The sequence below is a fragment of the Allobosea psychrotolerans genome, from assembly GCF_002917105.1.
In the GTDB taxonomy this organism is placed as follows: domain Bacteria; phylum Pseudomonadota; class Alphaproteobacteria; order Rhizobiales; family Beijerinckiaceae; genus Allobosea; species Allobosea psychrotolerans.
In genome coordinates, this window is sequence record NZ_PQFZ01000028.1 from 1 (window position 1) to 54,736 (window position 54,736).

Genomic DNA, 54,736 nt, shown 5'->3' on the forward strand with positions numbered 1-54,736 from the left:
TGGAGCTCTCGAAATCCTGGCTCGCCAGCAATTCGCGCAGGAAGACGGTCTCGCGCTTGGCATTGGGCAGTTCGATGCCGATGGCGTTCTTGCCCGGAATCACGGCGACGCGGGCTGCGATCGCGCTCATCGAGCGGGCGATGTCGTCGGCCAGCGAAATGACCCGCGAGGATTTGGTGCCCGGCGCAGGCTCCAGCTCGTAAAGCGTCACCACAGGGCCGGGGCGAACCTGGGTGATCTCGCCGCGTACGCCGAAATCCTCGAGCACGCCTTCGAGCAAGGTGGCATTCTGCTCCAGCGCGTCGGTCGAGATCGCGTTGGCGGGCAGTTTCTTGGGTTCCGACAGATAGGTCAGCGGCGGCAGTTCGAACTGGTCGCGGTCGAGCAGCGAGGGCTGGGCCTCGCGCTGCATGCGCTTTCCCGGCTTGGGCGCGACCGCAGGCGCGGTGACGCGCGGTGCGTTGAGATCGCGCAGATCCTGCGGCTCGTCGTCGTCCTCGGGCAGGCCGAGCGCAACGGGCCGCGGCGGGCGCGAAACGGGCAGGGGCTCGGGCGCGAAAGGCGGGTTCGCGGCACGCGGTGCAGCCTCGCCGAATTGCGGCTCGCGGCGGACGCGGCCGGGCACGGGGGCCGAGGCGGCCGGGCCTGTATTGACCAGTGGCTCAGGCGCCTGCGGCAGACGGCGCAGGATCATGCCCCTGAGCGACATCGCGCCATGGGCGAGCCAGCCGATCAGGATGACCGCGATGCCGGGTTCGTCGTCGCGACGGTCCTCGCTCTCGCTCCAGGATTCGTCCTCATCCTCGTTCTCGGCGATCGGATCCTCGTCGGTGACGAAGCCGAAGCCGGCCGCGGCCGTGATCGCAAGGATCGAGATGCCGGCATAGAGGAAACCGACGAGGCCGCTCAGCGCATTGCCGGCGATGCCAACGAGGTTACGGGTGCCGAACAGCAGGCCGTCGCCGATGACGCCGCCCATGCCGGTCGGCAGCGGCCAGCGCGGCGTGGCGGGTAGCGCGCTGGCGACCGCGCCGGTGGCGACGATGCCGACGACCCAGAGGCCGAGCTTGAGCGCGCCGCGATCGAACAGATGGAAACGCACCAGCCGCAGCGCCCAGATCACCGGCGGGAACAGCAGGGCGATGACGCCGAGCCCGATCAATTGCATCAACAGATCGGCGACCATGGCACCGGGACGGCCGAGCCAGTTCCTGACGGCACCGCTGGTGGCGTTGTTGATGCTGGGGTCGTCGACCGACCAGGTCGCGAGCGCGATCGCGATCGCCGATGTCAGGGCGAGCAGGCCGAGCCCGACGAGCTCCGCCGCGCGCCGCGACAGGAACTCCCGCACCGGATCGGGCAGGCGGTCCATCAGCGAGGAGGAACGTCGGATCGTGCGCATGCTGGTGTCGTGCTTCGGGCTTCCGGCCGCCAGAGTCGGGCCTGTCCGGTCACGTTAGGAAGGTGAGGTTAAGACCCGCTTAACCTTGCACGGGCGGCGGTACGCGGCTGGGCACATGCGCCGTCGCAACAAAAAGCCCCGGCGGTTTCCCGCCGGGGTTGTTTCACGTGAGACGTCGAGGCGAGAGCCGCTCAGTCGTGGTAGGCGCGCTCGCCATGCTCGGCGATGTCAAGGCCTTCGCGCTCCTGATCGGGGGCGACGCGCAGGCCGACGATGACGTCGACGATCTTGTAGAGGATCAGCGAGCCGACGCCGCTGAACACCAGCGTGAACAGCACGGCCTTGGCCTGCGCCAGGAAGGCATCGCCCAGCACATAGGCGCCGACGGCAAGCTCACCGGGCTTCGAGGAGTAGTCCGGGATACCGACGCCGCCGAGATCGACGTTCACCAGGATGCCGGTCGCCAGGGCGCCGATGATGCCGCCGACGCAGTGGATGCCGAAGACGTCGAGCGAGTCGTCATAGCCCAGCGCGTTCTTGACGGTGGAGCAGAAGACGAAGCAGACGACGCCGGCGACAAGGCCCAGAATGATCGAACCCATCGGGCCGGCAAAGCCGGCGGCGGGGGTGACCGCGACAAGGCCCGCGACCGCACCCGAGACCATGCCGAGCATCGAGGGCTTGCCCTTGACGGCCCATTCCACGAAGAGCCAGCCGACTGCCGCCGCCGCCGTGGCGACGAAGGTGTTGACCATGGCGAGCGCGGCGGTGCCGTTGGCTTCCAGGTTGGAGCCGGCGTTGAAGCCGAACCAGCCGACCCAGAGCAGGGCGCCGCCGATCAGCGTCATGGTGAGCGAGTGGGGAGCCATCAGCTCCTTGCCGTAGCCGATGCGCTTGCCGAGCAGCAGGCAGCCGACCAGGCCCGCAATGCCGGCATTGATGTGCACGACGGTGCCGCCGGCGAAGTCGAGCGCGCCCCATTTGAAGAGCATGCCGGCATCGGCGTTGACGGCGTCGAGCGCGGCCTGGGCCGCAACCTTGCCGTCTGCCCCGGCGTCAGCCAGCGCCTTGGCGGCGGTGCCGACAACGTCGGGGCCGCCCCAGTACCAGACCATATGGGCCATCGGGAAATAGATGAAGGTGGCCCAGAGCACGCTGAAGAGCAGCAGCGCCGAGAACTTCATGCGCTCGGCGAAGGCGCCGACGATGAGGGCCGGCGTGATGCAGGCAAAGGTCATCTGGAAGCAGATATAGACATATTCCGGAATGACGACGCCGTTGGAGAAGGTCGCGGCCGTCGAGTTCGGATCGATGCCCTTCAGGAAGGCCTTGGAGAAGCCGCCGACATAGTCGTTCAGGCTGCCGCCATTGGTGAAGGCGAGCGAGTAGCCGTAGAACACCCAGAGCAGGCAGACGATGCAGACGATCGCGAAGACCTGCGTCAGCACGGAGAGCATGTTCTTACTGCGGACGAGACCGCCATAGAACAGCGCGAGGCCGGGAATGGTCATGAGCAGGACGAGGACCGTCGAGCTCATCATGAAGGCGACGTCGCCCTTGTTGGGAACGGGCGCGGGAGGGGTGGCCGGAGCCTGCGCGAGCGCGGTGCCAGCGGCCGCCGCGAGCGCCAGCCCGACAAGTCCGGCCCGGCTGAGGGTCTTGAAATTCATCGTTGGAAACTCCTGAAGGATCGCTGGCTCAGAGGGCGTCGCCGTCGGTTTCGCCGGTGCGGATGCGCACGGCTTTCTCGATCGACGAAACGAAGATCTTGCCGTCACCGATCTGGCCGGTGCGCGCGGCGGCGGTGATCGCGTCGATCACCTTGCCGACGAGCTCGTCGGACACGGCGACCTCGATCTTGATCTTCGGCAGGAAGCTCACCGCGTATTCGGCGCCACGGTAGATTTCCGTGTGGCCCTTCTGGCGGCCATAGCCCTTCACCTCGGTCACGGTCAGGCCGTGCACGCCGATGGCGGTGAGCCCGTCGCGCACCTCCTCCAGCTTGAACGGCTTGATGATAGCCATCACGATCTTCATTGCAGGGTTTCCCCGTTTACGCCGCCCGGAAGTCAGCCCCGGCGATCTTGTTGCGCCTCGCGCACCTGTGAGAGTTTCGGCGCACGTCGGGAACCGCCAATTCAAGGCGCGTGCCAACTGCCCCGCGGTCACACCGGGGGTTGAATTCGCGAATCAGCGAATGCGCCGGCGATGAGGTCGCCAAGCCTGATCAATAAATATGCAAATGATGATTTATTGGGCTGATGCTCAGAAAGCGCTCATGCCATGTCCGGCCTCGGACGAATCAGTCCTTCCTGTGCAACCGAAGCGACCAGCTTGCCGTCCCGGTTGAAGATGAGGCCGCGTGAAAAGCCGCGCGCACCCGAGGTCGAGGGACTGTCCTGGGCATAGAGGAGCCACTCGTCGGCGCGGAAGGGCCGGTGGAACCAGAGCGCATGGTCGAGGCTGGCGCCCTGGATCTGCTTGTCGAAAACGTTCCTGCCATGCGCGATCAGACTCGAATCGAGCAGCATCAGGTCAGAGGCATAGGCGAGGACGCTCTGGTGGATCGCCGGTTCGTCGGGCAAGGGCTGCATCGCCTTGATCCAGACGTTGAATTTCGGCTCCATCTTGCCGCCGCTGGCATAGCGCGCCAATTCGACCGGCCTGATCTCGATTGGCCTTTCGCGCTGGTAGTAGGCCCGCACGGCGTCGGGCATATGCGGCAGCACGCTGCGCTTCATGGTCTCGCGGTCGGGCAGATCCTCCGGCATCGGCACGTCGGGCATCGGCATCTGGTGCTCGAAACCCTCCTCCGCGGCATGGAAGGAGGCGGACATGGCGAAGATCGCCTCGCCCTTCTGGATCGCCAGCACGCGCCGCGTGGTGAAGGAGCGGCCGTCGCGCAGCCGGTCGACCTCGTAGACGATCGGAATCTCGGGGTCGCCCGGGAGCAAGAAATAGGCGTGCAGCGAGTGCGGCTGGCGGTCCTCCACCGTCTTGCAGGCGGCGTAGAGCGCCTGGCCGATCACCTGACCGCCGAAGACGCGCTGCCAGCCGACCTTGGGGCTGCGACCCCGGAACAGATTGCGTTCGAGCGGCTCAAGGTCGAGAATCGACAACAGGGAGTCGCTGATCTGTGACATGGTCTGAAGGCTCTTCGGGCGGGCGCGATCGCAGTTTATGCTGCATCAGCACCGACGCATCGCGCGTCGTCAAGCCGGCGCGCCTTCTGCAGAGCCGTCGGGCGGGGAGTGGGTTGCAATGGCGTCTGGACTGGGCCTGGCCCGCAACCGGATCGTAATCGCGGGCGGCGGGATCGCCGGATTGTCGCTGGCGCTGGCGCTGAAGCAGGCGCTCGGCGCAGGCTTCGAAATCGTGCTGGCCGATCCGTCGCAGAGCCAGGGCCCACGCGCCGACAGCCGCGCCTATGCGGTTGCCGCCGCAGCGCAGAACATGCTGGAGGCGCTGGGAATCTGGCAGAAGGTCGCGGCAACCGCCCAGCCGATGACCGAGATGGTCGTCACCGACAGCCGCAACCCGGATGTGGTGCGCCCGGTCTTCCTGACGTTCGATGGCGAGGTCGAACCCGGGCAGGCCTTCGCTCATATGGTCGAGAATGCGGCGCTGTTGAGCGCACTTCTCGACGCCTGCGGCGCGGCGGGCGTGGTATTGCGCCGTGAAAGCGTGCGCCGTTTCGAGAGCGGGGATGACGAGGTCGAGCTCCGATTCGCGGGCGGCGAGCGGCTCCAGGCGGCTTTGCTCGTTGCGGCAGACGGGGCGCGCTCGAAGCTGCGCGAGCAGGCCGGCATCGGCTGGGTCGGCTGGTCCTATCGGCAAACCGGGCTGGTGGCGACGCTGGGTCACGAGCGGCCGCATCACGGCCGCGCCGTCGAGCATTTCCTGCCGTCGGGGCCCTTCGCCATCCTGCCGCTCACCGATGGAGGCAGGCTTGGCCATCGCTCCTCGATCGTCTGGACTGAAGCCGCGGAGAATGTGCCGGCGCTGCTCTCGCTCGACATGGCCGATCTGCTGGCCGAGATCGAGCGGCGTTTTGGACTGGAACTCGGCGAGATCACGCTGGAGAGCGCGATCAGCGCGCATCCGCTCGGTTTCGGCGTGGCGCGACGCTTCGTCGGGGAGCGGCTGGCCCTGCTTGGGGACGCGGCCCATGTCATCCACCCGATTGCCGGGCAGGGGCTCAATCTCGGGCTGAAGGACGTCGCGGCCCTGGCCGAGGCGATCGTCGACGCAGCCCGGCTCGGGCTCGATCCCGGCAGTGCCGAGGTGCTCGAGGGCTATGAGCGTGCGCGCCGCTTCGACACGGTGGCGATGGGGGCGGTCACGGACGGGCTGAACCGTTTGTTCTCGAACGACGTCACCCCGGTGAGGCTCGTGCGCGATCTCGGCCTGGGTCTGGTCGACCGATTGCCCGGGCTGAAGCGCTTCTTCATTCGCGAGGCGGCGGGGCTCGCCGGCGCGACGCCGCGGCTGTTGCGGGGCGAGGCGCTTTAGCGGCGCATGGCGTCATCCCGGACCCGCGGCTTCGAGCCAGGACCGAGGCGTCTCGTCTCACATCATCCTGTTCCAGCGAGACCATCCCATGAATCAAGCGGCTGTCATGCCCGTTCTGGACGATACCTTGTGCCACCGCCTGAAGGGGCTGGCCCTGCCGCCGATCCGCCTGGCCTCGACGCAAGGCGGCAGCGTCGATCTTTCAGCCTTGGCATCTCCGCGCACGGTCATCTACGGCTATCCCCGCACCAGCGAGCCGGGGCAGCCCTCCCCGGCTGGATGGGATGTGATCCCCGGCGCGAAAGGCTGCACGCCACAGGCCTGCACCTTCCGCGATCACCATGCGGAGCTCGCGGCGCTCGGGGCGGCGGTGTTCGGGCTGAGCACGCAGTCGACAGCCTATCAGCAGGAGATGGCGGCGCGGCTGCATCTGCCTTTCGCCGTGCTGAGCGACGCGCAATTCGCGTTGACCGAGGCGTTGGGCCTGCCGACTTTTGAGGCCGGGGGCATGCGGCTGATCCAGCGCCTGACGCTGATCGTGCGGGAGGGAGCGGTCGAAGCCGTATTCTACCCGGTCAGCCAGCCCGAGCAGAGCGCGGCGCAGGTGATTGACTGGCTGGAGGCCAACCCTCTGTAAGGGGATCTCGCGCCTGCAACCGCGTAGGGACGACCGGCCTCTGGAGCAATGTCCGATCCGGTTGGATCGTTCAATTGCTCCAGATCATTGTTTTAGCGCGTTTTCTTCACGCGAACCGGTATCCACTTCGCTCGAAAACGCTTCTAGCCCTCCAATTGCCTTGCCTCTTCCGGCAGCATGATCGGAATGCCGTCGCGGATCGGATAGGCGAGCTTGGCGGCGCGGCTGATCAGCTCCTGCTTGGCCGCATCATATTCGAGCGTCGTCTTGGTCACCGGGCAAACCAGGATCTCAAGCAGCTTCGGGTCGATGCGGGTCGCGGTCGGTTCCGGTCCGGTCTCGGTCATGCGGGGTCTCGTTCAACTGTGTTTGTTGGGCAGATCGGCAAGCATGCCGGCCGCGACCATCAGCTTTGGCAGGGAGAGGCCCGACATGGCAATGGCCGAGACCGTGCTGCGGGTGCGTTCGGCATCCGCGCCGCGCGTGTCGAGCCAGGCGTCGAGGGTGCCGGCGCCGTTGGCCCCGCCCGCGATCTCCTGGGTCAGGCCGGCATGGGCATCGACCAGGGTTTCGACGGCGCGCTCGCGAGCGAGACGCTCGTAATCGTCGGTCGCGGGCACGGCTGTGGCGGCGCCCTCCAGATTCGACAGGCCGAAGACCGAATCGACTCCGAAATGAATCCGCGCCACCTCGGCGATGGCGCGTCCCGTGCGCTCCGCGATATCGACGATATCGGTCGCCTGGGCGAGCGCCGGCAGGCTGGCGATCCGGGCCGCGAGCACCTCGGGCACGCCTTCCGACGTCAGCACCGCAATCCGGGCGATCCGGGCCTGGGCGGCGGCCTCCGGCAGCAGGGTCTCGAGTTCGGCCGCGAGCGCGGTCACGCCCTTGGCATAGCGCGCCACCGTCTGCTCGATCGCGCCGGGCTTGGCCACGCCCCGGCGCAGGAACCAGCTCATCCGGTCGGTCACCAGCTCCTGCGCGGCGGCGTAGAGCCCGAGCTGGGTCTTGCCCGGCACTTTCGCGTCGAGCGCGTCGATCGATGCGTTGAGCGCGATCAGATCGAAGGAATCACGCGCGATCGCATAGGCGGCGGCAATGGCCGGAGCCTCGGCGCGGGTCTGGTCGGCGAGCGTGGTCACGATCGCGGGGCCGCCGCGATTGACGATGGCGTTGGCGAGCTGCGTCGCGACGATCTCGCGGCGCAGCTTGTGGCCGGCGATTTCGGGCGCGTAGCCGTCGCGCAGCGCTTTCGGGAAATAACGGACCAGTTCGCTGTTCAGATAGAGGTCGTCGGGCACCGGAGAGGCCAGAAGCGCGTCGTGCAGGGCGAGCTTGGCATAAGCGAGCAGCACCGAAAGCTCCGGCCGCGTCAGGCCCTCGCCGCGTTTCTCGCGCTCGGCGATGGTTGCGTCGCTCGGCAGATATTCGACGCTGCGGTCGAGACGGCCTTCGGCCTCCAGCGCCTGCATCAGGCGTCGCAGGCCCGGGGTCGCGGCCTGTCCCTGCGCTTCGGTGAGGGAGAGCGCCAAGGTCTGCAGATAGTTGTTGCGCAGCACCAGCAGGCCGACCTCGTCGGTCATCTCGGCCAGGAGCGCGTTGCGGTCATCCTCGGCGAGGCGACCGTCCTTGACCGGCCCGGCGAGGGCGACCTTGATGTTGACCTCGACGTCGGAGGTGTTGACGCCGGCCGAGTTGTCGATCGCGTCGGTGTTGAGCTTGACGCCCTTGCGCGCCGCCTCGATGCGTCCGCGCTGGGTCGCGCCAAGATTGGCGCCCTCGCCGATGGCGCGCGCCCGGACATCGGCGCCGGTGATGCGGATCGCGTCATTGGCGCGGTCGCCGACCTGCGCATCGCTCTCGTCGGCGGCGCGGATATAGGTGCCGATGCCGCCGAACCAGAGCAGGTCGACCCGTGCCTTCAGGATCGCCGTCATCAGTTCGGGCGGCGTGACCTCGGCCTTGGGCAGATCGAGCAGCGCCTGCATCGCCGGCGAGAGTGGAATGCTCTTGGCCTGCCGCGAGTAGACGCCGCCGCCGGGCGAGATCAGCGATTTGTCATAGTCGGCCCAGGAGGAGCGCGGCAGATCGAACAGGCGCTGGCGCTCGGCCAGGGTCTTTGCCGGATCCGGATCGGGATCGAGGAAGATGTCGCGATGGTCGAAGGCGGCGACCAGCTTGATCGCCGGCGAGAGCAGCATGCCGTTGCCGAAGACATCGCCAGACATGTCGCCGACGCCCGCGACGGTGAAGGGCGTGGTCTGGATGTCGATGTCGATCTCACGGAAATGGCGTTTCACCGCCTCCCAGGCGCCGCGCGCCGTGATGCCCATCTTCTTGTGGTCGTAGCCCTGGCTGCCGCCCGAGGCGAAGGCGTCGCCGAGCCAGTGGTGCTTCTCCAGCGAAAGCGCGTTGGCGGTGTCGGAGAAGGTCGCGGTGCCCTTGTCGGCGGCGACGACGAGATAGGGGTCGTCGCCGTCATGGCGCACGGTGTCGGCGGGCGGGATCACGGTCTCGCCGTCGAGATTATCCGTCAGCTCGAGCAGGGTGCGCACGAAGATGCGGTAGCTCTCGGTGCCCTCCGCCAGCCAGGCCTGCCTGTCGGAAGGGGCGGGAAGCTGCTTGGGCACGAAACCGCCCTTGGCGCCGACAGGCACGATGACGGCGTTCTTGACCTGCTGCGCCTTGACCAGACCGAGCACCTCGGTACGGAAATCCTGTGGTCGGTCGGACCAGCGCAGGCCGCCGCGCGCGACCTTGCCGAAGCGCAGATGCACACCCTCGACACGTGGCGAATAGACGAAGATCTCGTAGAGCGGGCGTGGCAGCGGCAGCGAATCGAGCTTGGCGCATTCGTATTTGATCGAGATCGTGCTGCGCGGGTGTCCGTCCGGGCCGATCTGGAAGAAATTCGTGCGCAGGCCGGCATCGATCAGGTTGACGAGGCGACGCAGGATGCGGTCCTCGTCGAGACTGGTGACGTCGTTCAGCGCGGTCTCGATGCGTTCGCGCTCGGCGGCGACACGGGCCTCGCGTTGCTTCGCATCGATGCGCGGGTCGAATTTCGCGAGGAAGAGCGCGACGAGGCTGGATGCGATGCCGGCATGGCGGGTCAGCGCATCCGCGATATAGTCCTGCGCATAGGGTGCGCCGACCTGGCGCAGATAGCGCCCGAGCGAGCGCAGCAGCGCCGCCTCGCGCCAGGCCAGCCCCGCGACCAGGACGAGCTGGTCGAAGCGGTCGGATTCGGCCAGGCCCCGGAACTGCGCCATCAGCGCCGCCTCGATGGTCGGGTCGAGCTGTTCGACGTCGATCGCGCCGTCGTCGACGCGCTCCAGCGTCATGTCGTGCAGCCAGACACGGGCGGCCTCCGAGCCTTCGCTCGCGGCCGGCTGCGGCATGATGTTGTAGGTGCGCTCGTTGACGACGCGGAAGCCCATATTCTCCAGCACCGGCACGCGGGCCGAGAGGGAGATCGCCGCGCCGCGCGAGAACACCTTGAGATTGGCGCGCGTCACCGGGTCGCCCTCGCGGCGGTAGAGATTGACCGCGCGGCCCCGGTCCGGGGTCAGCTTCTGCAGGATGTCGATGTCGGCGAGCGCATCCTGCGCCTCGAAGCGCTCGCGATAGGCGGCGCCGAATGCCTCGGCATAGCGCTCGACGAGTGCACGGGCGGCCGGCCCTGCCCTCTGCCGGTCGAGCACATCCTTGAGGCCGTCGCCCCAGGTTCGCACGATCGCGCTGATGCCGCGTTCGAGGGTGGCGCGATCGACCTTGGGGGTTTTGCCCTCGTCGCGGCCAATGATGTAGTGCGTGCGGGCGAGCGGACCTTCCGGATAGGCCGGATAGGCCGCCGAGATGCGGCCTTCATAGATGCGGGCGAGAAATTCGCCGACACGGCGGCGCACGGTCGTGTCGTAGCGATCCTTGGGGATGAAGACGAGGATCGAGACGAAGCGATCGAACTCGTCGAGACGGGCCAGCGCCCGGATCCGCGGCCGTTCGGTCAGTTGCAGGATGTCGAGCGCGAAGCTCTCCAGGGTCACGGAGTCGATCTGGAACAGCTCGTCGCGCGGGAAGGCGTCGAGCACGTTCATCAGGGCCCGGCCAGAATAGCTCGCCGGATCGAAGCCGATATTGCGGGCGACGCGGGCGACCTTGAGGCGCAGATAGGGAATCGCGCGAGCGCTGCCGGTATAAGCATTGGAGGTGAGCAGGCCGACGATGCGCAATTCGCCGTCGAGCCGGCCGTCGGAGGTGAAGAGTTTGACCCCGACATAGTCGAGATGGACGCGCCGGTGCACCCGGCTCTTGACGTTGGCCTTGGTGATGATCAGCGCCTGGGGTTTGGCCAGGAAGGCGCGGATTTCGGGTGTGGTCACCACCATTTCGCGGTTCTTGCGCAAGACCCGGACAGAGGGGTCGCGCAGAATCCCCAGGCCCGACCCCTCGATCGGGTCTGCGGCGGCATCGCCGCCCGGGAAGCGATAGGCGCGGATCCCGAGCAGGGTGAAATTGTCGCCGGCGATCCATTCGAGGAATTGCAGCGCCTCGCTGACTTCGTCCTCGGGCAGGGGTGGCGGATTGGCGCGGTAGGCCTGGATCACCTCGGTGATTCGCCCGCGCATCGCGGCCCAATCGTCGACGGCCAGGCCGACATCGCCATAGACGCGATCGAGCGCGCTGCGCAGGCGCTCGCGCGCCTCGGGCGTATCGATGCGGTCGAGATGGATATGGATCAGGCTTTCGCGGCGGGTGCCTTCCGGCGCGCGGCCGGCGGCTTCGCCGGCGAGCTCGAGGAATTTGCCGTCCGCATCACGCGCGACCGCCAGGATGGGGTGGGCGACGAGGCGCGGCTCGAAACCCTGTTCGGCGAGTTCGGCCAGGGTCGAATCGAGCAGGAAGGGCTTGTTGTCGTTGACGACCTCGAGAATCGTCAGCTGGCGCTCGCGGCCTTCGCTGTCGAAACTCTCGTCGTAGAAGCGCAGATTGATGGCTCCAGGCGTACGGGCCGCGGTCAGATGGCCATAGGCGGCGACAGCGGTGCGGGCGAGCATGGCCGGCGGCAGGGCGTCGAGATCCTCGGCGACGACGCGGCCGAAGAGCAGCCGGACGAACTCTGGGGGGAGGGCGCTACCGGTCTGGGAGGCGACAGCCTCGATCGCCGCGATGGCCGCAGCCGTCGCATTCGTTACCCGCTTAGCCATGCGTATCCCCCCTGTTCTTTTGCCGCAGCGATGACATAGGCTGCGCGGCCTTTCAACTTTCGCCGCGACTGAGGTCGCGGCAAGGCCAAATCGGACCCCGACTCGACCGATCCTGTCGAAGTCCGGGCACAAGCGACGTGACAGGAGGAACCATGGCGACCAAGCATGACAAACCGAAGGTGGGCGAGGCTCCGGCGCAGCAGGATTCGCCACCTCCGGTGATGGCGCTGTCGCTGCCGCCCGGCACGCTTTCGGCCGAGAATCAGGCCTATTTCGATAAATGCCTGGAGAAGCTCGGCTTCGTGCCGAACGTGCTTGTGTCCTATGCTCATGACGACGCCAAGCTGAGCGCTTTTGCGACGTTCTACAACGACCTGATGCTGGCGCCGTCGGGCCTGTCGAAGCTGGAGCGGGAGATGATTGCGGTCGTCGTCTCCAGCGTGAACCGCTGCTATTACTGCCTCACCGCGCATGGAGCGGCGGTGCGGCAGCTTTCGGGTGATCCGGTGCTGGGCGAATTGATGGTGATGAACTACCGCGCAGCCGAGCTCTCGGTGCGGCATCGCGCCATGCTCGATTTCGCGGTCAAGCTGACGGAAACGCCGCATCTGATCGGCGAGGCCGATCGCGAAGGGTTGCGCAAGGCAGGGCTCAGCGAGCGCGACATCTGGGATGTCGGCGCGGTCGCGGCCTTCTTCAACATGTCGAATCGCATGGCTTCGGCCGTCGATATGCGGCCCAATGCCGAATATCACGGCCAGGCCCGCTAAAGCACCGGCCCGGAAAGTGGGAACCGGTTTTCGGGGCGAGCCGATGCAGTCAATCGCGGAAACAAGCGGCAAAAGAAAACGGCCAGCGGGGACCGCCGGCCGTGAGGTAGCCTCGAACCGATTGGCCCGGCCCGTCCGAACTCCGGGGGGCTGGGGGGCTGACAAATCCGAAGATCGGCAGGCCGGGCCGTCGAGGCAACATGTTCAGTTGAACCGGCTAGTTTGGCCGCCGCTTGTCCCGTTTCGGGCGAAAATGCGGCGAAGCTGACGAAGCCGTGATGGCTTTGGATGCCCCGTCGGCGGGAAACCTTGCCAGCGCAGCATCGCAGGCGCATCATCGGCTGCCAAACAGCGTGGCGACCCGGCGGTCGCCGATCGGGAGGCGCAATGAGCGAAAGCGAAACGCCGCAATCGCAGCAGGCCGGCGGGGTCATTGCCTTCCCCAGCCCGGCCAAAACCCCCACCGTCACCTTCGACCGACGCGAACTCGCGGAATTGCTGAACCTCTACGGCCGAATGGTCGCATTGGGCGAATGGCGCGACTATGCGATCGATTTCCTGAAGGACAAGGCACAGTTCTCGGTCTATCGCCGTTCTTCCGAGGTACCGCTTTATCGCATCGTCAAGGACCCGGCACTGGCCAAGCGGCAGGGCGCCTATTCCGTCGTGGCGGCGACGGGGCTCGTGCTCAAGCGCGGCCCCGATCTCGGCCGCGTGCTGCGGGTGGTCGACAAGCGCCTGAGCGTGGTGAGCTGAGGCTCACAGCGAAGGCGGCGCCCTGTCGGCCTCGCCCAGCTCCTTCTGCATCAGCATCTGGTCGAGCCAACGGCCGTGTTTGTAGCCGACCTTCTCGGCCACGCCGATGAGCCGGAAGCCCGCGCGCTCATGCAGGCGGCGCGAGCCGACGGAGGCGCCGGTGCCGTCGCCGATCACCGCAATCATCTGCCGGAAGCCGCGTGCGGTGCAGGCCTCGATCAGGGCTGCCAGCAAGGCGGCGCCGACGCCGGAGCCTTGCGCGGCCGGGGCGATATAGATCGAATTCTCGACGGTTGCGCGATAGGCGGGGCGCGGGCGGTAGGCCCCGGCATAGGCATAGCCGAGCAGCGCCCCGTCGCGCTCCGCGACGAGATAGGGGTAGCCTCCGGCCAGGATCGCCTCCTGGCGGCGCAGCATCTCGGCCTCGTCCGGGGGCTCGACCTCCCAGGAGGCCGTGCCGTGCAGGACGGCATGGGCGTAGATCGCCGCAATGGCGGGAATGTCGGCGGCAAGGCCCGGGCGGATCGAGAGCGTGGTCATGACCGATGATGACCGGGCGGCGGCCCAAAAGAAAAGCCCCGGCCTTGCGGCCGGGGCTCGATGCACCCGCATATCGGGGCGATCAGGTCATTCGCTGCGGTTGCCGAAGAGCGAGAGCAGCATCTGGAACATGTTGATGAAGTTCAGGTAGAGCGACAGAGCGCCGTTCACCGAGAGCTTCGCAGCCGATTCCGAATCCAGGTCGGAGTAGAGATACATCTCCTTCAGGCGCTGCGTATCCCAGGCGGTCAGGCCGGCGAAGACCAGCACGCCGATTGCCGAGATGGCGAAGGACAGCCCGCTCGAGGCCAGGAAGATGTTCACCACCGAGGCGATGATCAGGCCGATCAGGCCCATGATCAGGAACGAGCCCATGCCCGAGAGCGACTTCTTCGTGGTGTAGCCGGCAAGGCTCAGCGCCCCGAAGGCCGCAGCCGTGATGAAGAACACCTTGGTGATCGACTCGCCGGTGAAGACGACGAAGATCGAGGACATCGAGACGCCCATCACCGCCGCGAAGGCGAAGAACATGGTGCGCGCGGTAGCGGCGCTCATGCTTTCGGCCTTGAACGAGAAGAACATGATGAAAGCGAGCGGCGCCAGCATCACGACCCATTTCAGCGGGCTGAGATAAAGCGCCTGGCCGAACGCCGTCAGCGCCGTGACCTTGCCGGTCGGCGAGACGCCGGCGATCGCCAGCATGGAAATGCCGATCGCGGCGAGGCCGGTGATGGCCAGACCGATCGACATGTTGTTGTAGACGCCGAGCATGAACGAGCGCAGGCCCTGATCCATCTCGACGGCGCTGGTCTGCTGTGCGCGGCCGGCACCCCAGACTGGAGCATTGCGGTCGAAGTTGCTCATCGAGCGAGTTCCCCTGACGTTGATTCCGGAGACGGATATCGCCTCCGCGAAACCCATCATCGCCGACAATCATGGCGATGTCGCGAATATGAGGGGGATTGGCCGCGCTTACAAGGGGTCGTCATGGTTAAGGGGCGCGTCCGCATAGAAACGTGGCGCGCGGATGATGCAATGCAGCGGCCGTTTCATGTCTATCGTTAGCCGGAAGTAGATAGTCATCACAAATTCCGCAGATGAGAAGCCGGCGCTTTCGATAGTATCTGCAGCGTTCCGACAAGCCCGAACAGGACGGTAACCCCGACAGCCGCAGTCGCAGCCAGTAGAGCGCCGGTCGGATCACTGACGAATGCGATCTTCATCACTTGCGTGACGACGCCCCAACCCGCCAGAGCGCCCGCGAGAACGCCGAACAGCGCCGAAACGAGGCCGATCGCAGCGTACTCAAGGGCGTACGACGAAAGTATAAAGCGCCTTGTCGCGCCCAGCGTCTTCAGGATCATTGCGTCATAGAGCCGCGCGTGCTGTCCGGCTGCGAGCGCGCCGCCCAGAACCAGCAGGCTGGCGGCGATGGCGAGGCCCGATGCGCCCCGGATCGCGGTGGCGAGCTGGCCGACGATGGCGCTGACCGCTTCCAGCGCGTCCTTCACCCGCACGGCCGTCACCGAGGGAAAGGCGACGGCGAGCTTGCGCAGCAGGCTCGCATCGTCGGCGCTGCTCGCATTGGTGGTGGGCGCGATCGTCGCGAGATTGGTGTGGGGGGCGCCGGCGAAAGTGTTGGGCGAGAACAGCATCACGAAATTGATGCCGAGCGAGCGCCATTCGACCGCGCGCAGATTGGCGACGCGGGCGGTGATGTTGCGGCCAAGCACGTTGACGGTGAGCGTATCACCGACCTTGAGGCCGATTCCTGCCGCGATCGGCGCGTCGAAGGAGACGAGCGGTTCGCCCTTGTAGTCCGCCGGCCACCACTCGCCGGCGGCGAGCTTCGAGCCTTCCGGCAGGGCTGCGGCGTAGGTGATGCCGCGGTCGCCGTCGAGCACCCAGGCGGATTGCTCGGTCGCCTTGACGTCCTCGGCCCTGACCCCGTTTACGCTGACGATGCGCCCGCGCATCATCGGCACGCGTTCGATCACCGCGCCCGGCCGCTGTTCGGCGAGAAAGGCGTCGAAGCGCGCCGATTCGGCATTGGGAATATCGAGGAAGAAGAAGCTCGGGGCTGTTTCCGGCAGCGCCTGGGTGAGCTGGCGCGTCAGGCTGACATTGATGAAGGCCAGCGCCGAAAGCAGGGCGACGCCCAGCCCCAGCGAGAGCACGAGCGAAGGCGTCAATGCGCCGGGACGGTGGCTGTTGGCGAGCGCCATGCGTAGGCTCGGATTGCGCGGTCGCGGCAGGGCGCGCGCCAGCGCCATCAGACCCCATGAAACCGCGCGCAGCAGCAGGAAGATGCCGGCCATCACGGCGAGGTAGATCAGCGCGATGCGCTGGTCATAGGCGAAGACGAGCGCGACGCCGACGAGCCCCGCCAGCGCCAGGGCGAAGATTGCCATGTAGACTGGGCGCGGGCGGCGCGCATCCGGCTCGATCTGGTCGCGGAACAGCGCCGAGACCGGCACGTCATGGGCGCGGCCGAGCGGCAGAATCGCGAAAACCAGCGCCGTCAGCATGCCGTAGAGCGCCGCGACGCCGAGTTCGCCCGGCGCCAGGGTCGGCTCGAAGGGCAGCGGCAGGATGTCCTGGAGCGCATAGCCCAGCGCGAAAGGCGCGGCGGCGCCGAGGGCGAGGCCGATCGCGGTGCCAAGGGCCGCGACCAGCATGACCTCGGTCAGGTGGATCGCGACGACGCGCCCGCCGGTCGCGCCGATCGCCTTCATCGTGGCGAAATCGAGCTTCTTGGCCTCGACGAAGCGACGCACCGCATTGGCCACGCCGACGCCGCCGACGAGCAGGGCGGTCAGCCCGACCAGCGTCAGGAACTGGGTGAAGCGCTCGAGATTGCGCTGGAAGCCCGGATTGGCGTTGGAGCGCGAGCGGATCTCCCAGCCCGCTTCGCGCTGCTGCGTGCCGGCGGCTGCGATCAGCGCGTCGAGTGCGGCTTCGTTGGAGGCGGCGGCGGGCAGGATGACGCGATAGGTCCAGCGCACCAGGCTGCCGGGCTGGAGCAGGCCGGTGGCGCGCAGGGCGGCTTGCGTCGTCAGCAGGCGCGGGCCGAAGCCGACGCCGGCTGCGATCTTGTCGGGCTCGGAGACGAGATTGGCGCGAAGCTGCAGTTTGGCTGCGCCGACGGAGATGATGTCGCCGGGCTTCAGGTCGAGACGCCCGAGCAGGACGGGATCGGCGACGGCGCCGAAGACGCCGCCGCGCTCGGCGAGGAGATCCGCGAGCGGCGCTGCCGGTTCGGTCGTGACCGTGCCGATGCTGGGATAGCCCGCATCGACCGCCTTGATCTCGACCAGGGCTGCGCCTTTCTCGCCGGCATTGGCCATGCCGCGCATGGTGGCGATGGTGGAGACGGCGCCATGGGAGGTGAGGAAGGCCAGCTCCTGCGGGCTCGCCTCGCGATGGATCAGGCTGAAGGCGGCGTCGCCGCCGAGGATGCGCCGTCCTTCCCGCGAGAGGCCCTCGGTCAGGCCGCGCGAAGCCGAGGCCACCGCTGCGATCGCCATCACGCCGAGCGCGAGGCAGGCGATGAAGACGCCGAAGCCGCGCAGGCCGCCGCGCAGATCGCGCCAGGCGAGCCGCAGCGCCAGGGCAATGCCTGCGGCGTGGGAGGGGGGCTGGGCTTCCGGCTTCACGATTGCGTGCATGATCAGGCGACCGCCAGATCGGCATCGGCCTCGATGCGCCCGGCGCGCAGGCGGACCGTCCTGTCGCAAAGCGCTGCGAGCGACAGGTCATGCGTGACCAGGACCAGCGTCGCGCCGCGCTCGCGCCGGAGCGCGAAGATCAGGTCGACGATCGAACGGCCGGTGTTTTCGTCGAGATTGCCGGTCGGCTCGTCTGCGACGAGGATCGCCGGATCGGGCGCGACCGCACGCGCGATCGCGACGCGCTGCTGCTCGCCGCCCGAGAGCTGGGCCGGATAGTGGTCCATGCGATCGCCGAGGCCGACATTGCGCAGTTCCGCCTCGGCGCGGCCGAAGGCGTCGTTCGCGCCGGCCAGTTCCAGCGGCAGCGCGACATTTTCACGCGCGGTCATGGTCGGGACGAGATGGAAGGACTGGAAGACGATGCCGATGCGCTTGCCGCGGAACAGGGCAAGGCCGTCCTCGTTCAGGCTGCCGAGGTCCTGGCCCGCGACCTTGACGATGCCGGAATCGGGGCGCTCCAGTCCGGCCATGGTCATGAGGAGCGTGGACTTGCCGGAACCGGAGGGACCGACGAGCCCCGTCGCCTCGCCCGAGGGCAGCGACAAAGAAACACCCTTCAGGATATGGACGCGGGCAGCCGCACGCCCCAGACTAAGGTGGACATCCTGCAATTCGATCGCCGGGGCGGGCTTTTCGCTCATCGTGACATGATCCTGACTTCGCGTTCCATCAGACCCTCTCGCACCGCATCATGGAGCGAGTGGGGCGGTACCGCAGCGCACCCCGTTCCGGGGCGATATGGGCGCGCCCATGCGCTTGTCCAATCGCTCGCCGCGGTTTTTCTGTTCTGTTTCATGCTGCTTCCGGTCGCGACCATGGCCCAGACATCGCCCCGCCCGCTCAAGCTCGTCGCGTTCGGGGACAGCCTGTCTGCCGGCTACGGCCTGCCCGCCAGCGCCGCCTTTCCCGCCGTGCTGGAGCAAGCGCTGCGCGAGAAGGGGGTTCAGGTCGAGATCAGCAATGCAGGCGTCTCCGGTGATACCGCCTCGGGCGGGCTGGAGCGGTTGGACTGGTCGGTTCCCGACGGCACCGATGCCGTCATCCTCGAGCTCGGCGCCAATGATGCGCTGCGCGGCATCGACCCCGCGATCACCGAGAAGGCGCTGGATGCGATCATCACGCGCTTGAAGGCGCGCAACATCGCCGTGCTGCTGGCGGGCATATATGCGCCGCGCAATCTCGGCACGGAATACACCAGCCGTTTCGACGCCCTGTTCCCGCGGCTTGCGCAGGCGCATGGACTGGTGCTTTACCCGTTTTTCCTGGACGGCATCGCGGGCGACCGCGCGCTGAACCAGGCCGATCTGCTTCATCCCACACCAGAGGGCGTCCGCGTCATCGTCCAGCGCATCCTGCCGACGGTCGAGCGCTTCCTCGCGACGCTGCCCGCCAAGTCCTGAACGCGGTTCTCGGCCCGAAAATCGCTTTCCCTCCTATTTCGTCTTGCCCGCCTTTTCCGTTTTGCCTTCCTCGCGGCGCGCATCTGCTCGCCGGTCTTTTCTCGGAGTTGCACCGCCATGGAATACCGTCGTCTCGGGCGCACCGATCTCAAGGTCTCGGTGATCTGCCTTGGAACCATGACCTATGGCGAGCAGAACACGCAGGCCGAAGGCCATGAACAGATGGACTACGCTCTCGACCAGGGCGTGAATTTCTTCGACACGGCCGAGATGTACTCGATCCCGCCAAAGGCGGAGACGCAAGGGTCGACCGAGCGGATCATCGGCAACTGGTTCAAGGCCAGGGGCAATCGCGACAAGGTGATCCTCGCCTCCAAGGTCGTCGGGCGCGGCACCAGCGACTGGCTGCGCGACGACAAGGGCCCGACGCGCGTCACCCGCAAGCAGATCTTCGAGGCCGTCGACAAGAGCCTGGCGCGGCTACAGACCGACTATATCGACCTCTACCAGATCCATTTTCCCGAGCGGCCGATGCCCTGGGGCTCGAACCCGACGCGCTTCAGCAAGGCGGCCTTCGAAAAGCCGGCCGACGAAACGCCGATCGCCGAGCAGCTCGACGCCTTCGCCGAGGTCATCAAGGCCGGCAAGATCCGCCATCTCGGCCTCTCCAATGAGAGCGCCTGGGGCACGATGAGCTTCCTGCGCGATTCGGAAACGCGCGGCGGCCCGAGGGTCCAGTCGATCCAGAACGCCTACAGCCTGCTGAATCGCACCTTCGAGACGGCGCTGGCCGAGGTCGCCATCCGCGAGGATGTCGGTTTGCTCGCCTATTCGCCGCTTGCCCAGGGTTTCCTCACCGGTAAATATCTCGACGGCGCGCGACCGGCCGGAGCCCGCACCACCCTGTTCAATCGGGCGCAGCGCTATGAGACGGCGGGCGCGGAGGATGCGATCAGGCGCTATGTCGCGCTTGCCCGCGAGGCAGGGCTCGATCCGGCGCAGATGGCGCTGGCCTTCGTCAATTCGCGCTCCTTCGTGACGGCCAACATCATCGGCGCCACCAAGATGGATCAGTTGAAGACCGACATCGCCTCGATCGGCGTGACGCTCTCGCCCGAGCTCGAGGCCAGGATCGACGCGATCCACCAGCTCGTCGGCAACCCCTGCCCTTGATGGTTGACGTCTTTCCCGGGCTTGCCCCGGGAATCTCCCGCCAGGGATGCTCGGGTCTTGCCCGAGCATGACGGGTGAGCAACTCTGTCTTGTGGACGAAGACGGTGCCTGCCCGGCTTTTCGTCTCGCCAGAGTCACAAAAAACTGGCACTGATTCGTCATGCCGAGGCTGTTCACAGCTCTGGAAATACCCGCCGAGGTTGCCTCGGTGCTCACGCTGCATCGGGGCGGGCTGGTTGGCGCGCGCTGGATCGAGCCGGCCGATTATCACATCACCTTGCGCTTCCTCGGCGACATCGATCGCCGCATGGCCAATGACGTCGACAGCTTTCTGGCCGATCTGCAGTCCTATCCCTTCCAGGTCACGCTCGATTCGCTCGGCAGCTTCGGCGGCGACAAGCCGCGTGCGGTCTTTGCCAGGGTCCAGCCGAGCCAGAAGTTGAGCGAACTCCAGGCCGACATCGAGCGATTGATGCGCCGGCTCGGCCTGCCGCCGGAGGCGCGCAAATTCGTGCCGCACGTTACCCTGGCGCGGCTGCGGGACGCCTCCCCGGTCGATGTCGCGCATTATCTCAGCCAGCACCCGATCGTCCGGCCGATCAGCTTCACGACCAGGCGGCTGGCGCTGATGTCGTCGCGCGATTCGGTCGGCGGCGGTCCTTATGTGCTGGAAGCGGCCTATCCGCTTGGACCTGCCTATCCCAACCGGCTGTCCCAGACCGGTTTCCAGCGGAGATGACGATGCCGAAGCGATTAGGCGCGGAGGCCCGCAACGAGGCGCTGGTGACCTTGACCGGCTGGCGGCTCGTCGAGGGGCGCGAGGCGATCACGAAGCGCTTCATCTTCCGCGATTTCAACGAGGCCTTCGGCTGGATGACGCGCGTCGCGCTGCTGGCTGAGAAGATGGACCATCATCCGGAATGGTCGAATGTCTACAAGACCGTCGAGGTCACGCTGGCGACGCATGACGCCGGCGGCCTGACCGAGCTCGACGTCAAGCTCGCCCGCGCCATGGACACGCTGGCGGGCTAGATTTTTTTGACGCGTTTCCTTCACGCGAACCGGTATCCGCTTCGCTCGAAAATGCCCTGACGCCAGGGTCCCATTCTCAGCCCTTGCTGGTGTTCGACCAGACGGCGAGGCGGCGGGTGACCGGCTCCGGCAGGTTGCGGACGGCGGCCCGCAGCGCCGGGCGCAGATGGCGCAGCCCGAGGCGGCAGACCAGGTGGCCCCGCCAGGACAGCGGCAGCATCGAATCGCTCACCATGGTCAGCCCGTCGGCATGCTCGAGCTTGTAGGCGTCGGCCGGGGCCAGCAGATCAAACAGCGTGTTGCCGCGCGCCTTGGCGGCGGCGAAGCTGCGATGCACCAGGATGCCGCCGACGCCGCCTCGCTCATGGTCGGGATGGGTCGCGATGACATGGCCGAAGCTCACCTGCTTGCAGTCGAGCGCAAGGTCGATGCCGATTGCCTGGTCGTCGCAGCGAATCACTGCGATCCGGAGTGGCGAGCCGCCCTCGGCGTCGCCGGCGAGATCGTGGAAGAAGGCGGCGAAGCGCGGATCGGCGACGGTCGGGGCGACGATGCCGTGGCGGGTCAGCGCCACCTGCTTCATCGCGATCGCCTCGGCGGCGAGCGCTGCGGCCTGCGGACCCGGGTCCAGCGTTGCAAAGGAGATATCGCCGCGCTCGCTCAAACGGCGCAGGCGCCTGCGATGGTTCGAGCGCTCGCGCGCAGCGTAGACGGCGCTGGGGCCGTCCCGGCCGACGCGCAGGTCGAGATCGGCGAAGGGCGCCTCGCGCTGCTCAAGCAGGATCGCATCGGCCGGCATCCCGGCGTGGGCAAGGGCGGCATCGGTGCGCAGCTTGCGCAATTCGAACAGGTCGGCGCGCAGCCCGCGGACCGCCGCCCAGCCGGCCTGCAACAGCTCGATCTCATGGCCGGTACGCTCGACCAGCACATCGCCGAACTGCGCGACCGGTACGCCCATGAAGCGCAGGATGGTCATACCCAAGCGGCGTTGGGCGATCAGCGGCCAGACCATGACGAGCCGGCCTCCGTGCCTGGCCGTGACGATGCTGAGGCGGCAGCCGGCTTCGAGGTAGTGCCGCACCCAATGGCGCAGGAAGACATGGCTCTGGAAGACCTGCTGCGGCAAAGCGGCGCGGGCGAAGAGTGCATCCCATTCGGGCTGCAGCGCCAGGAAGCCGTCATACCCGCTGACGATGTCGATGGCGGGCGCGCCGTCGCGCGTGGTCGGGGCAGCCGTGCCCGACGCAGGCGGCTCGATGCATTTGGTACGCAGCGCGGTCAGAACGGCCATCAGACGCCGGTCCGGACATGCGAGATCAATCGTTTTACGCCTGCCAGCGGGAAGCGCAGGAGATAGGGCGCCAGCAGGAGCGGGTGGCGGGCTGCGAAGGGGGCATCCTGCTCGACCATATGGCGGATGGCGAGCACCGGCAAAGGCGCGCGCAACGGCCGAAATTCGGGGTTCCACAGTCCCGGCGCGTCGGAATCGGCATACATCAGCCCGATCATGCGGTTGCGGGTGAGCGCATGGAATCTGTGCCGCTTCTGGACGCGCTTGAGCATCGCGATGCCGTCGGGCGCGGCGCAGGCGGGAAAGCCGATGATCACGGTGCGGAAATGCGCCATCGCCGGCTTGGCGGGAATCGCATTCAGCGCCCCGAAACCGTCGCGAAGCAGCATGAAGACCGCCTCTTCGTCCTCAGGCGCGGCATCGCTGATGCTGAGGCGCACCGTGTCGAGCTTGGCGGCCTGGCGGGTGAAGGGGCAGACCGCGCCGGAGCGGCCGAGATCGGCATGAGCGCTCATCAGATAGCTCTCGACCCAGCCGAGCAGGATCGACAGCGCTGTTCCGGTTTGGCCTGCGCAGCGGGAGCGCGCTTCGGGCAATGTCAGAAGAGGACGCGCCGTTGGAACAACCGACATTGGAGTGTCGGCCGCGCTGATGGTCTGATGCATGGCCCTGCCCGGCTTTGATGTCGGGGCGGGTTTAACGGGTACACGTTAGGGAAGGGTTTCCCGCAACCTCCGGTAGCCGATGCACGGCGTTAGGGTTTTGTAAAAGATGTCGTCCAGCCGCAGAGCGAAAGCGCCTGCTGCATATGCTCCGGCGGCGGAGCCTCGACATGGATCGGCGCGCGTTTGCGGTAGAGCGGGATCGTGATGCTGCGGGCGTGCAATTGCAGTCCCGGCCCGCCCTCGCGGGGCGCCGTGCCGTAGATTTCGTCGCCGAGCATCGGCCAGCCGGACGCCGCGCAATGCACGCGCAATTGGTGGGTGCGGCCGGTCAAGGGCTCCAGAGCGAGCCAGGCGAGCGGCCCGGTCTCGTCGGCGCCACGCCCGAGCACACGGAAACGTGTCTGCGAAGGCAAGCCCTCGGGATCGACCTTCATCCACCAGCCGCGATCGGGTGCGCGCTTGCCCAGCGCCAGGTCGATCAGGCCTTCGTCGAGAGGGGGATTTCCCTGCACGATGGCCCAATAGGTCTTGTCGATGCGGCCCTCGCGGAACATCTGGTTGAGTTCGGCCATGGCGCGCGGATGGCGGCCGAGCACGAGGCAGCCGGAGGTATCCTTGTCGAGCCGATGGGCGGCCTCGGGCCGGCGCGGCAGGCCGAAGCGCAGCGCATCGAGGTGATCGGTGAGGACCGGGATGACGCGGCGCTTGGCCTGGGGACCGCGATGCGAAGGCAGGCCCGCCGGCTTGTCGATGACCAGCATCATCGCGTCGCGATAAAGCAGCGGGACGGGAAGCGCGGAATCCGGAGTCGCGTCCGGCATCCGTTGCGAAATTTCTGGTTGATCGGGCGCGGTCATGGCATTGCGCTAGCGAACGCGGCCGGACGACGCAACCTCGAGGCGTAGCATGGTCGGACGACAGGACGGATGATGAGCGAGACGCAACCGAAGAAACGCGGTTTCTTTTCCAGGCTTTTCGGCGGTGAGGACGAGCAGGCGAAGCTGGCGGAGCAGCCCGGCGCGCCCGCCACGCAGGCGCCGCCGGAGCCGGAGCCCGAGGCGCTGATCGCACCCGACCTGCTGATGGGCGAGGCCGCGCCCTTGCCGATCGCGATGCCGGAGCCCGCGCCGGTGCAAGCGCCTCCGGTCATCGCGCCTCCGGTCATGGCGCCTCCAGTCACGCCTCCCGCGCCGGTGGTCGCTGCGCCGGAGCCGAAGCGGAGCTGGTGGCGCAGGCTGACCGAGGGGCTGTCGCGGACCTCCTCGGCGCTGACCACGGGAATCACCGATCTCTTCACCAAGCGCAGGCTCGACGCCGGCACGCTCGAAGACCTCGAGGACATCCTGATCCAGGCCGATCTGGGTCTCGCGACCTCGGCGCGCATCGCCAAGGCGGTCGGCGAGGGGCGCTACGACAAGCAGATCGATCCGGCCGAGGTGAAGGCGATCCTGGCGCGCGAGGTCGAGGCGATCCTCACCCCCGTGGCCTTGCCGCTGGCGATCGATGCCACGAAAAAGCCGTTCGTGATCCTGATGGTCGGCGTCAACGGTTCGGGCAAGACGACGACGATCGGCAAGCTCGCGGCCAAGTTCAGGGCCGAGGGCAAATCCGTGATGCTCGCGGCCGGCGACACCTTCCGCGCCGCCGCGATCGAGCAGCTCAAGGTCTGGGGCGAGCGCACCGGGGCCGAAGTCATCGCCGGTCAGCAGGGCGCGGATGCGTCGGGCCTGGCCTTCGAGGCCTTGCAGAAGGCCAAGGCTGCCGGGACCGACGTGCTGCTGGTCGATACCGCCGGGCGGCTGCAGAACAAGACGGGATTGATGGACGAACTCGCCAAGGTGGTCCGCGTCATTCGCAAGATGGATCCGGAAGCCCCGCATGCGGCGCTGCTCGTGCTCGATGCGACGGTGGGGCAGAATGCGCTGGCGCAGGTCGAGGCCTTCCAGCACACCGCCGGCGTCACCGGGCTGGTCATGACCAAGCTCGACGGCACGGCGCGCGGCGGCATCCTGGTGGCGCTGGCGGCGAAATTCGGCCTGCCCGTGCATTTCATCGGCGTCGGCGAGAGCGTCGATGATCTGGAGCCGTTCTCGGCGCAGGAATTCGCCCGCGCGGTCGCGGGATTGGGAGAAGCAGCGTGAGCGAGAATGTGGTCGAGGCGAAGCCGGGCAAAAGCGTCAATCCGCTGCTCAAGCTTGCGCTTGAATTCGGGCCGCTGGCGATCTTCTTCTTCGCCAACTCCTATGGCGACCGGCTCTTCGGTGTCGCGCCGGACCGGCGCATCTTCGTCGCGACCGGCATCTTCATCGTCGCCTCGCTGCTGGCACTGGCGCTGTCGCGGATCGTGCTGGGCTATCTGCCGCGCATGGCGATCGTCAACGCCGTGGTGGTCAGTGTCTTCGGCGGGCTGACGATCGCGCTCGACGACGCCTTCTTCATCAAGGTCAAGCCGACCATCGTGAACGCGCTGTTCGGCTGCGTGCTGCTGGGCGGCCTGGTCTTCGGCCGCTCGCTGCTGGCGCTGGTGCTGGAGACGGTGCTCCAGCTCGACGAGGAAGGCTGGCGCAAGCTGACCTTCCGCTGGGGTCTGTTCTTCTTCGTGCTGGCAGCCCTGAACGAGGTGGTCTGGCGCACGCAGACGCAGGATTTCTGGGTCGCCTTCAAGGTCTGGGGCGTGATGCCGCTGACCATGGCCTTTGCGCTCGCGCAGACGCCATTGATCCTGAAGCATGAGCTGAAGCCGGCGAAGACCGAGGAGTAGCAAGCGGCCTGGCGCCGTGACAACTCGCGCCATGCCATGGGCGCATCGCGGAACTGTCCTGCGGGGCGGGATCGCAGGTTGCGACCGGTCGATATCGGGTTCTTGCTGACCTCACTCGGGCAATTCGACAACGAGGACCTGTCGACAAGCAAGACCTGAGACGGAGGTTGCGCCCATGCCGTCACTTCGTTTTCCGTCGCTTGCTCTCATCTTCGCCTTCAGCGGCTCCATAGCTGCCTGGGCCCAGGCCGTGCCGGCCCGCGCAGGCTGCGCCGCCGCGCAGCTTTCCGGTGCCGACCGAGGAGGTCAGCCCGGAGATGCGCAAGCTGATCGCCCTGCCGTTCCCGCCGCATATGGACGCTGCGCCCCAGAGCGCCGCCGAGTGGAAGGACTTGGTCGATCGGCGCGCCAAGCTCGCCATCGCCGCCCTGCCGGCGCTGAAGGAGACGCTGAAGGTCGATGTCCAGCCTGCCGTGATCGGCGGCGTGAAGGCCTTCATCGTCACGCCCAGGACGATCCCGCGCGCCAACCGGAACCGGCTGCTCGTCCATGTCCATGGCGGCGGCTATGTCTTCGGGCCGGGCGAGGCGGCGCTGCCGGAGGCGATCCTGCTCGCCGGCTTCGGCGGCTACAAGGTGATCTCGGCCGATTACCGCATGCCGCCCGACGCGCCCTATCCCGCCGCGATGGACGACGCCATGGCGGTCTGGAAGGCGGCGACCAAGATGGCCAAGCCCCGCAACATGGCGATCTTCGGCACCTCGACCGGCGGCGCGATGACGCTCGCCATGGTCCTGCGCGCCAAGGCGGAGAAGCTGCCGCTGCCCGCCGCGATCGCGCCCGGCACGCCCTGGTCGGACATCGCCAAGATCGGTGACAGCTACGCCACCAATGAATGGGTCGACAATGTCCTGGTGACCTGGGACGGCTGGCTCGGGCGCGCGGCTTTGCTCTATGCCAATGGCCACGACCTGAAGGATCCGCAGCTCTCGCCGATCTATGGCGATTTCCACGGTTTCCCGCCGACGATCCTGACCTCGGGCACGCGCGACCTGTTCCTGTCGAACACGGTCCGGACCCATCGCAAGCTGCGGCGCGCAGGCGTCGTTGCCGACCTCAACGTCTATGAGGGCCAGAGCCATGGCCAGATGGCCGGGATGTGAACGCCCCCGAGACGAAAGAGGCCTTCACCGATATCGCCAAATTCTTCGACCGCCATCTCGGGCGTAGGTAGCCTGCGGGCTCGGAAACGCCGCGCAGACCCGGGACCCGAAGCGCGTCATGGTCGGGCTTGACCCGCCCATCTCGTTGTGGGGGAGCGTGCCTTTGCCGACGCCCCTTCCGGCCGGGATTCTCGGGTCTGCGCTTCGCTCCGCCCGAGAATGACGCTCTACGATGGATCCCGGGATGCCTTGCGGTCGCCCGGGATGACACCGTGTCTCCGGGGCGATCATCGGCTTGATCTTGCCATTTGGCATTTTATGTATTATTTGATGCCAAATGGAGATTGCTTCATGACGGCCCTGCAGCGCATCGAGACGACCCAGCGCGACTTCGTCCCGGATCCGATTTCGGATGATGAAGCCGCCGCGATGTTTCGCGCCGCGATCAATCTCTTCCGGCTCTGGCGCGTCACCGACGAGCAGGCGGCGACGCTGCTCGACCTGCCCTTGCGCAGCTACCGGCGCTGGAAGGCCGGCGAGATCGGCCGCATCTCGCGCGACGGCAAGGCGAGGCTCTCCAATCTGATGGGCATCCACAAGGCGTTGCGCCTGATCTTTCGCGAGCCGCAGCGCGGCTATGACTGGATCCAGGCGCCGAACGCCGCCTTTTCCGGCCATACGGCGCTGGCGATCATGCTGGGCGGCGAATTGACGGATCTGATGCGGGTCAGGCGCTATCTCGACGACGAGCGAGGCGGCTGGTGATCGATGTCAGCGCCGTCCCCGCCACCGATCTGGTGTGGCGGGGGGCGGTCCGGATCATCCGCAGCCTGTTTCCGCCGATCGACCTGTTCGAGGACATCGCCGATCCCGCCGACTGGCCGTTGATCCTGGCGGCCGAGCAGAAGACCAATCCGCGTTTGATGGAGAGCATCGGCAATCTTGCTCTCGTGCCGCCAGAGAGGCGCGTTTCGGGCCCGGGCGCGAGCTGGCTGATGGCGCCGTTCACCCATGTCAGCCCGGACCGGCCGAGCCGCTTCAGCACTGGGGGATTCGGCGTGCTCTATGCCGGCGACAGCTTCGAGGTCGCGTTGTTCGAGACGGTGCATCACCATGGCCGCTTCATGGCCGCGACGAAGCAGCCGCCAGGCTGGACCTCGCAATTTCGTGAAATCCTGCTCGATGTCGAGGCGCGACTGCATGATCTGCGCGCGCCCGGATCGGCCGTCGGCGCGGTGCTCGACCCGAACGACTATACGCAAAGCCAGGTGCTCGGCAGCGCGCTTCGCGCCGCCGGCTCGGAAGGGGTGGTCTATCCGAGCGTTCGCCGTGCCGGCGGGGCCTGCGTCGGGCTGTTCTATCCCGACGGCGCCTCGAACCCGGTTCAGGGCCGCCATCTCGACTATCACTGGAACGGCGAGCGGGTGGATCTCTACCGCGACCTCAGCCGCGGCGAGGTCTATCGGATCGTCTGAGGTTTATTTCGCCGCGAGCCGGATTGCGCCGTCGAGCCGGATCGCGGTGCCGTTGAGCATGTCGTTCTCGATGATGCTCTTGACCAGGGCCGCGTATTCGCCGGCCTTGCCGAGCCGCGACGGGAAGGGGATCGAGGCCCCCAGCGAGGCGCGCGATTCCTCCGGCAGACCGTCGAACATCGGCGTCTCGAACAGGCCGGGCATGATCGTCATCACGCGGATGCCGTAGGCGGCGAGTTCGCGCGCGATCGGCAGCGTCATGCCGACGATTCCGGCCTTGGAGGCCGAGTAGGAGGCCTGGCCGATCTGGCCGTCCTCGGCAGCGACGGAGGCGGTATTGACGATCACGCCGCGCCCGCCATCCGGGGTGACCGGGTCGAGGGTGGCCAGCGCCACGGCCGATTTCGCGATTACGCGGAAGGTGCCGGTCAGGTTGATGGCGAGGCCTTTCTCGAAGGTTGCCATGTCATGGGCGATGAGTTCGCCGGTCTCGCGCTTCCTGGAGATGACGCGACGGCCGGGCGCGATCCCGGCACAGTTGACGACGATGCGGGCGACGCCCTGGGCGGCCCGCGCCTTGGCGAGCGCCGCATCGACGGAGGCGTCATCGGTGACGTCGCAATGGCAGAAGACTCCGCCGATCTCGGCCGCGACCGCCTCGCCGCGCTCGGCGTTCAGGTCGAGGAGCGCGACCTTGACGCCGAAGCCTGCGAGCATGCGCGCGGTGCCTTCGCCGAGGCCCGAGGCGCCGCCGGTGACGATGGCGGAGAGCGAGGAATCGAGTTTCATGGGCGTTTCCCGTTCGCAATGGCGTTCCCAACGCGTTTAGAGGCCCGGCCGCCCCGCTCCAAGCGAGATTCTTGGGCCGCCCCTTGTGCAGCCTTTGGCCTGGGGCCACATTTTCGGACGTCCCCGGCAGGGCATCACCCCGATGCCCAGCCGGGATCGAAAGCCCGCAAGGAGGGGCTGGCATGAGCGACACGTTCCACTCGCGCTTTTCGCCCGAGGAGATGGCGGAGATCCGCCGGAGCCTGCGCGACGAGGCGCGCTTCGGTTCGGAGTTTCTGGGGCGGCTCAAGCGCGTGGCGAAGCGGGTGCCCTTCGCCGAGGATCTGCTGGCGGCCTGGATCTGCACGCGCGATCCGGCGACGCCGCGGCGCGTGCGGCTGACGCTTCTGGCGGCGCTCGGCTATTTCGTGCTGCCGCTCGATGCCATTCCCGACATCCTGCCCTTCATCGGCTTCACCGACGATGCGGCGGTGATCGCCGCGGCCATCGCCGCGGTCGCGGGCTCGATCACGCCTGAGCATCGCGAGAAGGCGAAGCGCACGCTGGCGGAGTTCTAGGCAGAGCTGTCCGCTCGTCGAAAAACGTCATTCCGGGGCGACCCGGAATGACGGCGAGATCACAGCGTCAGGATGATCTTGCCCTTGGCCTTGCGGTCGCCGATCAGGGCGAAGCCCTCGGCCCAGCGCTCCAATGGCAGGGTGGCGTGGACATGGGCACGGATATGACCGTTTGCGGCCCAGTCCAGCAGGCGTTCCATATTGCGGCGATGCGCGGCGGGCTCGCGCCGGACGAACTCGCCCCAGAACACGCCGCGCAGGTCGCAGCCCTTCAGCAGCAGCAGGTTGAGCGCGATCTTCGGAATCGCGCCGCCGGCGAAGCCGACCACGAGATAGCGCCCTTCCCAGGCCATGGCGCGCAAGGCCGGCTCGGCCAGATCGCCGCCGACCGTGTCGTAGAGCACATCGACGCCGCGTCCTTCGCTCAGACGGCGCAGGCCGGCCTTGAGATCCTCGCTGCCGTAGTCGAGCTCTTCCTGAGCGCCATGCGCCTTCGCCAGCGCGAGCTTCTCGGTCGAGGAGGCGCAGGCGATGACATGGGCGCCGAGCAGCGCGCCGATTTCGACTGCCGCCAGCCCCGCGCCGCCGGCGGCGCCGAGCACCGCCAGGATTTCGCCGGCCTTGAGGCCGGCGCGCTGGATCAGTCCGTGCATCGCCGTGCCATAGGTGACGAACAGACCCGCCGCCTGGGTGTCGTCGAGCGCATCGGGCACGCGCACGACCTGCTGGGCGGGAACGACGACGCGTTCGCGCGCCGCGCCATGGCCGAGCCAGGCGGCGACGCGCTCGCCGACACGCCAGCCGGTGACGCCTTCGCCGATGCTGGCGATCGTGCCGGCGCATTCGGCCGAGGGCGAGAAGGGCAGCTCAGGCCTGGTCTGGTAGCGCCCCTCGATGATCAGCGTGTCGAAGAAGTTGAGCGCAGCCGCCTTGACCGCGACGACGACCTCGCCCGGCCCGGGGGTGGGTTCGGCGATGTCCCGGATAACGAGCGTCTCGGCCGGCCCATGGGCCTCGCAGAGCAGTGCCTTCATCGTTTCCCCAACCGCTGCGATGGCGCTGCGCGGGAATGTGGCATGCTCGGATGACGAACGGAACCAGAGCCGGGTGCATGGCATTCGCATTTTCGCCCGGATCGTGACATCCTATCGTTTCCGCGATCTTGAACTCTCGGGTCAAATGCCCCGGAAATAGAGACGCTGTTAAGATTTCTGCTGATTGATGGCGGCCTATGAATCTCTGTTTGCTCCGCACCGATTTCGCCGCCTCACGGCTCATGATCGTCGCATCGCTGTTCGCCGCGAGCGCGATCGCCGCCGTGCCGGCCTCCGCTCAACCCAAGCCGAAGCCCCAGGCGAAGCCTGCGCCGGTCGCATCGGCAAGCACTGGCCAGGCCCAGGCGATGCTCCTGGAGACGGCCGGCAAATGGCAGGCCTTTTCCTCGCAGCAGGGCCGCTCGAAGGTCTGCTATGCGCTCTCCAAGGCGGAGGCGCGCCTGCCCGCCAATCTCAAGCAGGTCGAGGGGCTGCTCTTCGTCTCCAGCCGCCCGACCGAGGGCGTACGCAACGAGATCAGCTTCGTGTTGAATTTCGACCTGAAGGAAGATGTCGAGCATCAGGCGATCATCGGGTCCGAGCGCTTCGCGCTGGTCGCGAAGGGCCAGAACATGTGGCTCAAGAACCCGGCCGAGGAGCCGCGCATGCTGGACGCGCTGCGCAAGGGTTCGGGGCTCGAGGTCAAGGGCACCTCGAAGCGCGGCAACCCGACCAGCGACAAATACTCGCTCGCCGGCATGAACCAGGCCGTGAAGCGCGCCGAAGACGCCTGCAAGTAGGGTGGCGCCGGAATCCGCGAGCGCAGCCGTCTGACGCGGCTTTCTGCGCCTCGGGTGCTCACGGGCATGAAGTCCGCTGCGCTCCGGCTCTAGCCGACTCACGCCGGCGAAGTCCGGCGGCCACCCTGCGTCGCCCCATTTGCCGGGGTGTCCGGACGGTGATTTCGCGGCTGGCCATTCTCGTGCTATGAGCCGCGGATGTCCGGGCCGATGATCGCCCGTCCGAGCCAGAGTTCCGATGACCTTGTCCGTGCTTGAGCCCGCCGCGCCAGCGGCCGAACCCGTTGTTACGAGCCGCGTCTCGCTGGTCGGGCGCACGCGCGCCGGGCTTGGCGACGCCCTGGCCGAGATCGGCGTTCCCGAGAAGGAACGGCGCATGCGCGTCGGCCAGCTCTGGAACTGGATCTACCATTACGGCGTACGCGATTTCTCCGCGATGACCACGATCGGCAAGGGTTTGCGCGCTGCGCTCGACGAGCGCTTCACGCTCGACCTGCCGGAGGTGACGGCCGAGCAGATCTCGACCGACGGCACGCGCAAATGGCTCATCCGCATGGCTTCGACCGGCCCGCGCGATCGCGGCGCCGAGATCGAATGCGTCTATATTCCCGAGGTCGACCGCGGCACGCTTTGCGTCTCCAGCCAGGTCGGCTGCACGCTGACCTGTACCTTCTGCCACACCGGCACGCAGCGCCTCGTGCGCAACCTCACCTGTGAGGAGATCGTGGCGCAATTGATGGTGGCGCGCGACCGGCTCGGCGATTTTCCCGGCCGCGTGGCGCCCGGCGGCGCCTTCGTTCCCAATGATGGCGGGCGCTTCGTCTCCAATATCGTCTTCATGGGCATGGGCGAGCCGCTCTATAATTTCGACGGCGTGCGCGACGCCATCGACGTGATCTCGGACAATGAGGGCTTGTCGCTCGGCCGCCGCCGCATCACGGTCTCGACCTCCGGCGTCGTGCCGCAGATCGGTCCGCTCGGGCATGAGATGGGCACGATGCTGGCGATCTCGCTGCATGCGGTGCGCGACGAATTGCGCAACGAGCTCGTGCCGCTGAACAAGAAGTATCCGATCGCCGAACTGCTCGAGGCCTGCCGGACCTATCCCGGCGTTTCGAACGCGAAGCGGATCACCTTCGAATATGTCATGCTCAAGGGCGTCAACGACAGCGATGCCGATGCGCGCGAGCTGGTGCGCCTGCTCAAGGGCATTCCGGCCAAGATCAACCTGATCCCGTTCAATCCATGGCCCGGCACCAAATACGAATGCTCGGACTGGGACCGGATCGAGCGCTTCTCCGAGATCGTCTTCCGGGCAGGCTATGCCTCGCCGGTGCGCACCCCGCGCGGGCGCGACATCCTCGCCGCCTGCGGCCAGCTCAAGAGCGAGACCGAGAAGCTCTCGGCCCGCGCCAGGCTGATGCTGGACCAGGACGAGGCGGCGGCCGCCGCCGCCGTCGCTGCGGAATAATCATCTTGCTGCGCTGGCTGCTGCTGATTCCCTTCGCCTTGCTCGTTGCCATGGGGGCGGGGCTGTTCGCCATGCTCGTCGCCAGCGTGGTTTCGCCCGAGATCGCGCTTTTGATCGGCGGCGGTTTCCAGCGCTTGATGGAGGCGCTGTTCGGCCTGGCCGAAAGCGATATCGATCCCACGCCGGTGGCGCAGGCCGCCTTCAGCCTGCTTGGGCGACTTGGCATGGCGATCATCGTCGCGCCGGTCGTACTGGTCGCGGTCGTCAGCGAGCTCTTCCGCTGGCGCAGCGGGCTGATCCAGAGCGGGCTCACCGGCCTGCTGGCAAGCGTGATGCCGCTGGCCATGCTGCGCCTGTCGCGCGCGCCGAGCGAGGCCGAGATGCGGGTGATCGGCGCCCTGTTCCTGATCGGGGCCGCGACAGGGTTCGTCTATTGGCTGATCGCGGGGCGTGGGGCGGGCGCCGCCCCGATAGCTCCGGCCGGCGCGCCGCCCCGATAAGCTTCGCCTCCTGCTTTACAGGCCGAGAACCTTGCGCAGTTCGGCCTTCGCCACCGCATACTCGGCCTGGAAATCGGGCTGCTCCATGATCCTGGCGGCGATCACGGTGCCGGCGATGCGGCCGGCCTCGACATCGGCGCGGAAATGGATGCCGCCGATGATCCGGTTCTCGCCATAGGCCCAGGCGCGGGCCATGATTTCGTTGCGCTTCTCCGGAACCATGTTCGAGAGGACGACGCCCATCAGCGTGCCGACGGTGGTGTGGCCCGAGGGATAGGCGCCGGAGTTGGAGAGCTTTACCGCGGGCTTGACCAGCGGGCTGTACTGATGCGGGCGCGGGCGCTTCCAGCTGTCCTTGGCCGGGTCGACGACCTCGCCTTCGGTTGCGACGATGCGGTCGAAGAAGGCCGAGAAGGCCGGCAGCGCCTCGGTCTTGAAATTCGGTCCCATGACATTGGCGAAGCGCCAGACATTCTCGACGACATCGGCCTGGGCCTGCGCCTCCATCTCCGGCGTGCGCGTGACCTGGATGCTCAGCACCTCGGCGAGCTCCGCCCGGGTCTGGGCCGAATCATTGACGGGCGGCGGCTTGAGCAGGGTCAGGAGGTCGATGGTCTTGGCGGTAGCGAAGGGCTTTGCCTCACCGGCGTGAACCGGGGAGAGGGCGAGCACGGCCGTCGTCAGGGCGGCGAGGAAGAGGGAGCGCATGGCGGTTTTCCTGATGGGGAGAAACCGACGCGCCCACAACATGACAGGGCTATGAAGCCTCAATCGCCGATCGCGACGCCCTCGCGCCGGCCGTCGGCGCCGCCGACGAAGCCTTCCGGCGTCTTGACGATCGCCTGGATGCCCGATGTCATCTCCAGCAGGCGGACCTCATGGCCCTTCGCCTCCAGCGCGGCCTTCCAGGGTTCGGCTTCGGTGCCCTTTTCCAATTCGGTCGGGCCGTTGCGGCTGCCGAAATTGGCGAGGTCGACGGCATTCTGCGGATCCATCTTCCAGTCGAGCAGCGCGACCAGCGTCTTGGCAACGAAGTTGATGATCTGGCTGCCGCCGGGCGAGCCGACCACGGCATAGAGCCTGCCGAAGGCATCGAAGACCAGGGTCGGCGCCATCGAGGAGCGCGGGCGCTTGCCGGCTTCGACACGGTTGGCGACGGGCTTGCCGTCCTCTTCCGGCGCGAAGGAGAAATCGGTCAATTCGTTGTTGAGCAGGAAGCCGCCCTTGCTCATCAGGCGCGAGCCGAACCCGTCCTCGATCGTCGTGGTCATCGCGACGGCGTCGCCATTGGCGTCGATCACCGAGATATGGCTGGTGCCGTGCTCGACGCCGTCCGAGGGCGCGAGCAATTGGGCGCGCTTATGCGGCGGGTCGCCGGGCGTGGCGCGGCGCATGGATTTGTCGGGGCCGACGAGGCCCGCGCGCGAGCGGATATAGTCGCGGTCGATCAATCCCGAGACCGGGACGCTGAGGAAGGCGGGGTCGGCGAGATAGAGCGCGCGATCGGCGAAGGCGAGGCGGCCGGCCTCGCTGAACCAGTGCACCGCCTCGGGCCCGGGGCCCATGCGCGCCAGATCCCTGGTCTCGAGGATGCCGAGCATCTGCTGCACGGCGATGGCGCCGGAGCTCGGCGGGCCCATGCCGCAGATCCGGTAGACGCGGTAGAGCCCGCAGACGGCCTCGCGCTCCTCGATCTTGTAGGCGGCGAGGTCGGCGAGCGTGATGTCGCCTGGATTGCTCTTGTGGCCGGAGACCTTGGCGACGATGTCCTCGGCGATCGGCCCGGCATAGAAGGCGGCCGAGCCGTTCTCGGCGATGGCGCGCAAGGTCGCGGCGAAGGCCGGGTTCTTCAAGATGGTGCCGACGGCCTTGGCCTTGCCGTCGGGCTCGTAGAAATAGGCGGCAGCGAGCGGGTCGGCGCTCAGGGCCTTCTCGCCTGCCAGGAGACCGTTGAGCCGCGGCGAAATCGCAAAGCCGTCCTCGGCGAGCTTGATTGCGGGCGCGACGACCTGCGGCCAGGGCAGCTTGCCCCAGCGCTGATGCGCGCCCTCGAGCAGCTTCAGCGTGCCGGGTACGCCGACCGAGCGGCCGCCGATGACGGCCTCCATGAATTTCATCGGCTTGCCGTCCGCGCCGATGAAGCGATTCGGTTTTGCCGCCGCCGGCGCGGTCTCGCGCCCGTCGAGCGTCGAGAGCTTTCGGCCGGCCTCGTCCCAATGCACCATGAAGGCGCCGCCGCCGATGCCCGAGCTCTGCGGCTCGACGAGGTTGAGCACGAGCTGGATCGCGATCGCCGCATCGACTGCACTGCCGCCGGCGCGCAGAATCTCGCGGCCGGCATCGGTGGCCAGCGGATTTGCGGCGGCGACCATGTAAAGCCGGGTGTGGCCGGAGGTCTTGGCGATGCGCCCCGTCGCGGCTTCGGGGGCCGGCGCGAGGCTCTGGGCGGTTGCCGAGGTCACGGCAACTGCGGAGAGAACGATCGCGAGAAGAGCGCTCCTCGATACTGACAGGGTCGTCATCTCATCCTCCTCGCCGTTGTGCCGTAATGCCAGACTAGCGCCAGATCGCGCTGGCGCGCCATGGCCTCGGCGGCCTTGCTTCGCATCCGCCTTGGAGGCGGGGCCCGGGACGGCTAAGGTCGCGGTCCTGCCTGTCGATACGTCAGCAAAGGGGCCCGGCATGTCGTTCCCAGTTTCCATCGCCTTTCGCCGCAGTTTGGCGGTGGCAGCGCTCGCTTTCCTCGGTTTCGCACTCGCGGGTTGCGGCTACAACAACGTCCCGACGCTGGAGGAAAAGGCCAAGGCGTCCTGGTCCGAGGTGCAGAATCAGTATCAGCGCCGCGCCGATCTGATCCCGAATCTGGTCGAGACGGTGAAGGGCTATGCCGCGCAGGAGCGCGAGGTGCTGACGCAGGTCGTCGAGGCGCGCGCCAAGGCGAGCCAGGTCAAGGTCGACGCCTCCACCATCACCGATCCCGCGAAGTTCAAGGAATATCAGGACGCGCAGAACCAGCTCACCGGCGCGCTCGGCCGGTTGCTGGTCACGGTGGAGCGCTATCCCGACCTCAAATCGAACCAGAACTTCCTCGCCTTGCAGTCGCAGCTCGAAGGCACCGAGAACCGGGTCACGGTGGCGCGGCGCGACTACATCCAGGCGGTGCAGGCCTTCAACACCGAGATCCGCACGTTTCCGGGCGTGATCTGGGCAAAGCTGTTCTGGGGCTCCAAGCCGATGGAGACCTTTGCCGCGACGGCCGGGTCGGAGCGGCCACCGACGGTGAAGTTCTGAGGCCGCGGCGGTCGCGAGGCGCGTGATGGCGCGCAGCCGCCTTTGGTCGCTGATCCTGCTCGCTGCGCTCGTGTTTGCGGGCGCGGGCGCTTGGGCGGCGGACCCCTCCTATCCCGCCCTCACCGGCCGTATCGTCGATGGCGCCAAGCTCATCGCGCCCGAGGCGCGCCAGCGCATCGAGGCGAAGATCAAGGCGCATGAGGACAAGGCCGGCGACCAGCTCGTGGTCGCAACCGTGCCCTCGCTGCAGGGCATCGGCATCGAGGACTTCGCCAATGGCCTGTTCCGGTTCTGGAAGCTCGGCGAGAAGCCGCGCAACAACGGCGTGCTGTTCATCGTCGCGCCGAATGAGCGCAAGGTCCGCATCGAGGTCGGCTACGGGCTGGAAGGAGCGCTGACCGATGCGCTCTCCAAGGTCATCATCACCACAGCCGTGGCGCCGAAGTTCAAGACCGACGATTTCACCGGCGGCATCGAGGGCGGCGTCGACGCGATCCTGACGATCCTCTCCGGCGACGCCGAGGAATGGCAGCGCCGCGCCCTGGTGCGGAACGACGAGAGTTCGCCGGCCGAGACGCTGGCCGTCATCCTGGTAATGGTGTTCATTTTCATCCTGGTGGTCTCCTTCATGCGCGGCCTGAGCCAGGCCGGCGGGGCCTCGCGACATCGCCTGCGCGACGGGCGCTGGATCACGCTGCCGCAGAATTCGAGCTGGGGTTCGGGTTCCGGTTCGAGCTGGGGAGGTGGCGGCGGCTGGAGTTCCGGCGACGGGGGCGGCTTCTCCGGGGGAGGCGGCTCGTCGGGCGGCGGCGGCGCTTCGGGGGATTGGTGATGGATTCAGACGACAGGGATGCGATCGCGGCGGCCGTCGCCCAGGCCGAGCGCCTGACCAGCGGCGAGATCGTGGTGGTGATCGACCGCGCCGCGAGCAGTTATCGTTCGGTGCCGATGGTGCTGGCCTTGGTGCTCTCGCTGTTCGTGCCTTGGCCGCTGCTGGCGCTGACGATGACGAGCGCGCCGCGCATCTTCCTGATCCAGTTGATCTGCGCGGCCCTGCTGATGGCCGCGCTGCTCTGGTATGGGCGCGGCGGCCGCTTCGTGCCCGGCTTCGTCAAGCGCGGCCGCGCACATGACGTGGCGCTGCGCGAGTTCACCGCGCGCGGGCTGACGCAGACGCGCGGGCGCACCGGCGTGTTGCTCTATGTCGCCCTGCAGGAGCGCTATGCCGAGATCGTCACGGATACCGGCATCGACGGCAAGGTCGACCCGGAGACATGGCGGGACATCGTCGCGGCCCTGCTCGACGCTGCCCGGCAGGAGCGTTTGCGCGAGGGGCTGATCGACGCGGTCGGGGCGCTCGGACGTGTCCTGGCGCAGCACGCACCGCCGGCCGTCGATGATGCCGACGAACTGCCGAACAAGGTGATCCTGCTCTGAGGCGCGCTCAGCGCGCGCTGCGGGCCGCGCCCAGCACCGCGGCGGGCATCATGCCGTATTTGCCGAGCGTTTCGGCTTGCACGACGACGACATAGCTGTCGGAATCGGCGGCGCGCGTCGTCGTGAGGGGAGCCGTCAGGGTCGTCTCGCCGCCATCCCATTCGCCGACGCGCACCATGCCACGCACGACATTGGCGTAGGTGATGGTGCGGCCTTCATTCTCGCCGCGCGTGATCGGAACGGTGACCAGCTTCGCGACCGGAAGAATCCAGACGCCGGCGGGCTTGCCGCTGGGGCTGCCGGAGGCTGCGATCTTGATCCGCAGCGTCGTGCCGTCCTCCTGCAGCGAAAGCTTTGCCGGCAGGGCACCGGGCACCTGCTCGCGCAGCGCACGCTCGATCTCGGTCTTGTCGGAGCCGACGATGTGGGAGGCGCCGTTGATCACGGCCTGGGGCGTGTAGACCTGGCCGTCGCCGCGGGCCTTGGCATAGAATTTCTGGCGCTTGGTGAAGACGTCCTGGCCGAGCGTGTCCTTCCAGCCGAGATAATCCCAATAGGTCACCGGCAGCGTCAGCGCGATGACGGCCGGGTCCCTGGCAATCTCGCGCAGAAGTGCGTCCGCGGGCGGGCATGACGAGCAGCCCTGGCTGGTGAAGAGCTCGACGACCGCCTTCGGCCGCACTGCGGGAGCCTGCGCATGCGCCGCCGCGACGCCCAGGAGGAGCGCGGCGAGGGATACAGGAAGGAGGCGGGCGCGAAGGGTCATGGCTGAACTCGGCGACCATCATAGCTGTGAGGTATTACCAAAGCGCCCAACAGCCCTCACTTGGAAATCACGTTGCCTTGAAGACCGGTTGAATCGCCATGGCGGGCATGTCGCCGCCCTTCGCCGCGGCGATCAGATTAGGCCGCCAGCGCCGATGCATCCAGAGCCACTGCTCGGGATGCTCGCGCACCCACCCCTCCACGACGGCAGTCATCATCGCCATCGCGCCTTGAACGTCGATTTCGCCGTTGGCATCGCGCGGCAGGTCGAGCGGCGGCGTCAACTCCAGCCGGAAACGATGATAGGGCAATCGGATGACGCGCACGCCATGGACCGGACATTCGAAGCGCCGGGCGAATTTGCCGAGAATCGGGTTGGTCAGCGCCGGCCGGCCCATGAAAGGCACCACCACGCCGCGGGTGAAATGCTGGTCGATCAGCATGCCGAGATGGCCGCCCTTCTCCAGCACGCCCTGCATGGCGAAGGCTGCGCCCTGCCTGGCGGCCGCGAGCCCGCCCATCGCGCCGGAACGGATCTCATGCACGATCGCGGCGATGGCCGGGTCGTTGGGCGCGCGGAACACGGCGGTGGTGTCGAGCTTGTAGGCGGCGGCGCAGATCGCCGGCAGCTCCCAATTGGCGAGATGGGAGGAGAAGATCAGGCCCGGCTTGCCATCGTCCTTGAGCGCGATGAAGTGCTCGATGCCGTCGACCTCGACGCGCGAGGGGGCGTCGCGGTTGTCGTCGTCATAGTCGAACAGGGTGTTCAGATGGGCGTATTCGGCGGCGGTGCGGCCGAGATTCTCCCAGGCGCCGCGTGCGATCCGCCGAACCTCGTCCTCCGCCATGCCGGGGAAAGCCGCGCGGATGTTCGCGAGCGCGACGCGGTTGACCGGGATCACGGGGCTGACGCTGCGCAGCAGCCAGCCGCCGAGATCGCTCGCGCGCTCGGGCCCGAGCCAACGCAGGAAGCCAAACAGCGCCCGGATCAGGCCGATCATCACCGCGGCGCCGGCACGCGCGGCGAGAGCTTTCAGTCGTCTCAAGGTCAGCCCGGTCCCATCTCGCCCGTGCATTGAGCTTATCGGGCAGGAACCGGGGACTTGCGGCAGGAAGGCCGCTTGCGTCAAGCCTTCCGGGCGCGGACGGCCGCGTCAGAAGGCGACGATGACCTTGCCGAAGACCTGCCGGCCTTCGAGCCGGGCCAGGCCTTTTTCGAAATCGGCGAGCGGAAACACCGAATCGATCACGGGCTTCATGCCGCCGGCCATCTTTTCCAGCGATTGTGCGATGTTTTCGATGCGGCAGCCGAAGGAACCGGTGATGCGGTATTGCTGCTGAAAGAGCTGCATCAGATTCATCGTGGTCGAGGCGCCCGACGTCGCGCCGCACGTGACGAGCCGGCCGCCGCGCTTGAGGCAGAGCAGCGAGCCGTTCCAGGTGTCGGCGCCGACATGCTCGAAGACAACGTCGACGCCCTTGCGCTTGGTGAGCCGGCGAACCTCGCCCTCGAAGCGCTCGGTCTTGTAGTTGATGACGAAATCGGCCCCAAGCGCCTTGGCCTTGCGGCCCTTCTCGTCGTCGCCGACGGTCGTATAGACCGTGCAGCCGATCGCCTTGGCCATCAGGATGGCGGCCGTGCCGATGCCCGAGCCGCCGGCATGGACCAGGATGGACTCGCCGGGTTCGAGCTTGGCGTTGTCGAACAGCATGTGCTGGACCGTGCCGAAGCCGATCGGCGCGCAGGCCGCGTCCTCGAAGGAGACGCCTTCAGGCGCCTTGATCACCAGGCGCGCCGACTTGTTCAGCAGTTCACGCGCGAAGCCGTCGATATGGAAGCCCATGATGCCGGCGACGTTCTCGCAGAGATTGTCGCGGCCCTCCCGGCAGGCCTTGCAGTGGCCGCAGGTCTCGGCGCCATAGGCGGTGACGGTGTCGCCGACCTTGAGATTGGTGACGCCCTCGCCGACGCAGACGATCTCGCCCGCGGCCTCGACGCCCGCGGCCTGGGGCATCTTGCGCTTGGCGAAGGCCATGCCGCGAAAGCCCCAGACGTCGAGATAGTTCAGCGCCACCGCGCGGATGCGGATCTGCACCTCGCCGGCGGCGGGCGGCGGCGGCGGCTCGATCTCCTCGAGACGGAGGTCACGGTCGCCATGAAGCTGAAGGGAGCGCATGTCTTACAAAGCCTTCTTGCGGTCGGCGATCAGCGATGCACGCCGAGCTGTGCCGTCACCCCGCCGTCGATCGGCAGCACGGTGCCGGTGATGTAGGCCGCCGGCTCGCTCATCAGGAAGGCGGCGAGCCCCGCGACCTCCTCGGGCTTGGCGAAGCGGCCGGCCGGGATCTGGGCCTGCATCTTGTCGCGATAAGCTGCATAGGGCGCCATCATGTCGGTGTCGACGAAGCCCGGCGCGATCACGTTGACGGTGACGCCGCGCTTGCCGGTCTCGACCGCGAGCGTCTTGGCATAAGAGATCAGCGCGCCCTTGGAGGCGGCATAGGCGGCATTGCCCGGATTGCCGCGCAAGGCTGCAACGGAGCCGATCGCGACGATGCGCCCGGCGCGGGCGCGGATCATGTTGCGCATCAGGCTCTTGGCGAGGCGCGTGAAGGCCCAGAAATTGACCTGCATCGCCGCTTCGGCCTTGTCCTGCGTCATCATCGCCGCGAGCGAATCATAGGGCTGGCCGGCATTGTGGATGAAGCCGAAATAGCTTTCCGCCTCACGCCCCTCGCAGAAGGCGTCGAGCGCGGCCTTGTCGGAGAGGTCGAGCGGGAGGGCGGCGAGCAGGCGATCGGGGTGGGCCGCATTGATCTCCGCGACGAGCGCCTGCGCCTGCTCGGGCGATGAGCGATAGGTGAAATCGACATCATGGCCGGCCGCGGCCAGCGCACGGACGATCGCGGCGCCGACACCTTTGGCGCCGCCTGTGACGAGGATGCGGGTCATGCGTGGGTAGGCTCCGCCGTCAGCACGAGGCAGGTATTCTGGCCGCCGAAGCCGAAGGAGTTCGAGATGACGGTGCGCACCTTCGCGTCGCGGGGCGTGTTGGGCACGACGTCGAGCGCGATCGCCGGATCGGGATTGGTGTAGTTGATCGTCGGCGGAATGCGGCCATTGGCGATGGTCATGAAGGAAATCACGGCCTCGACCGCACCGGCCGCCGTCAGCGTATGGCCGATCATCGACTTGTTGGAGGAGATCGGCAACGTCGCCATGCGCTCGCCGAAGACGGCAGCGCAGCTCATTGCCTCCATCTTGTCGTTCTCGGGCGTCGAGGTGCCGTGCGCGTTGATGTAGTCGACATCATCGGGTCCCAGCCCGGCATCGTCGAGCGCATCACGCATCGCCAGGATCGCCGGTTTGCCGTCGGGGCTCGAGCGGGTGCGGTGAAACCCGTCGCCGCGCTCGCCGCAACCCGCGACGATGCCCAGGATCGTCGCGCCGCGCGCCAGCGCATGGTCGTATTCTTCCAGTACCAGCGCACCGGCGCCTTCGCCCATGACGAAGCCGTCGCGGTTCTTCGAGAAGGGTTTCGCGGCGGCTTCCGGCGGGTCGTTCTGAGTCGAGAGCGCCGAGAGCAAGGAGAAGCGGATCAGCGCCTCGGCATGGACCGAGCCGTCGGTGCCGATGCAGAGCGCGGCCTGCGTATCGCCGCGGCGGATTGCTTCGACGCCCATCTGGATCGCGGTCGCACCGGAGGAGCAAGCCGTCGAGAGCGAGATCGGCGAACCCTTAGTGCCGAATCTGTCGGCGATATGATCCGCGACCGCGCCGAACAGGAAGAGCTCGTGCATGGGTTTGAATTTCTGCGAGGCGGCGGCCCTCAGCAGCCCGTCATAATCCACATCGCCTTCGAAGGTTTGGGCGAGCTCCTGCTTCTGCGGCCATTCCATCTCGACCGGGGGCACCGCCATGAAGAGCTCGCCGGGAAAATCGCCGGGCTGCCCGAGGCCGCTCTGGCTGACCGCTTCGTCGGCTGCGAGCGTCGCGAGCTTTTCCGAGAGCTGCGGGGCGGTGAAGGAGCCGTCGAAGAGAAAATCGACCGTGCCGGCGATGGTGGTGCGCAAGCCCTCGGTCGGGAAGCGTTCGATCCGGTGGATGCCGGATTTACCGGCAGTCAGCGCTTGCCAATTGGCCTCCTTGCCCTGGCCGAGCGAGGTGACGATGCCGAGGCCGGTAACCGCGACGACCCGGCGGCCCTTGGCGTCGCGATGGGCTGCAGTCTGGCCCGCCGCAGGCTGGTTCACTGCGGTCTGGTTCACGGCAGTCTGGTTCTTGGCGCTCATCGCTTGATCCTCACGCTTTCACCAGGCGCGCCGCGCCCTCGCCGCGCCAATGGCCGGCGCCGGTGACGATCGCCTCCTTGGCCTGCCCCGCCGAGATGGCGGCCGCGGCCAAGGCGACGGAAACCGGGAATGCGGCCTCCACGGCATGGCCGACGAGATCGCCCGTCGCGACGCGCCTGGCTTGCGGCAGCGCAGCGATGACCGAAGCCTCTTCCGCCGTGATTCCGGCGGCGCCGGTCGCGGCCGAGACCGCCAGGGCGCCGGGCGCAATCGCGCCGAAGCCGGAGAGCAGCCCGTTCAGGGCCGCCTCGACCGTGCCGGGCTGGCGCTTCGAGCGCGTCGCAGCAACATGGCTCAGCCGAGCATGGATCTTGGCGCCGCGCGCGGCGGCGCGCCCGGCCGATTCGAGCACCAGGAAGGCTCCGGCGCTGCCGGTGATGAGGCCCGGCGCTGCCTCGCGCGCGAAAACCGGGGCAAATTCGCCCTTGCGCAGATAGCCGCCGAGTTCGAGCAGCAGCAGCATGTCGCGCCGCTCGGCATTATAGGCGCCGCCCACCAGCATGACCTCGGCCTGGCCGGCCGCGATGCGGGCATGCGCGGTGCGGATGGCGTCGACGCCGGCCTGCTCCTCGCCCATGAAGGTGCGCGAGGCGCCGGTGACGCCGTGGACGATGGCGATATTGCCGGCCAGCAGGTTCGAGAGCTGGGCGAGGAAGAGCGTGGGGCGCAGATCGCCCATCAGGCGCTCGTTCAGAAAGGCTCCCGGCTCATTGGCGCCGCGCAGGCCGGTGAGGATGGCGCCGTCGACGGCATGGTCGCGCTCGCCGCCGCCGGCGGCGACGATGACCTGCAGCACGCTCTTGGCCTCGGCATCCTCCTTCAGCCCCGCATCATCGAGAGCCAGGCCAGCGGCGTAGACGCCGAGCCGCTGCCAAGGCTCCATCTGGCGCTGATCCGATTTCTTCGGGATCTGGCGGTCGAGTTCGAGCGGCTTCAGCGGGTGCAGCGGATAGGGCGCGAAGCTTATGGCGTCGGTATTCGGCGCGGCGCCGGATGCCAGCGCCTGGGCATGGGTCTCCAGCCCCTCTCCGAGACTGGACGCCAGTCCGATCCCGGTGATGACGACGTCGTGCGGGTTCATCGTGCAGGCTCCGGCTTGAGGCCGATTGTTTTGATGCGGCTTTCCATCAGCGTGCGCATGTCGGCGGGGAAAGGCATCAGTCGGAACCGCAATTCAGCGTCGCAGATCGGCTTGCCGGCGATTGTGATCTTTGCCTTGGTGGCAGCGTAGCCCGACCCCTCGATCACCAATTCGGCGGAGACGTCGAGAACGGCGTCGGGCTCGACGAAGGTGCGGAAACGCGCCTTGTCGACGGTCATCAGGAAGGGCATCTGGGTCAGCCCGTTCAGGCCCAGCAGCAGATAGCCGGAGGCCTGCGCCATCGTCTCGGTCAAGAGGACGCCGGGCACGAGCGGGTGGCCGGGGAAATGACCTTCGAAGACGGGGCTCGCACTCGCAGACGGCACGGTCGAGCGCGTAACGATGCGCTTTTCCGAAGGTTCGAATGCGACAACCGTGTCGATCATATCGAAATATTCGAGGCGCATGCGATCCTTGGCCTTGTCGGGCGCGCCCGGAAACGGCGCGCGCCCGCGCCGCGGACCGAAGTCTCCGCGCGCGGGCTTGCATATGCTCTATCGGGAGAGTGTGCCCGGCTCAAGGCCGAGCGCAGATCAGGCCGGCTTCAGGCGCTGAGCCTGCCGCCGACCTCAGGCCTCCCAGCGACCTTAGGCCTTCTTGGCGGCCACGAGCTCGTCGATGCGCTTGCACAGGTTCTCGAGCACGAAATACTGCTCGGCCGGCGCCTTGCCCTCGTTGACTTCCTGGGTCCACTGCTCGAGCGGCAGCTTGATGCCGAAGGCCTTGTCGATCGCGAAGGCGATGTCGAGGAAGGCGAGCGAGTCGATGCCGAGGTCTTCGATGGCGTGGCTCTGGGGCGTAATCTTTTCGCGCGGAATGTCGCAGGTCTCGGAAATAATGCCGGCGACCGTCTCGAACGTGGCGGACATGCGGGTGCTCCCGTCTTGAATGATGATGGCGGGCGACATCCGGGCGCGGGGATCCCGCGCCTGCCCCAAGCCCCCCGCCGAGGATGACTGTGACGCCCCCTTACACCGGGGGCGGAAAGAGAACAACCTTGCGCGCCGAGAAGCGCGTCATGGCCGGGCTTGACCCGGCCATCTCTTGCTGAGGTGCCTCTTGCGGAAAGAGGTTCTCGGGTCCGCGCATCGCGCGGCCCGAGAATGACGTGCCGGGATCAGGCCGCGATGCCGCGCAGCACGTATTGCAGGATGCCGGCGTTCTTGAAGTAGTCGATCTCGTCCAGCGTATCGATGCGGCAGAGAATCGGCACCTTCTTGACCTTGCCGTCGGCCGAGGTGATCTCGGCTTCCAGCATCTGGCGCGGCTTCACGGTGGCGAGGCCCTTGATGGTCACGGTCTCGTCGCCCTTGAGATCGAGCGAAGCCCAGCTCGTGCCTTCGGCCAGTGTGAACGGCACCACGCCCATTCCGACCAGGTTCGAGCGGTGGATGCGCTCGAAGCTCTGGGCGATCACGGCCTTGACGCCGAGCAGGTTGGTGCCTTTCGCCGCCCAGTCGCGCGAGGAGCCATTGCCGTATTCGACGCCGGCGAAGACGACCAGCGGCACTTTCTCCTGCTGATAGCGCATCGCCGCGTCATAGATCGGCAGCTCTTCCTTGCTGGGATAGTGGATGGTGTAGCCACCTTCGCGCCCGTTGGGACCCATCATGTGGTTGCGGATGCGGATATTGGCGAAGGTGCCGCGCATCATCACCTCATGGTTGCCGCGCCGCGTGCCGTACTGGTTGAAGTCGGCGACTTCGACGCCGTGCTCCATCAGATACTTGCCTGCGGGCGAGGCCGCCTTGATCGAGCCGGCCGGCGAGATGTGGTCGGTGGTGATCTTGTCGCCGAACAGGCCCAGGATGCGGGCGCCGACGATCTCGGTGACGGGCTTGGGCGTCTTGCTAATGCCCTCGAAATAGGGCGGGTTCTGCACATAGGTCGAGGCGTCTTCCCAGGCATAGGTCTGGCTCTGGGGGGTCTTGACCTTCTGCCAGTTGGCGTCGCCCTTGAAGACGTCGGCATATTTCGCCTTGAAGATCGCCTTGGTGACGTTCTTGGCGATGAAGGCCTGGATTTCCTTGTTGGTCGGCCAGATGTCCTTCAGGAAGACCGGCTTGCCGGTCTTGTCCATGCCGAGCGGCTCGGTGGTCAGATCGAGCTGCACCGAGCCCGCCAGGGCGTAGGCCACGACCAGCGGCGGCGAAGCGAGGTAGTTCGCCTGCACGTCGGGCGAGACGCGGCCCTCGAAATTGCGGTTGCCGGAGATGACGGCGGCCGCGATCAGGCCCTGCTCGTTGATGGTCTTGGAGATCTCCGCCGGCAGCGGCCCGGAATTGCCGATGCAGGTGGTGCAGCCGAAGCCGACCAGGTTGAAGCCGAGCTTGTCGAGATCCTTCTGCAGGCCGGCCTTGGCGAGATATTCCGCCACGACCTGCGAGCCGGGGGCGAGCGAGGTCTTGACCCAGGGCTTGACCTTCAGGCCCTTGGCGACCGCGTTGCGGGCGAGCAGGCCCGCCGCCATCAGCACCGAGGGGTTGGAGGTGTTGGTGCAGGAGGTGATCGCGGCGATGACGACGTCGCCATGGCCGAGGTCGAAGTTCTTGCCCTCGACCTTGACCCGGCGAGAGAGCTCGACGCCCTTCTTGTATTCGGTGTCCATCGCGGCGGCGAAGCCGGATTTGATGGCGCCGAGATCGGCGCGGCCTTCCGGGCGCTTGGGACCGGCCATCGAGGCCTTGACCGTGGTCAGGTCGAGCTCGAGCGTGTCGGTGAAGACCGGGTCGGGCGTCGCGCGGGTGGCGAACAACCCCTGCGCCTTCGAGTATTTCTCGACGAGGGCGACGCGGGCCGGCTTGCGGCTGGTGGTGTCGAGATAGTTCAGGGTCTCGGCGTCCACCGGGAAGAAGCCGCAGGTCGCGCCGTATTCAGGGCCCATATTGGCGATGGTCGCGCGGTCGGCGAGCGTCAGCGCGTAAAGGCCGGGTCCGAAGAACTCGACGAATTTGCCGACGACGCCCTTCTTGCGCAGCATCTGGGTGACGGTCAGCACGAGGTCGGTCGCGGTGATGCCTTCCTTGAGCTTGCCGGTGAGCTTGAAGCCGATGACCTCGGGCAGCAGCATCGATTGCGGCTGGCCCAGCATGGCGGCCTCGGCCTCGATGCCGCCGACGCCCCAGCCGAGCACGGCCAGACCGTTGACCATGGTGGTGTGCGAATCAGTGCCGACCACGGTATCGGGATAGGCAACCTCGACGGTCTCGGTCTTCTTGCCCTTCTTCACCTTCTCCTTGCCCGTCCAGACGGTCTGGGCGAGGTATTCGAGATTGACCTGGTGGCAGATGCCGGTGCCGGGCGGGACGACGCGGAAATTGTCGAAGGCGAGCTGGCCCCATTTCAGGAAGCGGTAGCGCTCGCCATTGCGCTGATATTCGAGGTCGACATTGGCTTTAAGCGCCTTGGGCGAGCCGAATTCGTCGACGATGACGGAGTGGTCGATGACGAGATCGACCGGGACCAGCGGGTTGATCTTCTTGGGGTCGCCGCCGAGCGCCTTGACGCCGTCACGCATCGCGGCGAGGTCGACTACGGCGGGCACGCCGGTGAAGTCCTGCATCAGCACGCGGGCGGGACGGAAACCGATCTCCTTGCCGGCCTTGCCCTTGTCGTCGAGCCAGCCGACGAAGGCCTCGATATCGGCCTTGGTGACCGAGCGGCCATCCTCGAAGCGCAGCAGGTTCTCTAGCAGAACCTTCATCGAGAAGGGCAGCTTCGAGATGCCGGGCAGGCCGTTCTTCTCGGCGATCTTGAGGGAGTAGTAGACGTATTTCTTGGTGCCGACGGTCAAGGTTTTGCGGCATTTGAAGGAATCGAGCGAAGCCATGCGGGCTATCCTGATCAAGGGGTTGCGGTCGCGAGCCGGTGAGCCTTGCGGCTTTGCCGGATCGAAGGCCTAATGCGCATGACGCGCGCGCCGCCTCGGGAGTGCCCGAGCCCCGCGCCGGATCGGCGTGCGGCGTAGCCACGGGTTCTATAGAGCAATTCCAAGAAGCCCGCTACATGTACCGTATGAGCTCGGCGATGACTTTGACGCTTGGGAAGACGCTTTAGCCTTGCCGCGATTTTTATTCCCCGAGCTCGTCCTGAAGGCCGAGAATCTCAGCTGCCGGCGCGGCGGGCGCTTGATTTTCGAGGGCTTGAGCTTCCGGCTCGGTAACAGCGAGGCGATCGCGCTGACCGGGCGCAACGGCGCCGGCAAGTCGAGCCTGATCGCGATGCTGTGCGGCCGGCTGCGGCCCGCCGGCGGCGAAATGCGAATCGAGGGTGCTGAAGATGCGCCGCTGGCGGAGCTCAGCCATCTCGTCGGCCACCGCGACGGGCTGAAGGTCACGCTGACGGCGCAGGAGAACCTCGTCTTCGCGCAAGCTCTGCTCGGCGAAGCCGGCGCGTCGCCGCAGGATGCGCTCTCGGCCGTCGGCCTGCCGCATGTCGCCGGCCTGCCGGTGGGTTATCTCTCGGCAGGGCAGCGCCGCCGCGTCGCCCTGGCGCGGCTCCTGGTGTCGCGGCGGCCGTTCTGGCTGCTCGACGAGCCGATGGCGGCGCTGGACGCGGCCGCGCAAGCGATGCTGGCCGGGCTGATGCGCGATCATCTCGCGCAGGGCGGCGCGATCCTGGCGGCAACGCATGGGCCTTTGGGGCTCGAAACCGCGCGCGAATTGAGGATCGGGCCGTGATCCGCGCCTTCCTCGCCATCCTGAAGCGCGACCTCTTGCTCGCCTCGCGCGCCGGCGGCGGCGGGGAACTGGCGCTCGTCTTCTTCCTGACGCTGGTCGTGCTGGTGCCGTTCGCGCTCGGGCCCGATCTCAACCTGCTGTCGCGAATCGGCCCGGCCATCCTTTGGCTGGGCGCGCTGCTTTCGACGCTGATCGGGCTCGACCGCCTGTTCCAGAGCGACGAGGAAGACGGCTCGCTCGATCTGATCCGCGCCTCGGCGCTCCCGCTCGAGCTGAGCGTTCTGGCCAAGGGGCTGGCGCATTGGCTGACGACCGGCCTGCCATTGGCGCTGGCCGCGCCGCTGCTCGGCCTCCTGGTCGCGCTTCCGGCCGAGGCGATGCTGCCGATTGCTGCGACGCTGCTTGCCGGAACCCCGGCGCTGAGCTTCATTGGCGCGGCGGCGGCGGCATTGACGGCCGGCCTGCGGCGTGGCGGCCTGATCCTGCCCGTCCTGGTCGCGCCGCTGACGATTCCGGTGCTGATCTTCGGCGTCTCTGCCGCCAACAGCGCGCTGGGCGGCACGGTGCCGTTCCTGACGCCGTTCCTGATCCTCTGCGCGCTCTCGCTGGGATCGATCGTGATCGGTACGGTCGCAGCTGGGGTGGCGCTGCGCCAGGCGGATTAGGACAAGGCTGGTGGCTCGGCAGGGTGCGCCCCGCGATCACCAAACTCCAGGGCGCAGCCGCAAAGAGCGGCAGCCCGCGCCACCATGTCGGCGATGTCTTCGAGCGCGACGTTCTGATCTTCGTGCTTGCGGCGGATGCTCTCGGCCGTCGCAAAAACATCCAGAACCAGTGACTGGTTGAGGCTGAGTCTGACGGTTTCCTTGATGTCGTCTTGGATACTGCTGGATAGCTGGATCAGCATGGCTGGCCCTCCTGTTCATGATCGAACATGGGGTCGACGTTGGCTCGACGCAACCTAAAAATGGAGAAAATTATTATACATTTCAATTAGTTAGTATTACACGCCGATGGCGATACGAAGGCCTTTGACGGTGTCGACGGCAATGGCTGCAACGCGGCCATGGGCGCTTCCTAAGCAAGAGCCGGCCCATTGGCCGTCCGTGCCGACGGCTAAACCATTGCTTTTTGAGCGGCTTGTTGATTTGCCTGAAAACGCGATTATACATCCACTTACTCATTTGGTTACTCATTTGGCTCGCGGAGAGAAGGGCGATGGCTGAGCTGGAACGTGCCGACAGGCTTCAGATCATGCTGAACCAGGACGAACTGCGCGCAGTCGAAGACTTTCGCTTCGAAAAGCGAATGCCGAGCCGCGCCGCCGCCGTTCGCGAATTGCTGCGGCGCGGGCTGGAGTCGGAGGGCTTCGGTCTTGCTCCGGAAGGCGTCCGATCGCGCGACTTTGGCGTCGTCAGCGGTAATGGATCCGAGGCATCGTCCCCGCAAAGCGAGGACTGACCCGACCGCTACGACGCGATTTGCCGCGCGCGTCGTGGATTGTTGAGATGCGCCGTCGTTGCTAGATCAGGTTCGAGTTCCGGCATCCGCCGGATGAGGACAAGCCGATCGCGATGACATGGCCAGCCTGATCGATTTCGCGAATCCGACGCGCTTCATGCGCCTGTCGGGCACGCTGCTGCCGTGGATGACCGGCGCGGCCATGCTGCTGCTCGCGCTCGGCTTCTATCTCGCCTGGTTCGTCGCTCCGGCCGACTACCAGCAGGGCGAGACCATCCGGATCATGTTCGTGCATGTCCCGGCCGCTTGGCTCGCGCTGATGTTCTACACGATGATGGCGGTCTCCGGTCTCGGCACGCTGGTCTGGCGACATCCCCTGGCGGATGTCGCCCAGAAGGCGGCGGCGCCGATCGGGGCGTGCTTCGCATTGATCTGCCTGCTCACCGGCGCCTTCTGGGGCAAGCCGATGTGGGGCACCTATTGGGTTTGGGACGCGCGATTGACCTCGGTGCTCGTGCTCTTCCTGATCTATCTCGGCATCATTGCGCTGTGGCGCGCGCTCGACGATTCCGCCCGGGCCGGGCGGGCGGTGGCGATCCTGACGCTGGTCGGCTTCGTCAATGTGCCGATCATCAAATTCTCGGTCGACTGGTGGAATACGCTGCATCAACCGGCTTCGGTGTTCCGCGCGGGCGGGCCGACGATCCACCCCTCCATGCTGTGGCCGTTGCTGATCCTGGCGCTTGGTTTCACCTTGCTGGGCCTGGGCCTGCATCTGGTGGCGATGCGGGCCGAGATCATGCGCCGGCGGGTGCGCACGCTGACGATCCTGGAAGCCGAGCGGCTCGACCGGCTGGCGGCGCAGGCGTTGCCGGTATGAGCGCGCTCATGAGCGGTCTTGGGCCCCATGCCGGTTTCATTCTGGCGTCCTATGGCGCGGTCGTCCTGATCCTCGGCGGCCTGATCATGGCGATCCTCTTCGATCACAGGGCGCAGAAGCGTGCGCTTGCAGCGTTGGAGCAGCGCGGCGCGGGCCGCCGGTCGGACAGGGCATCGTCATGAGCGAGATCGAGGTTCAACCCCGTCGCCGCTCGCCGCTGGTTTTCCTGATTCCCCTGATCCTGTTCGGCGCGCTGGCGCTGATCTTCGCGGTCGGCCTGTTTTCGGGCGACGCCAGCAAGGTGCCCTCGGCCCTGATCGGAAAGCCTGCCCCAGTGATCACGCTGTCGCAGCTCGAGGGGCTGCAGCGCGACGGGCAACCCGTGCCGGCTTTCGCGATGGCGGATCTGGCGAAGGGGCGCGCCACCCTCGTCAATGTCTTTGCCAGTTGGTGTGCGCCCTGCCGGGTCGAGCACCCCTTCCTGGTGGCTATGGCCGAATCGCCTGCGGTGAAGGCCGGAAAAGTCGCGCTGGTGGGGATGAACTACAAGGATGAGGCGGAGAACGCCCGGCGCTTCCTGGGCGCGCTCGGCAATCCCTATTCGGCTGTCGGCGTCGACCGAAGCGGGCGCGCGGCGATCGAATGGGGCGTCTATGGCGTGCCCGAGACCTTCCTGATCGGCCCGGACGGGCGGATCCTGGAAAAGCATGTCGGGCCGCTCGATGCACAAGCCGCCGGGCGACTGCTGACGCGAGCGGCGGCAGGGAAGTGACGGCATGCTCGGGCTTGAGTCCCGAGCTTCTCTCGTAAGAGAAGTTCCGATGGAGATTCCCCGGGCCTGCGCTTGGGGCCGATCGCAGATCGGACCCGAGGGCTTCGCCCGGGAACGACAATCTTACGCGGCGCGCTTGCCGCTCATCAGGCTTGCGAACATGCCGCGCCCGTCGATGCCGCCGGTCAGAGAATCGATCAGGTTCTCGGGGTGCGGCATCAGGCCGAGCACGTTGAGCTTGGGCGAATAGATGCCGGCGATGTTGTTCTGCGAGCCGTTCGGGTTGGCGGCGGCGGTGACCCGGCCCTGCGCATCGGCATAGCGGAAGGCGACGAGGCCTTCACCTTCGAGACGTGCCAGGGTCTCGGTGTCGGCAATGTAGTTGCCCTCGCCATGGGCGATGCAGACATCGATGACCTGGCCCTTGGTGTAGGCGTTGGTGTAGGGCGTGTCGGTGCGCTCCACGGTCAGATGCTGACGCTTGCAGACGAATTTGAGGTCGGCGTTGCGCATCAGGATGCCCGGCAGGAGCCCGGCCTCGCAGACAATCTGAAAGCCGTTGCAGATGCCCAGCACATAGCCGCCGCGCTCAGCATGGGCGCGGGTCGCGTCCATGATGTTGGCGCGCCCGGCGATGGCGCCCGTCCGCAGATAGTCGCCATAGGAAAAGCCGCCGGGCAGCACCACGAGATCGGTGCCTGCCGGCAATTCCGTGTCGGCGTGCCAGATATGGGCGACGGTCGCGCCGGCCTGCTTCAGCGCCTTGGCGACATCGCCGTCGCGATTGGAGCCTGGAAAGGTGATGACGGCGGCTTTCACGGGGTCTCACTCCTCGGCTTGCGGTCGCGATAGCGCGCCGCATCGATCGTCATGACGGCAGGCGCGCCGTTGCGTTGCACCGCGCTCAGCCCGTCCTCTCTCATGCCGAGCTTGGTGTAAAGAGCCATGCCGCGCGCATTATGCGGCCAGACGCGCAACCAGGCCTTTGCAGCGCCCAGTTCGTCGAAGATCAGCGCGAGCGCATGGTCGAGCAGGGCGCGGCCATGGCCACGGCCCTGGCTCAGGGCCGCGATCCGGCGCACCAAGACGGCGCTGGCGGCGGGCGCGATCTCCTGCAGGATCACGAAGCCTATGACGGCATTGTGGGAATCGAGTGCGACGATATAGCGATGGCTCGGCTCGGCCAGTGCCGCGAGATGCTCCTCGCGGCTCCAGCGCCCGACGGTGTCGTCGTAGCCGGGCTGGCGTTCGCAAGCCATGATCGCATCGACGTCGTCATGGGTCGCGGGGCGGAGCGAGATAGTCGCGGTCGCTGCCGGCTGGGGCGCGATTCCCATCATGGCGTGATCGATTCCAGGAGTTGAGAGCATTGCTCATGCGAAAAACCGGTACCCGCTTTTTCGCGCAATGCTCGGACTCGCGAGGCTGCCGGTCAGGCGCCGATCTCGACGCGGTAGTTCTCGATCACGGTGTTGGCGAGCAATTTCTCGCAAGCCGTCTTCAGCGCGGCTTCGGCGGCAACGGCATCATGGCCGGCAAGCTCGATGTCGAAGACCTTGCCTTGGCGGACGGAATCGACTCCGGCGATGCCGAGTGATTTCAGCGCGCCCTCGATCGCCTTGCCCTGCGGATCGAGCACGCCGGTCTTGAGGGTGACGGTGACGCGGGCTTTCATGAGGTTCTCCGGACGCTTGTTGCGCGTGGCCTAGAGCCGGATGATTTCAGATGGAATCACGAACTGTTCCCATCTGAAATCTGAATCCGTCTCTTATCAAACAGTTAGAGCAGGATCGACGCGAAAAACCGGTTCCCACTTTTTCGCATCCTGCTCTAGCGGCGAATCGATGCCGGCTCAACCTCTCCCACGCGGTTTCACGTGAATCAGCGGTCGCGCCAGGCCGCGCGCGCCTGGCTGCGGGCGGCGTCGGGATCCGGGCTCACGCCCAGCGCCAGCTTCAGGCGAGAGCCGTCGCGGCCCGACAGAATCGCGGTGACGGCGCGCTTGCCGCTTGCGTCGCGGGCGCGGATCTCGACGAGCAGGCCCTGGACGCCATCCTCGCTGAAGCGGGAGACGGTCGTCGTGCTCTTCGGAGCAGTCGGCTTTGCCGGCTTTGCCGTCTTTGATGTCTTGGCCGTCTTGCTCGCTTCCTTGCTCGCCGGTCTGGCGAAATCGCGCGCCAGCCGCGCCGGGTCCGTCGCCAGCGTCTTCTCCATCGCATCGGCCTCGCGGCCTTCCAGCGTGATCAGCGCGGCGAAGCCCTGTTCGGTGCAGGTCGCGCGCGGGCAGAACG

Annotated in this window: 56 protein-coding genes and 1 pseudogene (1 of these 57 cut by a window edge); 26 read left to right on the forward strand and 31 right to left on the reverse strand. The window is 67.0% G+C overall.

Annotated features, from left to right (window positions below; genetic code table 11):
- The 4 genes from CYD53_RS27375 to tesB form a co-directional block, all read right to left on the reverse strand.
- The coding region (locus tag CYD53_RS27375) for a DNA translocase FtsK (RefSeq protein ID WP_146056020.1) at nt 1-1,402 on the reverse strand (1,402 nt) is incomplete at its 3' end.
- A 191-nt stretch (nt 1,403-1,593) separates the two neighbouring features.
- Complete coding sequence (locus CYD53_RS27380) at nt 1,594-3,072, reverse strand: ammonium transporter (protein ID WP_103721258.1); 1,479 nt, start codon at nt 3,070-3,072, stop codon at nt 1,594-1,596.
- Nucleotides 3,073-3,100: 28 nt separating this feature from the next.
- Nucleotides 3,101-3,439, reverse strand: a complete 339-nt coding sequence (locus CYD53_RS27385; RefSeq protein WP_092178245.1) for a P-II family nitrogen regulator — start codon at nt 3,437-3,439, stop codon at nt 3,101-3,103.
- A 239-nt stretch (nt 3,440-3,678) separates the two neighbouring features.
- Complete coding sequence (tesB, locus tag CYD53_RS27390) at nt 3,679-4,545, reverse strand: acyl-CoA thioesterase II (protein WP_103721259.1); 867 nt, start codon at nt 4,543-4,545, stop codon at nt 3,679-3,681.
- Between the two features lie 118 nt (nt 4,546-4,663).
- Between tesB and CYD53_RS27395 the strand changes: the two genes are divergently transcribed.
- Together CYD53_RS27395 and CYD53_RS27400 are read left to right on the forward strand one after the other, a co-directional pair.
- On the forward strand, nt 4,664-5,914 hold the full coding sequence (locus CYD53_RS27395) for a ubiquinone biosynthesis hydroxylase (RefSeq protein ID WP_103721260.1): 1,251 nt from the start codon (nt 4,664-4,666) through the stop codon (nt 5,912-5,914).
- An 88-nt stretch (nt 5,915-6,002) separates the two neighbouring features.
- Entirely contained in the window at nt 6,003-6,551 is a 549-nt protein-coding gene (locus tag CYD53_RS27400; RefSeq protein WP_103721261.1) for a peroxiredoxin, read from the forward strand.
- A gap of 143 nt (nt 6,552-6,694) precedes the next feature.
- Here CYD53_RS27400 and CYD53_RS27405 read toward each other — a convergent pair whose 3' ends face one another.
- Both CYD53_RS27405 and CYD53_RS27410 read right to left on the reverse strand, forming a co-directional pair.
- On the reverse strand, nt 6,695-6,898 hold the full coding sequence (locus CYD53_RS27405) for a Trm112 family protein (protein WP_092178252.1): 204 nt from the start codon (nt 6,896-6,898) through the stop codon (nt 6,695-6,697).
- Between the two features lie 12 nt (nt 6,899-6,910).
- Nucleotides 6,911-11,758, reverse strand: coding sequence for an NAD-glutamate dehydrogenase (locus CYD53_RS27410; protein ID WP_103721262.1), 4,848 nt, complete (start codon nt 11,756-11,758; stop codon nt 6,911-6,913).
- A gap of 152 nt (nt 11,759-11,910) precedes the next feature.
- Here CYD53_RS27410 and CYD53_RS27415 point away from each other — a divergent pair, with 152 nt between their 5' ends.
- Both CYD53_RS27415 and CYD53_RS27420 read left to right on the forward strand, forming a co-directional pair.
- Nucleotides 11,911-12,528: a peroxidase-related enzyme gene (locus tag CYD53_RS27415; protein WP_103721263.1), complete on the forward strand. Its 618-nt coding sequence runs from the start codon at nt 11,911-11,913 to the stop codon at nt 12,526-12,528.
- 387 nt (nt 12,529-12,915) lie between these two features.
- On the forward strand, nt 12,916-13,284 hold the full coding sequence (locus CYD53_RS27420) for a DUF2794 domain-containing protein (protein ID WP_092178270.1): 369 nt from the start codon (nt 12,916-12,918) through the stop codon (nt 13,282-13,284).
- 3 nt (nt 13,285-13,287) lie between these two features.
- On the opposite strand, the gene CYD53_RS27425 is transcribed toward CYD53_RS27420, so the two are convergent.
- From CYD53_RS27425 to CYD53_RS27440, 4 genes are all read right to left on the reverse strand, one after another.
- Entirely contained in the window at nt 13,288-13,824 is a 537-nt protein-coding gene (locus CYD53_RS27425) for a GNAT family N-acetyltransferase (protein WP_103721264.1), read from the reverse strand.
- Nucleotides 13,825-13,911: 87 nt separating this feature from the next.
- On the reverse strand, nt 13,912-14,688 hold the full coding sequence (locus CYD53_RS27430; protein ID WP_103721307.1) for a Bax inhibitor-1/YccA family protein: 777 nt from the start codon (nt 14,686-14,688) through the stop codon (nt 13,912-13,914).
- A gap of 218 nt (nt 14,689-14,906) precedes the next feature.
- On the reverse strand, nt 14,907-17,492 hold the full coding sequence (locus CYD53_RS27435; protein WP_103721265.1) for an ABC transporter permease: 2,586 nt from the start codon (nt 17,490-17,492) through the stop codon (nt 14,907-14,909).
- Between the two features lie 2 nt (nt 17,493-17,494).
- A complete protein-coding gene (locus CYD53_RS27440; protein WP_103721266.1) occupies nt 17,495-18,196 on the reverse strand; it encodes an ABC transporter ATP-binding protein in 702 nt (233 codons plus the stop codon).
- Nucleotides 18,197-18,349: 153 nt separating this feature from the next.
- Here CYD53_RS27440 and CYD53_RS27445 point away from each other — a divergent pair, with 153 nt between their 5' ends.
- The 4 genes from CYD53_RS27445 (at nt 18,350) to CYD53_RS27460 (ending at nt 21,160) form a co-directional block, all read left to right on the forward strand.
- Nucleotides 18,350-18,955, forward strand: coding sequence for an arylesterase (locus CYD53_RS27445; protein WP_103721267.1), 606 nt, complete (start codon nt 18,350-18,352; stop codon nt 18,953-18,955).
- Between the two features lie 117 nt (nt 18,956-19,072).
- Nucleotides 19,073-20,128, forward strand: coding sequence for an aldo/keto reductase (locus CYD53_RS27450; protein WP_103721268.1), 1,056 nt, complete (start codon nt 19,073-19,075; stop codon nt 20,126-20,128).
- A 160-nt stretch (nt 20,129-20,288) separates the two neighbouring features.
- Nucleotides 20,289-20,867 (forward strand): RNA 2',3'-cyclic phosphodiesterase, encoded by a 579-nt coding sequence (thpR, locus tag CYD53_RS27455; protein WP_092178282.1) that lies wholly within the window; start codon nt 20,289-20,291, stop codon nt 20,865-20,867.
- A 2-nt stretch (nt 20,868-20,869) separates the two neighbouring features.
- Nucleotides 20,870-21,160, forward strand: a complete 291-nt coding sequence (locus CYD53_RS27460) for a 4a-hydroxytetrahydrobiopterin dehydratase (protein ID WP_103721269.1) — start codon at nt 20,870-20,872, stop codon at nt 21,158-21,160.
- 76 nt (nt 21,161-21,236) lie between these two features.
- On the opposite strand, the gene CYD53_RS27465 is transcribed toward CYD53_RS27460, so the two are convergent.
- The 3 genes from CYD53_RS27465 to CYD53_RS27475 form a co-directional block, all read right to left on the reverse strand.
- Nucleotides 21,237-22,451: a GNAT family N-acetyltransferase gene (locus CYD53_RS27465; protein WP_103721270.1), complete on the reverse strand. Its 1,215-nt coding sequence runs from the start codon at nt 22,449-22,451 to the stop codon at nt 21,237-21,239.
- Nucleotides 22,451-23,116 (reverse strand): DUF6875 domain-containing protein, encoded by a 666-nt coding sequence (locus tag CYD53_RS27470; protein WP_103721271.1) that lies wholly within the window; start codon nt 23,114-23,116, stop codon nt 22,451-22,453. The genes CYD53_RS27465 and CYD53_RS27470 overlap by 1 nt, the downstream gene beginning before the upstream one ends.
- A gap of 89 nt (nt 23,117-23,205) precedes the next feature.
- Nucleotides 23,206-23,937 (reverse strand): RluA family pseudouridine synthase, encoded by a 732-nt coding sequence (locus CYD53_RS27475; protein ID WP_103721272.1) that lies wholly within the window; start codon nt 23,935-23,937, stop codon nt 23,206-23,208.
- 108 nt (nt 23,938-24,045) lie between these two features.
- On the opposite strand from CYD53_RS27475, the gene ftsY reads away from it, so the two are divergent.
- From ftsY to CYD53_RS27500, 5 genes and pseudogenes are all read left to right on the forward strand, one after another.
- On the forward strand, nt 24,046-25,257 hold the full coding sequence (gene ftsY / locus CYD53_RS27480; RefSeq protein WP_103721308.1) for a signal recognition particle-docking protein FtsY: 1,212 nt from the start codon (nt 24,046-24,048) through the stop codon (nt 25,255-25,257).
- On the forward strand, nt 25,254-25,877 hold the full coding sequence (locus CYD53_RS27485) for a septation protein A (protein ID WP_245928457.1): 624 nt from the start codon (nt 25,254-25,256) through the stop codon (nt 25,875-25,877). The genes ftsY and CYD53_RS27485 overlap by 4 nt, the downstream gene beginning before the upstream one ends.
- A 233-nt stretch (nt 25,878-26,110) precedes the next feature.
- Nucleotides 26,111-27,111, forward strand: a pseudogene (locus CYD53_RS27490) (alpha/beta hydrolase).
- A gap of 280 nt (nt 27,112-27,391) precedes the next feature.
- A complete protein-coding gene (locus CYD53_RS27495) occupies nt 27,392-27,805 on the forward strand; it encodes an MbcA/ParS/Xre antitoxin family protein (protein ID WP_103721310.1) in 414 nt (137 codons plus the stop codon).
- Entirely contained in the window at nt 27,799-28,515 is a 717-nt protein-coding gene (locus tag CYD53_RS27500; protein ID WP_210202448.1) for an RES family NAD+ phosphorylase, read from the forward strand. The genes CYD53_RS27495 and CYD53_RS27500 overlap by 7 nt, the downstream gene beginning before the upstream one ends.
- Before the next feature lie 3 nt (nt 28,516-28,518).
- Here the strand turns inward: CYD53_RS27500 and CYD53_RS27505 are convergent, their stop codons facing one another.
- Nucleotides 28,519-29,304 carry an SDR family NAD(P)-dependent oxidoreductase gene (locus CYD53_RS27505; protein WP_103721274.1) on the reverse strand — a complete coding sequence of 262 codons (786 nt, stop codon included), beginning with the start codon at nt 29,302-29,304 and terminating at the stop codon, nt 28,519-28,521.
- 182 nt (nt 29,305-29,486) lie between these two features.
- Between CYD53_RS27505 and CYD53_RS27510 the strand changes: the two genes are divergently transcribed.
- Complete coding sequence (locus tag CYD53_RS27510) at nt 29,487-29,861, forward strand: YkvA family protein (RefSeq protein WP_103721275.1); 375 nt, start codon at nt 29,487-29,489, stop codon at nt 29,859-29,861.
- A gap of 59 nt (nt 29,862-29,920) precedes the next feature.
- Here CYD53_RS27510 and CYD53_RS27515 read toward each other — a convergent pair whose 3' ends face one another.
- Nucleotides 29,921-30,895, reverse strand: coding sequence for an NADPH:quinone oxidoreductase family protein (locus tag CYD53_RS27515; RefSeq protein ID WP_103721276.1), 975 nt, complete (start codon nt 30,893-30,895; stop codon nt 29,921-29,923).
- 197 nt (nt 30,896-31,092) lie between these two features.
- Here CYD53_RS27515 and CYD53_RS27520 point away from each other — a divergent pair, with 197 nt between their 5' ends.
- From CYD53_RS27520 to CYD53_RS27530, 3 genes are all read left to right on the forward strand, one after another.
- On the forward strand, nt 31,093-31,695 hold the full coding sequence (locus tag CYD53_RS27520; RefSeq protein WP_103721277.1) for a hypothetical protein: 603 nt from the start codon (nt 31,093-31,095) through the stop codon (nt 31,693-31,695).
- 238 nt (nt 31,696-31,933) lie between these two features.
- Nucleotides 31,934-33,166 carry a dual-specificity RNA methyltransferase RlmN gene (rlmN, locus tag CYD53_RS27525; RefSeq protein ID WP_103721278.1) on the forward strand — a complete coding sequence of 411 codons (1,233 nt, stop codon included), beginning with the start codon at nt 31,934-31,936 and terminating at the stop codon, nt 33,164-33,166.
- Between the two features lie 5 nt (nt 33,167-33,171).
- Nucleotides 33,172-33,666 (forward strand): hypothetical protein, encoded by a 495-nt coding sequence (locus tag CYD53_RS27530; protein ID WP_103721279.1) that lies wholly within the window; start codon nt 33,172-33,174, stop codon nt 33,664-33,666.
- 15 nt (nt 33,667-33,681) lie between these two features.
- On the opposite strand, the gene CYD53_RS27535 is transcribed toward CYD53_RS27530, so the two are convergent.
- Both CYD53_RS27535 and ggt read right to left on the reverse strand, forming a co-directional pair.
- Nucleotides 33,682-34,374 carry an acid phosphatase gene (locus CYD53_RS27535; RefSeq protein WP_103721280.1) on the reverse strand — a complete coding sequence of 231 codons (693 nt, stop codon included), beginning with the start codon at nt 34,372-34,374 and terminating at the stop codon, nt 33,682-33,684.
- Nucleotides 34,375-34,433: 59 nt separating this feature from the next.
- Entirely contained in the window at nt 34,434-36,188 is a 1,755-nt protein-coding gene (ggt, locus tag CYD53_RS27540) for a gamma-glutamyltransferase (protein WP_103721281.1), read from the reverse strand.
- 160 nt (nt 36,189-36,348) lie between these two features.
- Between ggt and CYD53_RS27545 the strand changes: the two genes are divergently transcribed.
- From CYD53_RS27545 to CYD53_RS27555, 3 genes are read left to right on the forward strand one after another with little or no spacing between them, the layout of a single operon-like run.
- A complete protein-coding gene (locus tag CYD53_RS27545) occupies nt 36,349-36,957 on the forward strand; it encodes a LemA family protein (RefSeq protein WP_103721282.1) in 609 nt (202 codons plus the stop codon).
- A 25-nt stretch (nt 36,958-36,982) separates the two neighbouring features.
- Nucleotides 36,983-37,789, forward strand: a complete 807-nt coding sequence (locus CYD53_RS27550) for a TPM domain-containing protein (RefSeq protein ID WP_103721283.1) — start codon at nt 36,983-36,985, stop codon at nt 37,787-37,789.
- Nucleotides 37,789-38,394: a TPM domain-containing protein gene (locus CYD53_RS27555; RefSeq protein WP_146056022.1), complete on the forward strand. Its 606-nt coding sequence runs from the start codon at nt 37,789-37,791 to the stop codon at nt 38,392-38,394. Before CYD53_RS27550 ends, CYD53_RS27555 begins: the two co-directional genes overlap by 1 nt.
- Nucleotides 38,395-38,401: 7 nt before the next feature.
- Here CYD53_RS27555 and CYD53_RS27560 read toward each other — a convergent pair whose 3' ends face one another.
- The 9 genes from CYD53_RS27560 to acnA all read right to left on the reverse strand — a co-directional run bounded on the left by CYD53_RS27560 (nt 38,402) and on the right by acnA (nt 48,482).
- A complete protein-coding gene (locus CYD53_RS27560) occupies nt 38,402-39,160 on the reverse strand; it encodes a DUF1223 domain-containing protein (RefSeq protein ID WP_103721285.1) in 759 nt (252 codons plus the stop codon).
- A gap of 67 nt (nt 39,161-39,227) precedes the next feature.
- Complete coding sequence (locus CYD53_RS27565; protein WP_245928460.1) at nt 39,228-40,160, reverse strand: lipid A biosynthesis lauroyl acyltransferase; 933 nt, start codon at nt 40,158-40,160, stop codon at nt 39,228-39,230.
- Between the two features lie 153 nt (nt 40,161-40,313).
- On the reverse strand, nt 40,314-41,336 hold the full coding sequence (locus CYD53_RS27570) for a zinc-binding dehydrogenase (protein ID WP_103721287.1): 1,023 nt from the start codon (nt 41,334-41,336) through the stop codon (nt 40,314-40,316).
- 29 nt (nt 41,337-41,365) lie between these two features.
- Nucleotides 41,366-42,112 carry an SDR family oxidoreductase gene (locus tag CYD53_RS27575; RefSeq protein ID WP_103721288.1) on the reverse strand — a complete coding sequence of 249 codons (747 nt, stop codon included), beginning with the start codon at nt 42,110-42,112 and terminating at the stop codon, nt 41,366-41,368.
- Nucleotides 42,109-43,452, reverse strand: coding sequence for a beta-ketoacyl-ACP synthase (locus tag CYD53_RS27580; RefSeq protein ID WP_103721289.1), 1,344 nt, complete (start codon nt 43,450-43,452; stop codon nt 42,109-42,111). The genes CYD53_RS27575 and CYD53_RS27580 overlap by 4 nt, the downstream gene beginning before the upstream one ends.
- A gap of 10 nt (nt 43,453-43,462) precedes the next feature.
- The gene (locus CYD53_RS27585; RefSeq protein ID WP_103721290.1) at nt 43,463-44,593 is read right to left on the reverse strand and encodes a beta-ketoacyl-ACP synthase; all 1,131 of its coding nucleotides are present in this window, start codon (nt 44,591-44,593) and stop codon (nt 43,463-43,465) included.
- Nucleotides 44,590-45,060 (reverse strand): 3-hydroxyacyl-ACP dehydratase FabZ family protein, encoded by a 471-nt coding sequence (locus CYD53_RS27590; protein ID WP_103721291.1) that lies wholly within the window; start codon nt 45,058-45,060, stop codon nt 44,590-44,592. The genes CYD53_RS27585 and CYD53_RS27590 overlap by 4 nt, the downstream gene beginning before the upstream one ends.
- A gap of 180 nt (nt 45,061-45,240) precedes the next feature.
- Entirely contained in the window at nt 45,241-45,522 is a 282-nt protein-coding gene (locus CYD53_RS27595) for an acyl carrier protein (protein ID WP_092178340.1), read from the reverse strand.
- A gap of 248 nt (nt 45,523-45,770) precedes the next feature.
- Nucleotides 45,771-48,482, reverse strand: a complete 2,712-nt coding sequence (gene acnA, locus CYD53_RS27600; protein WP_103721292.1) for an aconitate hydratase AcnA — start codon at nt 48,480-48,482, stop codon at nt 45,771-45,773.
- Nucleotides 48,483-48,711: 229 nt separating this feature from the next.
- Here acnA and ccmA point away from each other — a divergent pair, with 229 nt between their 5' ends.
- Together ccmA and ccmB are read left to right on the forward strand one after the other, a co-directional pair.
- Nucleotides 48,712-49,332: a heme ABC exporter ATP-binding protein CcmA gene (ccmA, locus tag CYD53_RS27605; protein ID WP_245928458.1), complete on the forward strand. Its 621-nt coding sequence runs from the start codon at nt 48,712-48,714 to the stop codon at nt 49,330-49,332.
- The gene (ccmB, locus tag CYD53_RS27610) at nt 49,329-49,997 is read left to right on the forward strand and encodes a heme exporter protein CcmB (RefSeq protein ID WP_103721293.1); all 669 of its coding nucleotides are present in this window, start codon (nt 49,329-49,331) and stop codon (nt 49,995-49,997) included. The genes ccmA and ccmB overlap by 4 nt, the downstream gene beginning before the upstream one ends.
- On the opposite strand, the gene CYD53_RS27615 is transcribed toward ccmB, so the two are convergent.
- The gene (locus tag CYD53_RS27615) at nt 49,994-50,239 is read right to left on the reverse strand and encodes a hypothetical protein (protein WP_103721294.1); all 246 of its coding nucleotides are present in this window, start codon (nt 50,237-50,239) and stop codon (nt 49,994-49,996) included. The genes ccmB and CYD53_RS27615 overlap by 4 nt on opposite strands.
- A 311-nt stretch (nt 50,240-50,550) precedes the next feature.
- On the opposite strand from CYD53_RS27615, the gene CYD53_RS27620 reads away from it, so the two are divergent.
- The 4 genes from CYD53_RS27620 (at nt 50,551) to CYD53_RS27635 (ending at nt 52,445) form a co-directional block, all read left to right on the forward strand.
- Nucleotides 50,551-50,793, forward strand: a complete 243-nt coding sequence (locus CYD53_RS27620) for a hypothetical protein (protein ID WP_103721295.1) — start codon at nt 50,551-50,553, stop codon at nt 50,791-50,793.
- Between the two features lie 118 nt (nt 50,794-50,911).
- Nucleotides 50,912-51,673, forward strand: a complete 762-nt coding sequence (locus tag CYD53_RS27625; protein ID WP_103721296.1) for a heme ABC transporter permease — start codon at nt 50,912-50,914, stop codon at nt 51,671-51,673.
- Between the two features lie 8 nt (nt 51,674-51,681).
- Nucleotides 51,682-51,855 (forward strand): heme exporter protein CcmD, encoded by a 174-nt coding sequence (ccmD, locus tag CYD53_RS27630; protein ID WP_103721312.1) that lies wholly within the window; start codon nt 51,682-51,684, stop codon nt 51,853-51,855.
- The gene (locus tag CYD53_RS27635) at nt 51,852-52,445 is read left to right on the forward strand and encodes a DsbE family thiol:disulfide interchange protein (protein WP_103721297.1); all 594 of its coding nucleotides are present in this window, start codon (nt 51,852-51,854) and stop codon (nt 52,443-52,445) included. The genes ccmD and CYD53_RS27635 overlap by 4 nt, the downstream gene beginning before the upstream one ends.
- Nucleotides 52,446-52,568: 123 nt before the next feature.
- On the opposite strand, the gene purQ is transcribed toward CYD53_RS27635, so the two are convergent.
- The 4 genes from purQ to CYD53_RS27655 form a co-directional block, all read right to left on the reverse strand.
- Nucleotides 52,569-53,264 (reverse strand): phosphoribosylformylglycinamidine synthase subunit PurQ, encoded by a 696-nt coding sequence (gene purQ, locus CYD53_RS27640; protein WP_103721298.1) that lies wholly within the window; start codon nt 53,262-53,264, stop codon nt 52,569-52,571.
- The gene (locus tag CYD53_RS27645; RefSeq protein ID WP_181012054.1) at nt 53,261-53,785 is read right to left on the reverse strand and encodes a GNAT family N-acetyltransferase; all 525 of its coding nucleotides are present in this window, start codon (nt 53,783-53,785) and stop codon (nt 53,261-53,263) included. Before CYD53_RS27645 ends, purQ begins: the two co-directional genes overlap by 4 nt.
- Before the next feature lie 92 nt (nt 53,786-53,877).
- Nucleotides 53,878-54,120, reverse strand: coding sequence for a phosphoribosylformylglycinamidine synthase subunit PurS (gene purS, locus CYD53_RS27650; RefSeq protein WP_092178360.1), 243 nt, complete (start codon nt 54,118-54,120; stop codon nt 53,878-53,880).
- A gap of 206 nt (nt 54,121-54,326) precedes the next feature.
- On the reverse strand, nt 54,327-54,736 hold the 3' portion of the coding sequence (locus CYD53_RS27655) for a hypothetical protein (protein ID WP_103721300.1). It continues 214 nt past the right edge of the window; 410 of the gene's 624 nt are visible here — the last part of the coding sequence; its start codon lies off the right edge, out of view; its stop codon occupies nt 54,327-54,329.

Excerpts from the sequence above, each read along its gene's own strand:
- CYD53_RS27580 (WP_103721289.1), bottom strand. The coding sequence starts at position 43,452 with ATGAGCGCCAAGAACCAGACTGCCGTGAACCAGACCGCAGTGAACCAG.
- CYD53_RS27395 (WP_103721260.1), top strand. The coding sequence starts at position 4,664 with ATGGCGTCTGGACTGGGCCTGGCCCGCAACCGGATCGTAATCGCGGGC.
- tesB (WP_103721259.1), bottom strand. The coding sequence starts at position 4,545 with ATGTCACAGATCAGCGACTCCCTGTTGTCGATTCTCGACCTTGAGCCG.
- CYD53_RS27400 (WP_103721261.1), top strand. The coding sequence starts at position 6,003 with ATGAATCAAGCGGCTGTCATGCCCGTTCTGGACGATACCTTGTGCCAC.
- CYD53_RS27620 (WP_103721295.1), top strand. The coding sequence starts at position 50,551 with ATGGCTGAGCTGGAACGTGCCGACAGGCTTCAGATCATGCTGAACCAG.
- ggt (WP_103721281.1), bottom strand. The coding sequence starts at position 36,188 with ATGACGACCCTGTCAGTATCGAGGAGCGCTCTTCTCGCGATCGTTCTC.
- CYD53_RS27595 (WP_092178340.1), bottom strand. The coding sequence starts at position 45,522 with ATGTCCGCCACGTTCGAGACGGTCGCCGGCATTATTTCCGAGACCTGC.
- CYD53_RS27565 (WP_245928460.1), bottom strand. The coding sequence starts at position 40,160 with ATGATCGGCCTGATCCGGGCGCTGTTTGGCTTCCTGCGTTGGCTCGGG.
- CYD53_RS27615 (WP_103721294.1), bottom strand. The coding sequence starts at position 50,239 with ATGCTGATCCAGCTATCCAGCAGTATCCAAGACGACATCAAGGAAACC.
- CYD53_RS27380 (WP_103721258.1), bottom strand. The coding sequence starts at position 3,072 with ATGAATTTCAAGACCCTCAGCCGGGCCGGACTTGTCGGGCTGGCGCTC.
- CYD53_RS27495 (WP_103721310.1), top strand. The coding sequence starts at position 27,392 with ATGACGGCCCTGCAGCGCATCGAGACGACCCAGCGCGACTTCGTCCCG.
- CYD53_RS27520 (WP_103721277.1), top strand. The coding sequence starts at position 31,093 with ATGAATCTCTGTTTGCTCCGCACCGATTTCGCCGCCTCACGGCTCATG.
- CYD53_RS27560 (WP_103721285.1), bottom strand. The coding sequence starts at position 39,160 with ATGACCCTTCGCGCCCGCCTCCTTCCTGTATCCCTCGCCGCGCTCCTC.
- CYD53_RS27460 (WP_103721269.1), top strand. The coding sequence starts at position 20,870 with ATGCCGAAGCGATTAGGCGCGGAGGCCCGCAACGAGGCGCTGGTGACC.
- CYD53_RS27535 (WP_103721280.1), bottom strand. The coding sequence starts at position 34,374 with ATGCGCTCCCTCTTCCTCGCCGCCCTGACGACGGCCGTGCTCGCCCTC.
- CYD53_RS27420 (WP_092178270.1), top strand. The coding sequence starts at position 12,916 with ATGAGCGAAAGCGAAACGCCGCAATCGCAGCAGGCCGGCGGGGTCATT.
- CYD53_RS27470 (WP_103721271.1), bottom strand. The coding sequence starts at position 23,116 with ATGCATCAGACCATCAGCGCGGCCGACACTCCAATGTCGGTTGTTCCA.
- CYD53_RS27450 (WP_103721268.1), top strand. The coding sequence starts at position 19,073 with ATGGAATACCGTCGTCTCGGGCGCACCGATCTCAAGGTCTCGGTGATC.
- CYD53_RS27405 (WP_092178252.1), bottom strand. The coding sequence starts at position 6,898 with ATGACCGAGACCGGACCGGAACCGACCGCGACCCGCATCGACCCGAAG.
- CYD53_RS27475 (WP_103721272.1), bottom strand. The coding sequence starts at position 23,937 with ATGCCGGACGCGACTCCGGATTCCGCGCTTCCCGTCCCGCTGCTTTAT.
- CYD53_RS27465 (WP_103721270.1), bottom strand. The coding sequence starts at position 22,451 with ATGGCCGTTCTGACCGCGCTGCGTACCAAATGCATCGAGCCGCCTGCG.
- CYD53_RS27635 (WP_103721297.1), top strand. The coding sequence starts at position 51,852 with ATGAGCGAGATCGAGGTTCAACCCCGTCGCCGCTCGCCGCTGGTTTTC.
- CYD53_RS27555 (WP_146056022.1), top strand. The coding sequence starts at position 37,789 with ATGGATTCAGACGACAGGGATGCGATCGCGGCGGCCGTCGCCCAGGCC.
- CYD53_RS27425 (WP_103721264.1), bottom strand. The coding sequence starts at position 13,824 with ATGACCACGCTCTCGATCCGCCCGGGCCTTGCCGCCGACATTCCCGCC.
- CYD53_RS27625 (WP_103721296.1), top strand. The coding sequence starts at position 50,912 with ATGGCCAGCCTGATCGATTTCGCGAATCCGACGCGCTTCATGCGCCTG.
- CYD53_RS27410 (WP_103721262.1), bottom strand. The coding sequence starts at position 11,758 with ATGGCTAAGCGGGTAACGAATGCGACGGCTGCGGCCATCGCGGCGATC.
- CYD53_RS27515 (WP_103721276.1), bottom strand. The coding sequence starts at position 30,895 with ATGAAGGCACTGCTCTGCGAGGCCCATGGGCCGGCCGAGACGCTCGTT.
- CYD53_RS27415 (WP_103721263.1), top strand. The coding sequence starts at position 11,911 with ATGGCGACCAAGCATGACAAACCGAAGGTGGGCGAGGCTCCGGCGCAG.
- CYD53_RS27570 (WP_103721287.1), bottom strand. The coding sequence starts at position 41,336 with ATGCGCTCCCTTCAGCTTCATGGCGACCGTGACCTCCGTCTCGAGGAG.
- CYD53_RS27505 (WP_103721274.1), bottom strand. The coding sequence starts at position 29,304 with ATGAAACTCGATTCCTCGCTCTCCGCCATCGTCACCGGCGGCGCCTCG.
- thpR (WP_092178282.1), top strand. The coding sequence starts at position 20,289 with ATGCCGAGGCTGTTCACAGCTCTGGAAATACCCGCCGAGGTTGCCTCG.
- CYD53_RS27545 (WP_103721282.1), top strand. The coding sequence starts at position 36,349 with ATGTCGTTCCCAGTTTCCATCGCCTTTCGCCGCAGTTTGGCGGTGGCA.
- CYD53_RS27585 (WP_103721290.1), bottom strand. The coding sequence starts at position 44,593 with ATGAACCCGCACGACGTCGTCATCACCGGGATCGGACTGGCGTCCAGT.
- CYD53_RS27575 (WP_103721288.1), bottom strand. The coding sequence starts at position 42,112 with ATGACCCGCATCCTCGTCACAGGCGGCGCCAAAGGTGTCGGCGCCGCG.
- acnA (WP_103721292.1), bottom strand. The coding sequence starts at position 48,482 with ATGGCTTCGCTCGATTCCTTCAAATGCCGCAAAACCTTGACCGTCGGC.
- CYD53_RS27510 (WP_103721275.1), top strand. The coding sequence starts at position 29,487 with ATGAGCGACACGTTCCACTCGCGCTTTTCGCCCGAGGAGATGGCGGAG.
- CYD53_RS27435 (WP_103721265.1), bottom strand. The coding sequence starts at position 17,492 with ATGCACGCAATCGTGAAGCCGGAAGCCCAGCCCCCCTCCCACGCCGCA.
- CYD53_RS27590 (WP_103721291.1), bottom strand. The coding sequence starts at position 45,060 with ATGCGCCTCGAATATTTCGATATGATCGACACGGTTGTCGCATTCGAA.
- CYD53_RS27645 (WP_181012054.1), bottom strand. The coding sequence starts at position 53,785 with ATGATGGGAATCGCGCCCCAGCCGGCAGCGACCGCGACTATCTCGCTC.
- CYD53_RS27430 (WP_103721307.1), bottom strand. The coding sequence starts at position 14,688 with ATGAGCAACTTCGACCGCAATGCTCCAGTCTGGGGTGCCGGCCGCGCA.
- CYD53_RS27550 (WP_103721283.1), top strand. The coding sequence starts at position 36,983 with ATGGCGCGCAGCCGCCTTTGGTCGCTGATCCTGCTCGCTGCGCTCGTG.
- CYD53_RS27385 (WP_092178245.1), bottom strand. The coding sequence starts at position 3,439 with ATGAAGATCGTGATGGCTATCATCAAGCCGTTCAAGCTGGAGGAGGTG.
- CYD53_RS27440 (WP_103721266.1), bottom strand. The coding sequence starts at position 18,196 with ATGAGCGAAAAGCCCGCCCCGGCGATCGAATTGCAGGATGTCCACCTT.
- ccmD (WP_103721312.1), top strand. The coding sequence starts at position 51,682 with ATGAGCGGTCTTGGGCCCCATGCCGGTTTCATTCTGGCGTCCTATGGC.
- ftsY (WP_103721308.1), top strand. The coding sequence starts at position 24,046 with ATGAGCGAGACGCAACCGAAGAAACGCGGTTTCTTTTCCAGGCTTTTC.
- rlmN (WP_103721278.1), top strand. The coding sequence starts at position 31,934 with ATGACCTTGTCCGTGCTTGAGCCCGCCGCGCCAGCGGCCGAACCCGTT.
- CYD53_RS27445 (WP_103721267.1), top strand. The coding sequence starts at position 18,350 with ATGCTGCTTCCGGTCGCGACCATGGCCCAGACATCGCCCCGCCCGCTC.
- purS (WP_092178360.1), bottom strand. The coding sequence starts at position 54,120 with ATGAAAGCCCGCGTCACCGTCACCCTCAAGACCGGCGTGCTCGATCCG.